This is a genomic window from Bradyrhizobium sp. A5 (assembly GCF_042076515.1).
Classification (GTDB): Bacteria; Pseudomonadota; Alphaproteobacteria; order Rhizobiales; family Xanthobacteraceae; genus Bradyrhizobium; species Bradyrhizobium cosmicum.
The window spans coordinates 3,501,816-3,559,486 of sequence record NZ_CP148990.1 but is presented as its reverse complement, the minus strand read 5'-3'; the positions used below and the strand labels follow the sequence as shown (position 1 = coordinate 3,559,486).

At 63.0% G+C, this 57,671-nt stretch carries 47 protein-coding genes, 1 tRNA gene and 1 pseudogene (2 of these 49 cut by a window edge); 15 read left to right on the top strand and 34 right to left on the bottom strand.

What is annotated here, in order from left to right; all coding sequences use genetic code 11:
* The 3 genes in view from WHZ77_RS17020 to WHZ77_RS17010 are tightly spaced (at most 31 nt apart) and all read right to left on the bottom strand, a layout consistent with a single transcriptional unit that may run on beyond the window.
* Positions 1-926 carry the 5' portion of a nitrous oxide reductase family maturation protein NosD gene (locus WHZ77_RS17020; RefSeq protein ID WP_375314746.1) on the bottom strand. 415 nt of this gene lie to the left of the window's left edge, so only the first 926 of its 1,341 coding nucleotides appear in the window; it begins with the start codon at positions 924-926; the stop codon falls past the left edge of the window.
* Between the two features lie 31 nt (positions 927-957).
* Positions 958-2,907, bottom strand: coding sequence for a TAT-dependent nitrous-oxide reductase (nosZ, locus tag WHZ77_RS17015; RefSeq protein WP_375308995.1), 1,950 nt, complete (start codon positions 2,905-2,907; stop codon positions 958-960).
* Between the two features lie 23 nt (positions 2,908-2,930).
* A complete protein-coding gene (locus WHZ77_RS17010) occupies positions 2,931-5,219 on the bottom strand; it encodes a 4Fe-4S binding protein (protein WP_375308994.1) in 2,289 nt (762 codons plus the stop codon).
* Positions 5,220-5,385: 166 nt separating this feature from the next.
* Between WHZ77_RS17010 and WHZ77_RS17005 the strand changes: the two genes are divergently transcribed.
* From WHZ77_RS17005 to WHZ77_RS16985, 5 genes are all read left to right on the top strand, one after another.
* Positions 5,386-6,276, top strand: coding sequence for a ferritin family protein (locus tag WHZ77_RS17005; protein WP_375308993.1), 891 nt, complete (start codon positions 5,386-5,388; stop codon positions 6,274-6,276).
* A 564-nt stretch (positions 6,277-6,840) separates the two neighbouring features.
* Positions 6,841-7,860 carry a TRAP transporter substrate-binding protein gene (locus tag WHZ77_RS17000; RefSeq protein WP_375308992.1) on the top strand — a complete coding sequence of 340 codons (1,020 nt, stop codon included), beginning with the start codon at positions 6,841-6,843 and terminating at the stop codon, positions 7,858-7,860.
* A 24-nt stretch (positions 7,861-7,884) separates the two neighbouring features.
* Entirely contained in the window at positions 7,885-9,768 is a 1,884-nt protein-coding gene (locus WHZ77_RS16995) for a TRAP transporter large permease subunit (RefSeq protein ID WP_375308991.1), read from the top strand.
* A gap of 25 nt (positions 9,769-9,793) precedes the next feature.
* On the top strand, positions 9,794-11,443 hold the full coding sequence (locus WHZ77_RS16990; RefSeq protein WP_375308990.1) for an acyl-CoA synthetase: 1,650 nt from the start codon (positions 9,794-9,796) through the stop codon (positions 11,441-11,443).
* A gap of 252 nt (positions 11,444-11,695) precedes the next feature.
* The gene (locus tag WHZ77_RS16985) at positions 11,696-13,057 is read left to right on the top strand and encodes an autotransporter outer membrane beta-barrel domain-containing protein (protein ID WP_375308989.1); all 1,362 of its coding nucleotides are present in this window, start codon (positions 11,696-11,698) and stop codon (positions 13,055-13,057) included.
* Between the two features lie 5 nt (positions 13,058-13,062).
* Here WHZ77_RS16985 and WHZ77_RS16980 read toward each other — a convergent pair whose 3' ends face one another.
* From WHZ77_RS16980 to WHZ77_RS16955, 6 genes are all read right to left on the bottom strand, one after another.
* Positions 13,063-13,860, bottom strand: coding sequence for an MBL fold metallo-hydrolase (locus tag WHZ77_RS16980; RefSeq protein ID WP_375308988.1), 798 nt, complete (start codon positions 13,858-13,860; stop codon positions 13,063-13,065).
* Positions 13,861-13,873: 13 nt separating this feature from the next.
* Entirely contained in the window at positions 13,874-14,650 is a 777-nt protein-coding gene (locus tag WHZ77_RS16975; protein WP_375308987.1) for a TatD family hydrolase, read from the bottom strand.
* 12 nt (positions 14,651-14,662) lie between these two features.
* Positions 14,663-16,660 (bottom strand): methionine--tRNA ligase, encoded by a 1,998-nt coding sequence (metG, locus tag WHZ77_RS16970; protein WP_375308986.1) that lies wholly within the window; start codon positions 16,658-16,660, stop codon positions 14,663-14,665.
* A 109-nt stretch (positions 16,661-16,769) separates the two neighbouring features.
* Entirely contained in the window at positions 16,770-17,816 is a 1,047-nt protein-coding gene (locus WHZ77_RS16965; protein ID WP_375308985.1) for a DNA polymerase III subunit delta', read from the bottom strand.
* Positions 17,813-18,499, bottom strand: a complete 687-nt coding sequence (tmk, locus tag WHZ77_RS16960) for a dTMP kinase (RefSeq protein WP_375308984.1) — start codon at positions 18,497-18,499, stop codon at positions 17,813-17,815. Before tmk ends, WHZ77_RS16965 begins: the two co-directional genes overlap by 4 nt.
* A 2-nt stretch (positions 18,500-18,501) precedes the next feature.
* On the bottom strand, positions 18,502-19,764 hold the full coding sequence (locus WHZ77_RS16955) for a D-alanyl-D-alanine carboxypeptidase family protein (protein ID WP_375308983.1): 1,263 nt from the start codon (positions 19,762-19,764) through the stop codon (positions 18,502-18,504).
* A gap of 153 nt (positions 19,765-19,917) precedes the next feature.
* Between WHZ77_RS16955 and WHZ77_RS16950 the strand changes: the two genes are divergently transcribed.
* Positions 19,918-20,874: an alpha/beta fold hydrolase gene (locus WHZ77_RS16950; protein ID WP_375314644.1), complete on the top strand. Its 957-nt coding sequence runs from the start codon at positions 19,918-19,920 to the stop codon at positions 20,872-20,874.
* Here WHZ77_RS16950 and WHZ77_RS16945 read toward each other — a convergent pair.
* The 5 genes from WHZ77_RS16945 to WHZ77_RS16925 all read right to left on the bottom strand — a co-directional run bounded on the left by WHZ77_RS16945 (position 20,871) and on the right by WHZ77_RS16925 (position 23,831).
* Entirely contained in the window at positions 20,871-21,386 is a 516-nt protein-coding gene (locus WHZ77_RS16945) for a GNAT family N-acetyltransferase (protein WP_375314643.1), read from the bottom strand. The genes WHZ77_RS16950 and WHZ77_RS16945 overlap by 4 nt on opposite strands.
* 18 nt (positions 21,387-21,404) lie before the next feature.
* Complete coding sequence (locus WHZ77_RS16940) at positions 21,405-21,953, bottom strand: phage tail protein (protein WP_375314642.1); 549 nt, start codon at positions 21,951-21,953, stop codon at positions 21,405-21,407.
* A 61-nt stretch (positions 21,954-22,014) separates the two neighbouring features.
* A complete protein-coding gene (locus tag WHZ77_RS16935; RefSeq protein WP_375314641.1) occupies positions 22,015-22,542 on the bottom strand; it encodes a phage tail protein in 528 nt (175 codons plus the stop codon).
* Between the two features lie 132 nt (positions 22,543-22,674).
* Positions 22,675-23,217 carry a phage tail protein gene (locus WHZ77_RS16930; RefSeq protein ID WP_375314640.1) on the bottom strand — a complete coding sequence of 181 codons (543 nt, stop codon included), beginning with the start codon at positions 23,215-23,217 and terminating at the stop codon, positions 22,675-22,677.
* Between the two features lie 182 nt (positions 23,218-23,399).
* Positions 23,400-23,831 (bottom strand): hypothetical protein, encoded by a 432-nt coding sequence (locus WHZ77_RS16925; protein WP_375314894.1) that lies wholly within the window; start codon positions 23,829-23,831, stop codon positions 23,400-23,402.
* Here WHZ77_RS16925 and WHZ77_RS16920 point away from each other — a divergent pair.
* Positions 23,767-27,960 carry an IPT/TIG domain-containing protein gene (locus WHZ77_RS16920; RefSeq protein ID WP_375314639.1) on the top strand — a complete coding sequence of 1,398 codons (4,194 nt, stop codon included), beginning with the start codon at positions 23,767-23,769 and terminating at the stop codon, positions 27,958-27,960. The genes WHZ77_RS16925 and WHZ77_RS16920 overlap by 65 nt on opposite strands.
* Before the next feature lie 67 nt (positions 27,961-28,027).
* Here WHZ77_RS16920 and WHZ77_RS16915 read toward each other — a convergent pair.
* From WHZ77_RS16915 to WHZ77_RS16905, 3 genes are all read right to left on the bottom strand, one after another.
* A protein-coding gene (locus WHZ77_RS16915) for an IS630 family transposase (protein ID WP_375309090.1) occupies positions 28,028-28,970 on the bottom strand; the annotation gives its coding sequence in 2 pieces (ribosomal slippage) (positions 28,028-28,633 and positions 28,635-28,970; 942 coding nt in all).
* A gap of 87 nt (positions 28,971-29,057) precedes the next feature.
* Positions 29,058-29,984 (bottom strand): septal ring lytic transglycosylase RlpA family protein, encoded by a 927-nt coding sequence (locus WHZ77_RS16910; RefSeq protein ID WP_375314638.1) that lies wholly within the window; start codon positions 29,982-29,984, stop codon positions 29,058-29,060.
* A gap of 965 nt (positions 29,985-30,949) precedes the next feature.
* Positions 30,950-31,243 carry a hypothetical protein gene (locus WHZ77_RS16905; RefSeq protein WP_375314637.1) on the bottom strand — a complete coding sequence of 98 codons (294 nt, stop codon included), beginning with the start codon at positions 31,241-31,243 and terminating at the stop codon, positions 30,950-30,952.
* A 154-nt stretch (positions 31,244-31,397) separates the two neighbouring features.
* Between WHZ77_RS16905 and WHZ77_RS16900 the strand changes: the two genes are divergently transcribed.
* A complete protein-coding gene (locus WHZ77_RS16900) occupies positions 31,398-31,988 on the top strand; it encodes a TIGR00645 family protein (RefSeq protein ID WP_375314636.1) in 591 nt (196 codons plus the stop codon).
* A 15-nt stretch (positions 31,989-32,003) separates the two neighbouring features.
* Here WHZ77_RS16900 and WHZ77_RS16895 read toward each other — a convergent pair whose 3' ends face one another.
* On the bottom strand, positions 32,004-32,321 hold the full coding sequence (locus tag WHZ77_RS16895; protein ID WP_375314635.1) for a DUF1476 domain-containing protein: 318 nt from the start codon (positions 32,319-32,321) through the stop codon (positions 32,004-32,006).
* Positions 32,322-32,556: 235 nt separating this feature from the next.
* Here WHZ77_RS16895 and WHZ77_RS16890 point away from each other — a divergent pair, with 235 nt between their 5' ends.
* A complete protein-coding gene (locus WHZ77_RS16890; protein WP_375314634.1) occupies positions 32,557-32,781 on the top strand; it encodes a hypothetical protein in 225 nt (74 codons plus the stop codon).
* Positions 32,782-32,805: 24 nt separating this feature from the next.
* Here WHZ77_RS16890 and WHZ77_RS16885 read toward each other — a convergent pair whose 3' ends face one another.
* Positions 32,806-32,997 carry a hypothetical protein gene (locus WHZ77_RS16885; RefSeq protein WP_375314633.1) on the bottom strand — a complete coding sequence of 64 codons (192 nt, stop codon included), beginning with the start codon at positions 32,995-32,997 and terminating at the stop codon, positions 32,806-32,808.
* Between the two features lie 295 nt (positions 32,998-33,292).
* Positions 33,293-34,036, bottom strand: a complete 744-nt coding sequence (locus tag WHZ77_RS16880) for a DUF2786 domain-containing protein (RefSeq protein WP_375314632.1) — start codon at positions 34,034-34,036, stop codon at positions 33,293-33,295.
* 412 nt (positions 34,037-34,448) lie between these two features.
* Here WHZ77_RS16880 and WHZ77_RS16875 point away from each other — a divergent pair, with 412 nt between their 5' ends.
* The 3 genes from WHZ77_RS16875 (at position 34,449) to WHZ77_RS16865 (ending at position 38,479) form a co-directional block, all read left to right on the top strand.
* Complete coding sequence (locus WHZ77_RS16875; protein ID WP_375314631.1) at positions 34,449-34,697, top strand: hypothetical protein; 249 nt, start codon at positions 34,449-34,451, stop codon at positions 34,695-34,697.
* 134 nt (positions 34,698-34,831) lie between these two features.
* Positions 34,832-35,002 carry a hypothetical protein gene (locus tag WHZ77_RS16870; RefSeq protein ID WP_375314630.1) on the top strand — a complete coding sequence of 57 codons (171 nt, stop codon included), beginning with the start codon at positions 34,832-34,834 and terminating at the stop codon, positions 35,000-35,002.
* A 2,710-nt stretch (positions 35,003-37,712) separates the two neighbouring features.
* Positions 37,713-38,479 (top strand): IS5 family transposase gene (locus tag WHZ77_RS16865; RefSeq protein ID WP_339026611.1). Its coding sequence is split into 2 segments (ribosomal slippage): positions 37,713-38,037 and positions 38,037-38,479, totalling 768 coding nucleotides; the frame shifts between segments, so codons are not numbered across the junction.
* A gap of 28 nt (positions 38,480-38,507) precedes the next feature.
* Here WHZ77_RS16865 and WHZ77_RS16860 read toward each other — a convergent pair.
* Together WHZ77_RS16860 and WHZ77_RS16855 are read right to left on the bottom strand one after the other, a co-directional pair.
* Complete coding sequence (locus WHZ77_RS16860; protein ID WP_375314629.1) at positions 38,508-38,711, bottom strand: cold-shock protein; 204 nt, start codon at positions 38,709-38,711, stop codon at positions 38,508-38,510.
* Between the two features lie 591 nt (positions 38,712-39,302).
* Positions 39,303-41,156 carry a hypothetical protein gene (locus WHZ77_RS16855; protein ID WP_375314628.1) on the bottom strand — a complete coding sequence of 618 codons (1,854 nt, stop codon included), beginning with the start codon at positions 41,154-41,156 and terminating at the stop codon, positions 39,303-39,305.
* A gap of 583 nt (positions 41,157-41,739) precedes the next feature.
* Between WHZ77_RS16855 and WHZ77_RS16850 the strand changes: the two genes are divergently transcribed.
* Positions 41,740-42,003 (top strand): hypothetical protein, encoded by a 264-nt coding sequence (locus WHZ77_RS16850; RefSeq protein ID WP_375314627.1) that lies wholly within the window; start codon positions 41,740-41,742, stop codon positions 42,001-42,003.
* A 97-nt stretch (positions 42,004-42,100) separates the two neighbouring features.
* On the top strand, positions 42,101-42,433 hold the full coding sequence (locus WHZ77_RS16845; RefSeq protein WP_375314626.1) for a hypothetical protein: 333 nt from the start codon (positions 42,101-42,103) through the stop codon (positions 42,431-42,433).
* Between the two features lie 797 nt (positions 42,434-43,230).
* On the opposite strand, the gene WHZ77_RS16840 is transcribed toward WHZ77_RS16845, so the two are convergent.
* The 12 genes and pseudogenes from WHZ77_RS16840 to pncA form a co-directional block, all read right to left on the bottom strand.
* Positions 43,231-43,320, bottom strand: a tRNA-Ser gene (locus WHZ77_RS16840).
* Positions 43,321-43,594: 274 nt separating this feature from the next.
* The gene (locus WHZ77_RS16835; protein ID WP_375314745.1) at positions 43,595-43,918 is read right to left on the bottom strand and encodes a hypothetical protein; all 324 of its coding nucleotides are present in this window, start codon (positions 43,916-43,918) and stop codon (positions 43,595-43,597) included.
* Between the two features lie 236 nt (positions 43,919-44,154).
* Positions 44,155-46,004, bottom strand: a pseudogene (ilvD, locus tag WHZ77_RS16830) (dihydroxy-acid dehydratase).
* A 141-nt stretch (positions 46,005-46,145) separates the two neighbouring features.
* Positions 46,146-47,006, bottom strand: a complete 861-nt coding sequence (locus tag WHZ77_RS16825; protein WP_375314625.1) for an ABC transporter permease — start codon at positions 47,004-47,006, stop codon at positions 46,146-46,148.
* Positions 47,003-47,932, bottom strand: a complete 930-nt coding sequence (locus tag WHZ77_RS16820) for an ABC transporter permease (RefSeq protein ID WP_375314624.1) — start codon at positions 47,930-47,932, stop codon at positions 47,003-47,005. Before WHZ77_RS16820 ends, WHZ77_RS16825 begins: the two co-directional genes overlap by 4 nt.
* Complete coding sequence (locus tag WHZ77_RS16815) at positions 47,932-48,924, bottom strand: ABC transporter ATP-binding protein (protein WP_375314623.1); 993 nt, start codon at positions 48,922-48,924, stop codon at positions 47,932-47,934. Before WHZ77_RS16815 ends, WHZ77_RS16820 begins: the two co-directional genes overlap by 1 nt.
* Positions 48,921-49,904, bottom strand: coding sequence for an ABC transporter ATP-binding protein (locus tag WHZ77_RS16810; protein WP_375314622.1), 984 nt, complete (start codon positions 49,902-49,904; stop codon positions 48,921-48,923). Before WHZ77_RS16810 ends, WHZ77_RS16815 begins: the two co-directional genes overlap by 4 nt.
* 3 nt (positions 49,905-49,907) lie before the next feature.
* Positions 49,908-51,545 carry an ABC transporter substrate-binding protein gene (locus tag WHZ77_RS16805; RefSeq protein ID WP_375314621.1) on the bottom strand — a complete coding sequence of 546 codons (1,638 nt, stop codon included), beginning with the start codon at positions 51,543-51,545 and terminating at the stop codon, positions 49,908-49,910.
* A 30-nt stretch (positions 51,546-51,575) separates the two neighbouring features.
* Positions 51,576-52,391, bottom strand: coding sequence for a sugar phosphate isomerase/epimerase family protein (locus tag WHZ77_RS16800; RefSeq protein ID WP_375314620.1), 816 nt, complete (start codon positions 52,389-52,391; stop codon positions 51,576-51,578).
* 479 nt (positions 52,392-52,870) lie between these two features.
* Positions 52,871-54,904, bottom strand: coding sequence for an NAD(+) synthase (locus WHZ77_RS16795; RefSeq protein ID WP_375314619.1), 2,034 nt, complete (start codon positions 54,902-54,904; stop codon positions 52,871-52,873).
* 145 nt (positions 54,905-55,049) lie between these two features.
* Positions 55,050-56,165, bottom strand: coding sequence for an alpha/beta fold hydrolase (locus tag WHZ77_RS16790; protein ID WP_375314618.1), 1,116 nt, complete (start codon positions 56,163-56,165; stop codon positions 55,050-55,052).
* A 16-nt stretch (positions 56,166-56,181) separates the two neighbouring features.
* On the bottom strand, positions 56,182-56,820 hold the full coding sequence (pncA, locus tag WHZ77_RS16785; protein WP_375314617.1) for a bifunctional nicotinamidase/pyrazinamidase: 639 nt from the start codon (positions 56,818-56,820) through the stop codon (positions 56,182-56,184).
* Positions 56,821-57,082: 262 nt separating this feature from the next.
* Between pncA and glk the strand changes: the two genes are divergently transcribed.
* On the top strand, positions 57,083-57,671 hold the 5' portion of the coding sequence (gene glk / locus WHZ77_RS16780; protein WP_375314616.1) for a glucokinase. Its footprint extends 383 nt past the window's final position; the window shows 589 of its 972 coding nt (coding positions 1-589); it begins with the start codon at positions 57,083-57,085; the stop codon falls past the right edge of the window.

The following is a 57,671-nucleotide window of genomic DNA, read 5'->3' as shown; positions in this document are numbered from 1 at the left end:
TGATTGGTGTTGTAGATGAACACGCATTTCTCGGGGCCGCTGCGAAGCGAGCGCCCTCGCATCGGCTCCGGAAGCATGCCGGGCTCGTCGGCCGCGCCGTCTTCCATCCCATCCATCGTCGCGCTCAGCGGGCCACCCGTGACCCGGTTGCCGTCGATGTCGGCGTAGTTTGCGTAGTTGAACAGAAATCCGTGGTCGCGGTCATGGTCGGAGATGTTGCCGCGGATCACCAGCCGGTTCGAATACATGATCGCGTATCCGACATGGTTGCCGATCGAAACGTTTCCGCTGACTTCCGTGTCGTTGGTGTACATGTAGTGGATCGCGAAGCGGACACGCTCGAAACGGTTGTTGAGGAAGCGGTCCTTGCTGCTGGAGATCGAGAAGATGCCGTCGCGGCCGTAGCGGAATGTGTTGTCCGCAATGGTGACGTCGGGCGCATTCCAGAGCGAGACGCCGTTGCCCGCCTCGCTGAGACGCCCACCGCGCAGCCCCTCGATCTCGTTGCGGACGACCCGGGAGCCCCGGGCGCCATGCACGTAGACGCCGAACAGATTTCCCGTCAGCCGGTTGTCCTCGATCTTCGCGCGTTCGGCCGTCTTTTGCAGGAAGATTCCGGAATTCATCGCCTGCAGATCGCGGCCGGATCCCCGGATGGTGACGCCGCGCACGGTGACGTCGGGGGCACTGACCGTGATGACGTTGTCGGCACCGTCGCCGTCGAGCACCGCTCCCTGCCGGCCGACCAATTCCAGGGAACGATCAATCCGGATCGGGCCGTGATATTCCCCGGGAGCGAGCTCGACGACGTCGCCCGCGCGCGCGCCATCCAACAACGCCTGCAGCGGACGGCCAGGCGCAGCCGTCAACGTCTCCGCGTTGGCGAAGCCAGACAACCCGGCGGCGACCAGCGCCGCCGGAAACATGCGTGACAATAAGCCCACAAGGTCGCTCCTGTCAGACCGACTTCGGCTCGACGAGCATGCGGCCCTTCATCTCCATGTGCATGGCGTGGCAGAACCAGGAACAGTAATACCAGTAAACGCCCGCCTTGTTGGCCGTGAACGAAACGGACGCGGTCGCCATCGGCGCGACTTCCATCTGGATGCCGTAGTTGACGATGCAGAAGCCGTGCGTCAGGTCCTCGACCGCGTCGATATTGGTGACGAAGACGGTGACTTCGTCGCCCTGCTTGACCTGGAACTGTTCGAGGCCGAACGCCGGTGCGGTCGATGTCATGTAGACCCGCACCTTCTTGCCGTCGCGAATGACCTTCGAATCCGCCTCGAGATTGATGCCGTCCGCCTTGGCCTGCTTGACCGCATCCGCGAACATCGGATCCGCGCGGTCCCAGATCGAGATCGGGTTGATCTTGGAACGGTGGACGATGGTCGCGTCATGCGGTTCGGCGAAGCTCGGGCCGTCATGCACCAACTTCATCTGATCGCCCGAAATGTCGATCAGCTGATCGTTCTCCGGCTTCAGCGGTCCGACGTTCAGGAAGCGGTCTTTCGAGAACTTGTTCAGCGAGATCAGCCATTTCCCGTCGGCCTCCTTGGTCTGGCCCATCGAAGTATGGTTGTGGCCGGGCTGATAATGGACGTCGAGCTTCTGGAGGATGGGATTGACCTTCTCACCCTTGAAGGCCCGCTTGGCGAGATCGATGTTCCACTTGCAGACCTGACTGTCGAGGAACAGGGTCGTGTAGGCGTTCCCCTTGCCGTCGTAAGCGGTATGCAGCGGGCCGAGGCCAACCTCGGGCTCCGCGACGACGACGTCGCGCGGTTTGATCTTGTCATCGAACAACTGGTCGAACAGGCGCACGTCCATCACGGTCACGGTGGGCGAGAGCTTCCCGGCCGCCACGATATGAATCCCGTCCGGAGCCGTATTCATCCCGTGAGGATTGTTCGAGACAGGAACGTAGCGGGTGTAGGCCGAGCCCTTGCGACCGTCGATCACGGGCACGCCGTTCATTTCCTTGAAGTCGCCCTTCTTCACGGCCTCCTCGATCCGCTTGAGGTTGAAGATGACGACCCAGTCCTGCTCGTTGGCGGTCATCTCCGCCAGCGTGACGCCTTCTTCGGCGTTGTAGCAGGTCGCGAACGCGTACTTGCCCTGGTAGTCGGCGTCGACATTGTCGAGATTCCCGCTGACGATAACCTGCCAGGCCACCTTCATCGTGTCGCCGTCGACCGCGCTGAGCATGGAACGATACTGTTTGGGATCGTCGAGAATCTTGCCGTCGTTGGGCAGGGGTACCCCATCCTCGCCATTGGCGAAAACATAACCGGTGCGCGGATATTTCTGCACTCTCAAGCCGTGGACCGTATGCTGGTTCGGCAGTTCGATGATCTTGTCGCACTTCATGACGTCGAGCCGCACGCGGGCAACGCGGCTGTTGGCCTTGTCGTTCATGAAGGCGTAGCGCCCGTCATAGGTGCCGTCCGTGAACGAGATGTGCGGGTGGTGGAGGTCGCCGTTCAGGTAGGTGCCGCCGCGGTCCTTGAGGAATTCGCGGGTCATGGGCTGCAGTCCCTCAGTCAGAACCTTGAGGCTTTCATTGGTCTGGCCCCAGCCGGTCGCGCTGCAGCGGTTGAACACCGGAACACGCATCAGTTCACGCATCGAGGGGAGGCCGACGATCCGCATCTCGCCGGACTGGCCGCTCGAGAAGAACACGTAGTATTCGTCGAGCTCGCCGGGCGCCACTTCGGCCTTCTGTACCGCCGGTCGTGCCGGCGGCGCCTTCGGTGCTGCCGTCTTCGTCTGGGCATCGGCCGTCGACACGAACCCGCCGCCATCCTTCATTGCCGCTCCACCAGCAAGGCCCACGCCCGCCGCGGCTGCAGTCGTTCCCAGCACGGTTCGTCGACTGACGCCCTTTGCTCTTTCGTTATCACTCATGATTGCCTCCTCGGCTTTCGGTTTCAGGTTGCAGGTGGAACGGGGGAAGCGACGACAGGCTTGCCGCCGGCGGTGATGACGGTCGCGGGACCCTTGCCGCCGGTGCGCATCGAAGGCGATGACAATGCCTCGCGCTTCTCCCGCTTCAGCCGCACCTGGATCATGTGCGGGCAGCGGTGATCGTCGTAATAGAGCTCCTGGCAGTGCATGCAGTAGATGCACTCATTGACGTTGATATGACCTTCGGGATGGATCGACTGCACCGGGCATTCCTTGGCGCAGCGTTGGCAAGGCGATCCGCATTCCTCCCAGCGGCGGAGCCATTCGAACGTCCTGATGCGGCCCGGAATCGCAAGCGCCGCGCCGAGCGGGCAGAGGTAGCGGCAGAAGAAGCGCTCGATGAAGAGGCCGATGACGAGCAACGCCACCGCATAGAGGACGAACGGCCACTGCCGCGCGAACTTCAGGATGATCGCGGTCTTGAACGGCTCGATCTCCGCGAACCGCTCGGCCATATCGACGGAGTAGAGCGACAGGCCGAACAGCCCCAGGAAGATGACGTATTTGACCGGCCAGAGCCGCTCATGCAGCCCCCAGGGCACGGTGATCTGCGGCACCTTCAGCCACTTTGCCACCGTGTTGGTGAGCTCCTGCAGCGCGCCGAAAGGACATAGCCAGCCGCAGAACGGCCCGCGTCCCCAGAACAGCAGGCCCCCCGCCGTCGCAGCCCATAGGATGAAGATCAGCGGCGCGGCGAGAAAGTACTCCCAGTGGAATCCGGTCACCAGCGCATTGGTGAAAGTGACGACGTTGACCACGGAGAGTTGCGCGTTAGCGTACCAGCCGAGCCAGACCAGAACGAAGGCGAGGTAACCTCGCCGAACCCATGTGTAGAGCACCGGGCGGCGCACGAGCAGATTCTGGAAGAAGAAGATGCCGGTGAGGGCGGCCAGCATAAAGCCGGTAATGCCGATCGAGACCGTGCTCGATCGCCAGATCCGCATCCAGAGCGGCTCATCTACCTCCGGCGGCGGGGCGGTGGCAACGGGCGCCGACGATGCCGGGGCCGCGGCGTTCGCTGGCACCGTCACCGCGCGCTGCTCACGGCGTATGTAGCGGTCGGGCAGGGTGTAGTTGAGGTCGAAGGTCAGGAATGCCTTGTCGCGTCCGCCGAGGCTGCGCTGCACCAGCAGCTGAAGCTGCCATGGCTGCGTCGGGTCCAGCGTGAACTCGGGAGGCGTGACGAACAGGCCGATCTCCCTGAACTCCGGCGCACCGGCAGCTGCCAGCGCACCAAGACGCGTATGGTTGCGGTCGCGAAAGCGGGTGCTGTTGCCTTCCTGCAAAATCTCGATGCGATCGAAGATGCCCCCGCGGACATAGGCCGACCCCTTGAAAGAGTAGGGGCCGTTGCCGGCGACGACGATCGCTTGCTGCCCGGGCTTCAGGACGTCCTTCAGCCGTCGATAGCCGTCCTCTCCGAGCAGGCTGCGCCCGACCGTCGGCGCCGTCACGAGCGCCGCATAGAGATCGATGAAGTCGTCGCTTGCGTCGCCTGGTTCGGGATACTGACTCGCCGCAGCGTTGCCGGACTTTGCAAAGGCTTCATTGACGTCGCCGATGCCGAGATGAAGCCGGCGCAGTGAGCCGTCGCCGACGAGGCTCTCCCAGTCGCGAATTTCGCTCTGTTCGAGATCGAGAGTCTTGATGACCGGGGGCAGGGCCGCGGCAGCCGGCGCGCCGTCTCCGCCACCGACACGACCGCTCCGGATGAGCTTGGATGCCGCGCGGACGACGCTGTCGCTCATCACCAGCACCGTGACGGTGGCGCCGCTCACGATGTCGATCTGCGGCGGGCTCTCGGCGCCACGCGCCACCGGTTTCATGTCCTTGCCGATCAGCGCATTCATGGCGGCAACGATGCGCGCTTCCGGAATGCCGACCAGCACGATCGGCTCCTTGTGGTCGACGAGCTTCACACCGGTGATGACGCCGTTCGGGTCGATGCCCGCCAACATGTGGATCGGCTTGCCCGAGTAGCCGACCGCGTTCGCGAAATCGGAGTTGAGAAAGACAAACCCCTGGAGCTGGTCGCCGCGGTAGACCGGCATGATGGGTGGATCGCCCTGCGGCGGGCCGAAACGATCCGCCCCCGGGAAAAACTCCGCGGGCGAGATCTTCGGCAGATATGTCTGCAAGTCACCGGCAGCGTGTGCGGGCGAGATGTACGCCAGACACAACAACATCAGGCTGGCCAGCGTGACCGCTGCAAGCGTTGCCAAGTTCCTGGCGTCGTTCGCCCGCTTCAACATGTCACCTCAAATGCGAACTGCACGGCCAAGTGCGCCGCGGGTGCCGATCCATCTTAGTCGATGATTTGTCGTCGCTGACGTGCAACAATCAGCGCGGGTAAGTCGCATCTGTCAAGCCTCGGAAATATATTTCGTGTTGGTCCGACGCTCGATCAGAAGTCCGAATATGGGAATCATCGTCATGCCGTTGCTGCGCACGTCGTTGCTGTGCTCGGAGCCTGCGGGTGTATTGAAGTCTCTCGACGAGCTCTTTGCGCTTGCGCATACAATGGAGCAGGAGGCTGCAAATCGGTACGATAGTCTCTCGGAAGAGATGCGCCGCCAGGGCAAGGACGATCTCGCGGGCGTATTCGCGCACCTGGCTTCCGCCGAGCGCGAGCACGTCGACAGCGTCACACGGTGGTCGCAATCGCGCCGTGGCAAGGACCCGGATCCCGCACTGGTACGCTGGGATGCGCCGGAGACTCTCGGTGAGGAAGCCGCGGCGGAGCTGAAGACCTCGCGGTTGATCACGCCCTACCGCGCGCTTGCAATGGCGGTCCGCAACGAAGAGCGCGCCTTCGCCTTCTGGTCCTACCTGGCGGCCTATTCCAATGATCCCGAAATCAAGAAGGCATCCGAGGCCATGGCCAAGGAGGAGCTTGGCCACGTTGCCACGCTGCGAAGGGAGAGGCGCCGCGCCTATCATGCCGATCAGGAGCATGGGGGCACCAAAGGATCGCCGGCCGCATCAGCCCAGATCGATGCACAAAGGCTCGAACTTCGCCTTGCCGACCAGCTCGCCGATCTCGAGCAGCGCCTGAGTGGGCCGGCCGCCGTCCGGACACGGGACATGCGTCGGGAGGCGGCCGGGATGGCCGACGAAGCCGCCCATGTCGGGAGCTTCCCGGCTTCGCTGGAAGGAAAGGATGCGCTGGAGATCGCCGAAGTCCTGGCCGACAGCTACCTCGACGGCGCGGACCGCTCGGACGATTCGGCGCGGGTCGAGGTCCTGCAAAGGCTGGCGGAGAGGGCGATCTCCAGACTGGCCTGGCTGCGATCGCTTTCGCCGGGTTAGCGATCGGGCCTGCCTGCCCGAGTCCGGTGACGCTTTCGTAGAGCTCATCGAACGATGAAACTGCGAGATCCCGGAGCGCCTGGGGATTCCGGGAGGCCTCCCAACTGAACCGACTGAAAACCGTCGCACCGCACCGGCACGATCTCCACGACCGGGGACGGTGGGCGCCCGCCGAGCGCAGAGTGGCCCAATCCGATCCCGATTGAGCAAGGACAAGGCGCGCCCAAGATTGATGGCCCCAATATCCATGATTCGCATAAGGTATATTATGGAATATATTTATATACAATTCTATCAGACACTTAGACAAAGATCCTGCCACAGCGCCTTCGCTCCAGGCCTCTTTCCGGCTTGAACCTCAACCGACGCCGCAGCGTTTGACGGCTACTGTGCATGGGGTTGTTTTCGCATTTTTTGTCCGACGCATCTGCCGAAAGCCGATATTGCCGCGACGTTGTCCGGCTGCAATAAGCGAGCTTCGCGAGATCGCAGATGACCTTCTGGCCCGACGTCCGTATAGGTTTGCATCTCACAACAAGAACAAACTTCCGAGGAAGCAGACCCATGATTTTTTCCCGACGCACGCTTCTCAAGGCCTCCGCCGCGACCGCCGTCTTTGGCGGCGTCAGCGCGCCTTATGTGGCCCGTGCCCAGGCCGCCGAGTTCACCTACAAGTTTGCCAACAACCTGCCGGAATCGCATCCGTTCGTGGCGCGCGCCCGTGAGATGGCGGCGGCCATCAAGACCGAGACCAATGGCCGGTTCGACATGCAAGTGTTCCCGAACAGCCAGCTCGGCTCCGACACCGACATGCTGAGCCAGGTGCGCTCCGGCGGCGTCGAGTTCTTCACGCTGTCCGGCCTGATCCTGGCGACCCTGGTGCCGGCGGCCTCGATCAACGGCATCGGCTTTGCGTTCCCGGATTACCCCACGGTCTGGAAGGCCATGGACGGCGACCTCGGCGCCTATGTGCGCGGCGAGATCAACAAGGCCGGCCTCGAGGTCATGGACAAGATCTGGGACAACGGCTTCCGCCAGACCACGTCCTCGACCAAGCCGATCAACGGTCCGGACGACTTCAAGGGCTTCAAGATCCGCGTGCCGGTGTCGCCGCTGTGGACCTCGATGTTCAAGGCGTTCGACGCCTCGCCCGCCTCCATCAATTTCGCCGAGGTCTATTCGGCGCTGCAGACCAAGATCGTCGAGGGCCAGGAGAACCCGCTGGCACTGATTTCGACGGCAAAGCTGTACGAGGTCCAGAAGTATTGCTCGATGACCAACCACATGTGGGACGGCTTCTGGTTCCTGATGAACCGCCGCGCCTGGGCTGCGCTTCCGGACGACATCAAGACCATCGTCGCCAGGAACGTCAACGCCGCCGCCGTAAAGGAGCGCGAGGATACCGAGAGGCTCAATATCAGCGTCAGGCAGGAACTGACCGGCAAGGGCCTGCTGTTCAACCAGCCCGAGGTCGGGCCGTTCCGCGACAAGCTGCGCTCGGCCGGCTTCTACAATGAGTGGAAGGGCAAGTACGGCGAAAAGGCCTGGGAGCTGCTCGAAAAGTCCGTCGGCAAACTGTCGTAACGCGCCAGCAATAGGGCCCTTGCCATGGCTCATGTCGAGATGACGCCAGCCGTGGCCGGCGAGGTGGCTCAGTCCCCTCGCCGCCGGTCCCTGCTCGGCTCCATCGAGCTTGCACTCAAATGGCTGGTCGAGATCCCGGCGGCGATCCTTGTCGTCGCCGAGATCGTGATCCTGTTTGCCGGCGTGGTCTCGCGCTACGTGCTGCATGCGCCGCTGGTGTGGTCCGACGAGTTGGCCTCGATGCTGTTCCTGTGGCTGGCGATGCTGGGCTCGGCGGTCGCATTCCGCCGCAGCGAGCACATGCGGATGACGGCGCTGGTCGCGAGCGCCGGTCCCAGGCTCTGGGCTTATCTCGACGTAGTCGCGACCTGTGCGGCGCTGGCGTTCCTGCTGCTGATCGTGCACCCGTCCTATGAATACGCCTATGAAGAGAGTTTCATCACGACACCGGCACTCCAGATCTCCAACACCTGGCGCGCGGCCGCGCTGCCTGTGGGCATCTGCCTGATGGTGCTGTTCGCGCTGCTGCGGCTCGCCCGCGTGGGCGATCTCAAGACATTGCTGACCGCCGTGGCAACGATCGTCGTGTTGATGGGCCTGTTCTGGTTCGCGCAGCCGCTGCTCAAGCCGCTCGGCAACATCAACCTCATCATCTTCTTCGTCGGCGTGGTCGGCCTCTGCGTGTTCGCCGGCGTACCGATCGCGTTCGCCTTTGGACTTGCGATCTTCGGCTATCTGGCGCTGACCACGCGGACCCCGTTGATGGTGCTCGTCGGACGGATGGACGAGGGCATGAGCCACCTCATCCTGCTCTCGGTGCCGCTGTTCGTATTCCTGGGGCTCCTGATCGAAATGACCGGCATGGCGCGGGCCATGGTGGCGTTCCTGGCAAGCCTGCTCGGCCATGTCCGCGGCGGCCTGCACTACGTGCTGGTCGGTGCCATGTACCTGGTCTCCGGCATCTCCGGTGCCAAGGCGGCTGACATGGCGGCCGTCGCGCCGGTGCTGTTTCCGGAGATGAAGCAGCGCGGCGCGAAGCCCGGCGATCTCGTCGCCCTGCTCGCCGCCACCGGCGCCCAGACCGAAACCATTCCGCCGAGCCTGGTGCTGATCACCATCGGCTCGGTCACGGGCGTCTCGATCTCGGCGCTGTTTACCGGCGGCCTGCTGCCGGGCGTCGTGCTGGCGCTGACGCTGTCGGGGCTGGTGTGGTGGCGCTACCGCGGCGAGGATCTCAGCCACGTCCGGCGCGCCACGTCGGGCGAGATTGCACGCACGTTCGTCGTCTCCATCCCTGCCCTGGCCCTGCCCTTCGTGATCCGTTACGCCGTCGTCGAAGGCATCGCCACCGCGACGGAAGTCTCGACCATCGGCATCGTCTATGCGCTGGTCATCGGGCTGCTGATCTACCGCCAGTTCGACTGGCGGCGGCTCTTGCCGATGCTGATCGAGACCGCCTGCCTGTCCGGCGCGATCCTGCTGATCATCGGCACTGCGACCGGCATGGCATGGGGCCTGACCCAATCCGGCTTCTCGCGGGCGCTGGCGGCCTCCATGACCGGCCTGCCCGGCGGCTCCGGCACCTTCATCGCAGTCTCGATCCTGGCCTTCGTGGTCCTGGGCAGCGTGCTGGAAGGCATACCGGCCATCGTGCTGTTCGGGCCGCTGCTGTTTCCGATCGCGCGCCTGGTCGGGGTGCACGAGGTGCACTACGCCATGATCATCATTCTGGCGATGGGTATCGGGCTATTCGCCCCGCCGTTCGGCGTCGGCTATTATGCCGCCTGCGCCATCGGAAAGGTCGATCCGGCCGAAGGCATCAGGCCGATCTGGGGCTATCTGCTGGCGCTGCTGGTGGGATTGATCATCGTCGCGGTCTTCCCCTGGATCTCGATCGGATTCCTGTAGAGGGCGGCGTTCAAGGAGGGTGTCGATGAGCGAGCGGCAGAACCAGTACAATATCGGCCTGGACAAAACCCCCGCCAACTACGTGCCGCTGAGCCCGCTGAGCTTCATCGCGCGCAGCGCCGCCGTCTATCCCGATCACGTCAGCACGCTCTATGAGGGCCGCAGCTTCACGTGGCGCCAGACGCATGAGCGCTGCAAGCGTTTTGCCTCCTGGCTTGCCGGCAAGGGCATCGGCGTCGGCGACACCGTCGCGGCGATGCTGCCGAACATTCCGGCGATGAACGAGGCGCATTTCACGGTGCCGATGACGGGTGCCGTACTCAACGCGCTCAACATCCGTCTCGATGCGCCCTCGATCGCGTTTCAGTTAGACCATGGCGGCGCGAAAATCATTCTGGTCGACCCCGAATTTTCCGGCGTCATCACCGATGCGCTCGCACAGATGAAGGGACCGAAGCCATTCGTTGTCGATGTCGACGATGCGTCCTTCAAAGGCGGCAAGCGCATCGGCGAGATCGAGTATGAGGCCGCCATCGCGCAAGGCGATCCGGACTTCGTCGCGATCCCGCCGCGCGACGAATGGGACGCCATCGCACTGAGCTACACCTCGGGCACGACAGGCAATCCCAAGGGCGTCGTCACCCATCATCGCGGCGCGTATCTCAACGCCGTCAGCAATATCCTCGCGGGCAATCTCGGCCAGCACCCGGTCTATCTCTGGACGTTGCCGATGTTCCATTGCAACGGCTGGTGCTTTCCCTGGACCATGGCTGCAGCCGCGGGCATCAACGTCTGCCTGCGCAAGGTCGAGCCGACCAGGATCTTCGAGTTGATCAGGACGCACGGCGTCACCCACATGTGCGGCGCGCCGATCGTCTACAACACGCTGATCAACGCGCCCGATGCGCCGAAAGGCAACGCCGGCCGCCGCGTGGTCGGGCTGATCGCCGGTGCAGCACCGCCGGTTGCTGTGCTCGAAGGCGCGGAAAGCATCGGCATCAAGCTTACCCACGTCTATGGCCTGACCGAGGTCTACGGCCCCGCCTCCGTTTGCGCCGAGCAGCCGGGCTGGGACGAGCTTCCGCCCGCCGAGCGCGCGCGGATGAAGCGGCGGCAAGGCGTGCCCTACCCGCTCGAGGAAGGCGTCACCGTCATCAACCCGCAGACCATGCAGCAGGTGCCACGCGACGGCGAGACCATCGGCGAAGTCATGTTCCGGGGCAATATCGTGATGAAGGGTTACCTCAAGAACGAGAAGGCGACGAAGGAAGCGTTCGAGGGCGGCTGGTTTCACACCGGCGATCTCGGCGTGCTCGACGAGCACGGCTACGTCACCATCAAGGATCGCTCCAAGGACATCATCATCTCCGGCGGCGAGAACATCTCGTCCGTCGAGGTCGAGGACATCCTCTATAAGCATCCGGCCGTGCTGTTCGCAGCCGTAGTCGCAAAGCCCGATCCGAAATGGGGCGAGGTGCCCTGCGCCTTCGTCGAGCTGAAGGACGGCGCGAGTGCGACCGAGGCCGACATCATCGCCTTCTGCCGCACGCATATGAGCGGCTTCAAGACGCCGAAGGCGGTCGTGTTCGGACCAATCCCGAAGACGTCCACGGGCAAGATCCAGAAATTCCTGCTGCGCAACGAGGTTGGCTCGGCGAAGGCGATCACCGCCTGAGCCCTGCTCCGGCCTCAGACACATTTTGAAACACGAACTGTGTCTGCGCGGTGAATGTGCGTCGTCCTGAAACCGATCGCGCGGGTTTGACGACATCGCGACACGACAGGAAAAGATTGGAAAGCGTTAGAGACGCATTTACGTTTCAGTTCCGTCGGATTCGCTGTTTCCACATGATTCGCCGCGCGGGCTGCGCGGCCGGCGACCGGCGCTGTTGGGGCGCTTCATGCGGTTGGTGTCGTGAGCGCGGACGTGCGTGCGCGTCTGCCGCTGCTGCTATTGACGGCCGGTCTGCTGCTGCCGCGCGCGGCTGATGCGCAAGTCATGCGCGAGTTCGGCGCGTTTTCGGGGGCGCAAGGATTCGGATCGCCGAGCCCGAATGTGCCGGCCTATGGCGTCAGCAATTTTTCGGGCGCTGGATATGGCGCTCCGCAGGCGCAGAGTTTCCCGGGCGCCTGGTTCGGCAATGGCGGCGGCGTGCAGCCGGGCTATGGCTGGAACGGCGAGCCGCAGCAGGGTCTTGCCGTCGATGCGCGGTTCGGCGGCCTGCGGCAGTCTTTGGGCGGCGGCACCGACCGTGCCTCGCGGACCGAGACGACGCAGGCCACGTTTCTGGCGATGACGCAGTTCACGCAGACCCTGCTAAATCCCGCCATCGACGGCCGCGGCATCGGGCTGGCTGAATTCGACGCCGAACTCTCCGCCTACACCGCGATGGGGAATGATCCCACGCACGGCGGCATCGGCCGCGAGGCCTATGCCGCGCTCTACGGCAAGCCCTCACTTGCGACGGCCCAATGGAGCGTCTGGGCTTCCGGCTTCGCCGGATCACAGGTGTCGACTGGCGGCAGCGGCGCCGCCAGCCGGAGCTTTGGCACCGTGATCGGCGCCGACTATGCACTCTCGCCGCAGACGCGGATGGGCTTCGCGCTCGCCGGCGGCGGCACCGGCTTTGCCAACAATTTTTCGAGCGGCCGCTCCGATTTGTTTCAGGCCGGCGCCTTCGCTAGGCATTCGACTGGATCGGCCTATGTCGCAACCGCGCTCGCTTACGGGTGGCAGGCCATCACCGGCGATTATCAGGCGACGCCGGCAGGCACCGGCCAGCTCAACGAGGCCATCAACGCCAACGCCTATTCCGGTCGGATCGAAGGCGGCTATCGTATTGCCACGCGCTGGCTCGGCATCACACCCTATGCAGCCGCGCAGATCACAACTTTCCGTCTGCCCTCCAATACGGCGCAGCCGGCCTACGCCGTCGATGCATCGCCGGCCGCGCTCGGCAGCGACAGTTTCACCGACAGCCGCACCGAACTCGGCCTGCGTACGAACACGTCCTTCGCGTTGCTCGGTAGCGTGATGAACCTGCGCGGACGATTAGCCTGGGCGCATGATTTCAGCGCCGGGCAACCGATTCCGGCGGCGTTCCAGTCGCTGCCCGGCCAGGGCTTTCTCGTTGGCGGCACGGCACTGGCGCCGAACGCCACGTTGACCGGCGTTGCGCTCGAGCTACGGGACTCGAGCGGCTGGTCGGCCTCGGCGAACCTCGACAGCGAAGTGTCGAGCCTGGTTCGCTCCTATACCGGCAAGGCAGTGCTCCGCTACGCCTGGTAGACCGCCTAGTGCGTCTCCAGCCGCAGCCCGTCATAAGCCGGCACCACGCCTGATGGCAGCGATTGCCGGATCACCTCGTAATCGACGTCGGCGGTCATGTTGGTGATGACAGCGCGCTTCGGCTTGAAGCGTTCGATCCAGGACAGCGCGTCGTTAATGCTGAAATGGCTTGAATGTTGGGTGTAGCGCAGACCGTCGACGATCCAGAGGTCGAGATTTTCGAGCGCGCCCCAGCTCTCGCGCGGAATGTCGTTGAGGTCCGGCGTGTAGGCGGCGTTCCCAATGCGATAGCCGAGCGCCGGGATCTGGCCGTGCTGCACCAGGAAGGCCGTCATGGTCACGGCACCGCCCTTCCCCAGAATGGTCTGCTCTTCGCCCGCCTCGATCGAATGCAGCGTCAGGATCGGCGGATAGTCGCTGCCTTCCGGCGAAATGAAGCAGTAGGAGAACCGCGACAGGATATCCTTGGCGGTGGACTGGTTGAAATAGGTCGGGATGCGCCGGCGCATGTGCATGACGACCGAGCGAAGATCGTCCATGCCGTGGGTCTGGTCGGCGTGCTCGTGGGTCAGGAACACCGCGTCGATGTGGTCGACATCTGTCGAGAGCAATTGCTCGCGCAAATCCGGCGAGGTGTCGATCACGATCCGTGTGGTGCCGTGCTCGGACTTCCGTTCGACCAGCAGCGAACAGCGCCGGCGGCGGTTCCTGGGATTCTTGGGATCGCAGGCACCCCAGCCGAGTGCCGGGCGCGGTACGCCGGCGGAGGAGCCGCAGCCCAGGATCGTCAGCGTCAGCGTCATGCGGCTCCCAATCTCAAGCTTTCACCTTGGAGAACAGGCGGAAGAAGTTTTCGGTGGTCTGGCGTGAGATCTCCTCAAACGACACGCCGCGCGTCTCGCCGAGCACCTTTGCGACCTCGACCACATAGGCCGGCTCGTTGCGTTTGCCCCGAAACTTGCCGGGCGCAAGATAGGGCGAGTCTGTTTCAACCAGAATACGGTCAGACGGCAGTTCGGCCGCCAGCGCGCGCAGGGCTTCCGACTTCTTGAAGGTCAGGATACCCGTGAAGCCGATGTAGAGACCGAGCGACACCGCCTTCAGCGCCAGTTCGCGCCCACCCGTGTAGCAATGCAGCACGGCACGAAACGATCCCTTCGCCGTTTCCTCTTCCAGGATACGGGCGCAGTCTTCGTCCGCCTGGCGGGTGTGGATCACCAGCGGCAGACCAGTCGCGCGAGCGGCTGCGATGTGGGCGCGAAAGCCCCTCGCCTGCGCCTCCGGCGAGCCATTGTCGTAGAAATAGTCGAGACCGGCCTCACCGAGCGCGACGACCCTGGGATGCTCCGTCAGCGCGATCAGTTCGTCCGGCGAAATGCCGTCCTCCTCATCCGCATTGTGCGGATGGGTGCCGACCGAGCAATAGACATCGTCGTAGCGCCCGGCGATCGCCAGAAGCTGGTGCAGCTTTCGCACCCGCGTCGAGATCGTGACCATGCGGCCAATGCCGGCCGCACGCGCACGCGACACGATCCCGTCGAGATCTTCCGCGAAATCCGGAAAATCCAGATGGCAGTGACTGTCGACCAACATCGCGCGAGCGCCTTACGCAGCCGGCTCGATGTAACGCGGGAACGCCGGTGTCGGCGCCGGCAGCGTCGAGCCCGGTGCAATGCGCTTGGCATCGCCAAGCGCAGCGAAGTTCCGCTCTTCCGCGGGGATCCCGAGGCTGTCGAGCAGCAATCCGGAGGCGGTCGGCATCGCCGGCTGGGCCAGGATCGCGATCTGGCGCACGACTTCGGCGGTGACATAGAGCACCGTCTTCTGTCGCGCCGGATCGGTCTTGGCCAGCGCCCACGGCGCCTCGCCCGCGAAATAGCGGTTGGCTTCCGCGACCACGGCCCATACGGCGTTGAGCCAGTGATGGATCTGCTGCGTCGCCATCGCTTCGCGGCTCGCCGCGATCATGCCGTCGGCCATCGCCAGGATCGCCTTGTCGTTGTCGCTGAACTCGCCGGGCTCCGGCAGCACGCCGCCCAATTGCTTTGCGACCATCGACAGCGAGCGCTGTGCGAGGTTGCCGAGGTCGTTGGCGAGATCGGCATTGATGCGCGCGACGATGGCTTCGTGGTTGTAGTTGCCGTCCTGGCCGAACGGCACCTCGCGCAGGAAGAAATAGCGCATCTGGTCGACGCCGTACTGGTCGGCAAGGTTGAAGGGGTCGACGACGTTGCCGACCGACTTCGACATCTTCTCGCCCCTGTTGAACAGGAAGCCGTGGGCATAGACCCGCTTCTGCACGGGGATCCCGGCCGACATCAGGAATGCCGGCCAGTACACCGCATGGAAGCGGATGATGTCCTTGCCGATGATGTGCACATCGGCTGGCCAGTAGCGCCAATTCTTGTCGCTCTCGTCGGGGAATCCGACGCCGGTGATGTAATTGGTCAGCGCGTCGACCCAGACATACATCACGTGCTCTTCGTCGCCCGGCACCTTGACACCCCAGTCAAAGGTCGTGCGTGAGATCGAGAGATCGCGCAGTCCACCCTTGACGAAGCTCACCACCTCGTTCTTGCGCGAGTCCGGTCCGATGAAATCAGGGCGTTCGGCATAGAGCTTCAGCAGCTTGTCCTGATAGGACGATAGCCGGAAGAAATAGCTCTTCTCGTCGACCCAGTTCACCGGCGTGCCCTGCGGGCCGAGGCGTACGCCGTCGTCGTTCAGGCGGGTCTCCTCCTCGGCGTAATAGGCCTCGTCACGCACCGAATACCAGCCGGAATAGGTGTCGGCATAGATGTCGCCGTTCGCCTCCATGCGCCGCCAGATCTCCTGGCTGGAGCGATGGTGCTGCTCTTCAGTGGTACGGATGAAACGGTCGAACGACACGTTCAGACGCTCGTCCATCTCCTTGAAGCGGGCCGCGTTGCGGGCGGCCAGTGCGGACGGAGTGAGGCCCTCGTTCTGCGCGGTCTGGATCATCTTCAGGCCGTGCTCGTCGGTGCCGGTCAGGAAGAACACGTCCTTGCCGTCGAGCCGCGCAAAGCGCGCCAGCACGTCGGTCGCGATGGCTTCATAGGCGTGGCCGATATGCGGGCTGCCGTTGGGATAGGCGATTGCTGTCGTGATGTAGAAGAGATTGTCGCGCGCGGGGGCGGCAACGGGCGCAGTGACCTGCGCCGCCGCGACGGGATTCGGAACGCGCGGCGCCTTCGGCTTGGCAGTTTTCGGCGGCGTGGCGACAGGAGCCGGTGCGGCGGTCACGGCGGGAGCAGTCACCCTCGCCGTCCTGGCCACCTTATTCGCTGGAGCCTTGTTCTTCCCGGAGGCCTTGGCTGGCTTGCTGGCGGTCCTTGTCTTCGAAGTCTTCTTTGCGACAACCTGCTTCTTCGCAGCCTTCTTGCCGGCCTTATTTGCCGTCTTCGCGGCGCTCTTCTTCACGCCCTTCTTTGCAGCGGCTTTCTTGCTTTTCTTTACCTTCTTGGCGGCCTTGGACGCGCGCGTTTTTGCAGCCTTCTTCGCGACTTTCTTCACGGCCTTCTTGGCAGCCTTTTTCTTCTTGCTGCTTTTGGCTTTGACGGTTTTCTTAGCTCGCGTGGCCACGACGAATTCCTTTACCGGCTTCTCGAAATTTGGAAACGAACCTGCGTTAGGTCATTGGTTTGAGCATGATCCTCTTGCAGAACGGCTGCACAATTTTCCGGATCATGCTCTAGCGCGTTGCGTCCGCCAGCCAGCCGAACACCGAAAAAACCAAGGGCTTTCGCTCCAGATTGTAGGTCTCGGTGTCGCGCGCGGCGCGGACGATCTTTTCCCATACCTCAGCTAGCCGCGCAAGGCGCGGCAGGTTCTGGTTGGCATTGGCCTCGTCGACATGCAGCCGTTCCGCGATCCAGCGGTCGATGCCGTCGACGAAAGCCGCCAGCGCGACGCGGTCGCTGGTCCCGAGCGAATCGCCGAGCGTGTGCAATTCGCGCGGATCGACCTGCGGAAGCTTCGCCAGCAGCGCCGCCGTACGCTGCTGAAGCTTCAGGGCATCACCGCCAAGCAGCGTCAGCGCCCGCGCGACGCTGCCTTCGGAGGCCTCCGCCGCTTCGCGCAGTGCGGGATCGTTCGGGTCGAGGTCGGCGGCTGCGGCGGCGGCACCAATCACATCGTCGGTTGCGAGCTGGCGCAGGCGCAGCTTTCTGCAGCGTGACTGAATTGTGGCGAGCACGCGTGCGGGCGCGTGGCTTACCAGCAGGAACAGCGATCGCTGCGGCGGTTCCTCGAGAATCTTCAGGAGCGCGTTGGCCGCATTCGGATTGAGCTCGTCAACGGTGTCAACGATGCAGACGCGCCAGCCTTCTGCCGCCGCGGTCGAGCCGAAGAAGCCGATCGTCTCGCGCGTCTCGTCCACGGTGATCACGGTGCGCATCACGCCGCGGTCGTTGGCGGTGCGCTCCAGCGTCAACAGGCCGCCATGGGAGCTGGCCGCAACCTGCCGCGCCACGGCGTCGTCCGCGTCGATCGCAAGAGTCTCGGCGCTCTGCACGGAAGGCGAAAGCGGCTGGCCGCGGGCGAGCACGAAGCGCGCCATGCGATAGGCCAGCGTCGCCTTGCCGATTCCCTGCGGCCCGCCAATCAGCCAGGCATGCGGGATACGTCCACTGCGATAGGCTGCGAGCAGCGCCGCTTCGGCCTCGCGATGTCCGAACAGCAGGCTCGTCTCACGCGGATGCGGAATGGCGGAGTCGCGCTCGACCTGACGCCGGCTCATGCGGACACCACCGAAGCGGGCGTCGGCAGGAGGCGATCGCGCAGCGCCGTCCAGATACGTGCGGCCACCGTGTCGGGATCAGAATTGGCGTCGATCAGCACGCAGCGATCAGGATCGTCCGCGGCGATCTTGCGATAGGCCTCGCGCAGCCCTTGGTGGAAGCTGAGCTTCTCGCCTTCGAACCGGTCAGGCGTGCCGCTGCCGCGGCGTGACGCTGCGCGCTGCAGGCCGATCTCGACGGGCAGGTCGAGGATGATGGTGAGGTCCGGCTTGAGATCACCGATCGTGACTCGCTGCATGGCGTTGATGAGGCCGACCGGAACGCTGCCGAGGCTACCCTGATAGGCGCGCGTCGAGTCATAAAAGCGGTCGCACAGCACCCAGGCGCCATGGTTGAGCGCGGGCTGGATCACGGTGCGGACATGGTCGTCGCGGGCGGCGGCGAACAGCAGCGTCTCGGCCTCGGGCCCAAGCAGCTTGCCCATGCCTGACAGCACAAGATGGCGCATGATCTCGGCGCCGGGCGAGCCGCCCGGCTCGCGCGTGACGAGGGTGCGCATCCTCGCCGCCTTGAGGCGGTCGGCGAGCTTCTTGATCTGGGTCGACTTGCCCGTCCCCTCGCCGCCTTCAAAGGTAACGAAGCGTCCCCGTCCGGACGGCCGCTGTCCCGCGCGTTCACTCATGATCAGAGCTTCTCGGCGCCTGCGCGGAACATGCCGATCACGAGCTCGCTGGCGCCGTCGATCGCGCGGCGCATGGTCGAACCGGTGCCGACCGCCTCGGCCGCGTAGACCGGCGTCTCCACCGCGATGTTGCCGCTGCGCCAGACCCTGACCACGCCGACCTTCTGGCCGGCCTCGATCGGGGCGCGCACCGGACCGCTATAAATGACGCGGGCGATCAGCTTATCGCTGCCGTTCTTGTGCACCATCACCTTCACGGGCGTCTTGGCCACCAGCTTCACCGAGCGGCTCTCGCCACCGAACACCTTGGCGTAGCCGACCTGCTGGTCGGCCGCGATCAGCGCGCGGGTCTCGAAATTGCGAAAGCCCCATTCCAGCATCTTCTTGGCTTCCGTGGCGCGATCTTCGGGGTCTTCCAGGCCGTTGACGACGACGATCAGCCGCGTGCCGTTCTGCACCGCCGAGCCGACCATACCGTAGCCGCCTTCCTTGGTGAACCCGGTCTTCAGTCCATCAGCGCCTTCCATCGAATTGAGCAGCGGATTGCGGTTGGGCTGGCGGATCTTGTTCCAGGTGAACTCCTTCTCGCCGAACAGTTTGTAGAATTCGGGGAAGTCCAGGATGATGTGCCGGGCAAGAATGCCGAGCTCGCGCACCGTCATCTTGTTGCCGGGATCCGGCAGGCCGTTGGAATTGCCGAAGGTCGACTTCGTCATCCCGAGCTCGCGGGCGCGCTTGGTCATGAAGTCGGCGGCGAAGATCTTCTCGTTGCCGGCGATGCCTTCAGCCAGCGCGATGCAGGCGTCGTTGCCGCTCTGGATGATCGCGCCGTGCAGGAGGTCGTCGACCGAGACCTTGCTGTTGATGGCAGCGAACATGGTCGAGCCGCCCGACGGTGCCCCGCCCTTGCGCCAGGCATTCTCGCTGATCCGGTACTCGTCAGTCAGCTTGACGTCGCCCTTCTTGATGGCATTGAAGACGACCTCCGCCGTCATCAGCTTCATCATGCTGGAGGGCGCGCGCAGCTCGTCGGCGTTCTTCTCGAACAGCACGCTGCCGCTGGAGGCTTCGATCAGGATCGCGGTGGGCGCGTCGCCGTCGAAGCCGGACTCCTCCGCCTTCTTGGCGCCCTGGACGCTCTGGTTGGCAGCATAAAGCGCCCCGCCCGAGCCGATGGCCGCTATTAGAACCGCAGCAATCAGTCCGCGCGCCAGCATTCCGGCCGTGAACCGGTTGCGACGAAGCGGAAAAAGACGAAATGCCATGGCCTAGCCCTGAGAGCGGCGTTCTAACAGTTGGAACCTTCGCGAACAACACGAGGCTGGTTGCCGGAACCCGAGATTGCACGATTCTCGCTGCGCCCCTATCGTGGCACCTCATATTTCTCGACCAAACCCCTGAAACAAGGCGGAAAAGCGATGTCTTCCACCCGCGTGATCAAGGCCAACGGGATCGATCTGTTCATCCGCGAAGCCGGCAAGGGTCCGCTGGTGGTACTGTGCCACGGCTGGCCGGAGCTGTCGTACTCCTGGCGCCACCAGATCCCGGCACTTGCGGATGCCGGTTTCCACGTGGTCGCTCCGGACATGCGCGGCTACGGCCAAAGCGCGGCGCCGGCGGACGTCACCGCCTACTCGATTTTCGACACGGTCGGTGATGTCGTCGGCCTGGTGCAGGCGCTCGGCGAGACCAAGGCCATGGTGGTCGGCCACGACTGGGGTGCACCGGTGGCCTGGCACGCGGCATTGTTCCGGCCCGATATCTTCACGGCGGTCGCGGGGCTGAGCGTACCGCCGCCGTTCCGCGGCCGGGGCAAGCCGCTCGAGCTGTTGCGCCAGGGCGGCGTCACCAATTTCTACTGGCAGTATTTCCAGACACCCGGCGTCGCCGAGGCCGAGTTGGAGCATGACGTCGCCCGGACCATGCGCATCGTGCTGGGCGGGCGCGGCCTTGCCGATCCCAGCGCCGCCATGTTCGTGCAGGACGGCAAGGGCTTTCTCGGCCATGGCAATCCCGAGGAGCCGCTTCCGGACTGGCTCAGCGAGGCTGAGCTCGCCAATTTCACCGAGACGTTCCAGAAATCCGGCTTCCGTGGTGGGCTGAACTGGTATCGCAACCTCGACCGCAATTGGGAGCTGACGGCGCCCTGGCAGGATGCGCAAATTCACCAGCCCTCGCTGTTCATCGCCGGCTCGGAGGATGCCGTCATCACGGGGCTGATCGGGGCCAAGCGCGTCAACGAGCTCGCGCGCGTGCTGCCTAATCTGACGCGGAAGCTGATCATCGAAGGCGCCGGCCATTGGGTGCAGCAGGAGCGGCCCGACGAGGTGAACGCGGCGTTGCTGGCATTCCTGCGCAACGTGTCGTCAGGCTAGCCGAGCTCCTTCCGCATCGCGACGTGCGACGTGTTCGCCTCGCCAATTTCGACAAATCCGCATCTCAGGTAAAAGCGCCGCGCGGGCGTATTGCTCGCGAGCACCGTGAGCGTGAGCGCCGCGACACCGCGGTTTCTCGCGCTCGCTTCGAGCCCTTCGAAGACCGCCGTGCCGAAGCCGCGACCACACTCCTTCGACAGCAACGCGATGTCGACGATGTGCCAATGCTCATCTGAGCAATGGAGCAGGAGTCGACCGATCGCAGCCGCGCACCGCGTGATGATCATTGACCTCGCGGCCGGAAATCGCTCGCTATAACCAGCAGCCTGGCTGCGGAACTGTTGCGCAAGCACCTGTTCAAGCAAGAGCCCGGACAGGCCGGCTGCCTCGAACTGCTCCTCTCTGGCGTCGCGGAACAGGCGCCATACGAAGGCCTCGTCGTATTGCGTTGCTGGCCGAATCCGCAAGTCAAGGTCGTCCGGACTGATCTCGACGAACATCTCGTCAACCATCACGCCGCGCGTGCCGGATCATGAGGAGTTAAAGGACGGGAAAATTCCGCTGTAGGCGATGCACCAAATCAGCGCCTGGGTCGGCTGCATGTTGTCGTGAGGAATCCCTTGCCCCTTCAGCGTCATGGCGTTCGGCGCCAGGGTGGTCGTGCTCGGCAGCGGTACGAATCCGTTGAAGATGGGGTCGATGGCTGCCATGTTCGATGACGTGCCGGGACCGGGCGCGGCGTTTGCCGCCGTCTTGCTACCGAGTTGCAAGCCGTGAGTGTGCGCAGCCATCTCGCCGATGGCCAGTCCGACCGTCGGGCTGCCGATGGACTCGCCGATCACGCGCGGCTGCAGACCCGGACCGTCACCCTGGCTGTTGGTAATACTGCCACTCAGATTCGGCAGCTGGAAATTGGTCGTGCCATTGCCGCCAAACGCAGTTCCGATCAACGCGAACAGCGGCGTAAACTGCTGGATGGCAAGCAATTGTCCAAAGCACGGCAGCCAACCCTGATTGAAGCCCTGGGCCGCAAATGTAAACGGAAATGCCTGGATTTCGCCGATATACGGGTCCGCCACGAAGTCCCTCCTCGAATCCACTGAAGCGCGAAATCTATCGACCTGACCTGCGATAGCGTCATCAGCCCGATGATGGAAAGACGCCGGCGAAGCAGATGCAATAATTACCCACGACTGTCGGCATGGTGTTGTTGTGCGGCAAACTGTTGCCTGCAAGCGCGACGCAGGCCGCCATCGTCTCATACGGCGCAGCGTCCGCTGCTGGCGCGTAGAGATTTCCCGCTGACGCCGTTGCCAGATGAACCGTCGCAGACGGCGTTGGCGTTGTGGCTGTGGTGGTGGAGGACATCAGCGCGTGGCTGTGCTGGGGCATCTCGTTCTCGATCAGGACATGTCCGTCCTCGCCTGCGATCTCACCGAGCACATACAGCGGCAAAGCCGGCCCCTGGCCCTGGCCAATCGGCACCCGCCCGCGCAAATCAGGTGCATTGAAGGTCTGGACGCCATCGCCGCCATAGGTCGTGCCGATGACGGCGTAAAGCGTGTCGTATTGTGAGATCGGCAGGCTCTGTCCACTGCAGGCCAGCCAGCCATCCGGCACCCGTGGAAACCCGAACAACCGGATTTCGCCGATAAAGGGGTCTGACATCGCCGAAGTCCCTTTCAAGCTCAAAGCTGCAACGCATAGTCCGAAACGTGTCGCCTCTCACGAAGCGCAATTCGCTAAAAGCCCGATTCTGAAAGCAGCTTTCGGAAACTCGAAAGGTTCGCGGTCAAAGTCTCAGTCTCGCGACGGAAAGATGCCGTTCAGAGCAATCATGTAGTTGATGACCAGATAAGGCTGCATATTGTTGTGAGCTTGGTTGCCGCCTTCGTTCAGGACATTTGTGCCCGGCGCGAGCGGAGTCTCTCCGCCACCAGCGGTCAGGAAAATAGACTTTGGACCAGTTGGCGGAAGTGTGTTGGTACCGAAAAGGTTGTTGGCTGGAACAGCCCCTCTTCCGGCCCCCTGGGTTGTTGACGCCTGAATGATATGATTGTGGCTCGGAAGCTGTTGCGTGCTCAAGGTCGCCGAAACTGTTCCGCTGGTCATGCCGGCAGGAAAGTTACCTCCACCGCCGGTGGACCCGATAATTGCGCGGCCACGCAAATCAGGTAATCCGAACGTCCTGATGCCATCCCCACCGTAGTAAGTGCCGAGCAATGAGAATAGCGCCTGATTGGTCTGGATTGCCATCAGGGCGCCGTTGCACAGCGCCCAACCTCTCGGCACTGTCGTGCCAGCAAAGGGCATGATCTGACCCAGGACGGGCTGTAACGGCATGCTCCCCCCTATTCCAACAGGCGATCGATAACTTCTTCGTTTTGGCGAATATTTCTGCGCGGAGTTTTGACGCACGGCGGTCTGAAATCAGTAGTCCCTTACAATCATATGCTCGCTAAGATTGTTAGTGGGCGGAACCAGAACAGTCAAGCTCACCGAGCAATCATTAAAAGCAACAACTTTTACGATTGCTCGGACTGCGGAATTGTTTTTGACGATGCGCCGCCCCCAACTCTACCCCAACCTGCCGTGTTGCTAAGCTGCAACGGGTGATCGAAAAGTGCTTGGGCATGGCGGGTTTTACCGGCAACGATCGTCAGCGCGCTTGCTCGGAGCAGGTAGTCACGCCCTAATGCACGCAACCGGTAGCTGTCGGATTTTTGAGTAAGATTTTTTGCAGCGGCAAGGTCCAGTTCGAGGGCGAGCCGCGATGGGGGCGCAGTGAATCTCACGAGCCGGACCGCACAAAGCTGTCTTGCCGCGCTCCGCGTGGTTGCGTGGAAGGCAGGGCGTTTGGTCTGCTTCGCTGCTGCGGTTGTGCTTGGTACCATGGCCGCTGCAAACGCCGCCTGCAACTTCACGTCTGGATCAACCAGCAGCGCTGCGGTCACCATCAATGGAACCGGTGGCGGCAATCAAGTCGGACTTTGCGTAACCGAAGACCACGTCGTGTGGGGTCTTTACGGCACAGCGAACGGAGCGAACCCAAACGCCGACGCCAATCTCACTTATCCAGTGACGGGTGCTGGAACTCCTACCAATCTAAGCTATTCGACGGGCAAGGCCACTTACACCATTTCGCCGGTGCAGGATTCCGGCAATCTCACTTTCCCGGAATACGACATTACCTTGAACACGGTCTCCGGATCGGGGACCGACACGATCACGCTCTGGTATGCGCAGAACTGCTCATTCACCAGCAACTGTACCGGTTCATCGACGACGGACACGTCCTTCACGATTACCGTCACCCTGCCGCCACCGACGGTGACGGCAGTCTCTCCGACAAGCGGCCCCACAACCGGCAATACACTGGTGACGATCACCGGCACCAACTTTACGGGCACAGCCGGCGCCGGCGGCGTAAAGTTTGGCGGTGTCAATGCCGCCAGCTACAACGTCGTGTCGGCGACATCGATCACCGCCACCTCGCCTGCCGGAACCGGTACCGTCGACGTCACGGTAACGAATACTGGCGTGACGTCGGCAACCTCTGCCGCGGATCATTTCACCTATGTCCTCGTACCGGCCGTGACGTCTGTCTCCCCGACGTCGGGACCGACCACCGGCGGCACAACGGTGGTCGTGACCGGCACCGGCTTCACCGGCGCCACTGCGGTCAATTTCGGCGGCACAACGGCGACTGGATTCACCGTCAACTCGGCGACCCAGATTACAGCGACCTCGCCACCGGGCACCGGCACGGTCGATGTCACAGTCACGACGCCAGGCGGAACATCCGCAACAACGGCCGCCGATCAGTACACCTATGTCGCGGCCCCCACGGTCACGTCGATATCACCGACGTCAGGCCCGGGCGCGGGCGGCACGACGGTCACCATCACCGGCACAAACTTCACGGGCGTGACAGCCGTGACGTTCGGCGCGACACCTGCGAGCGGCTTCACGTTCAACTCCGCGACGTCGATCACCGCAACCTCGCCGGCCGGCACCGGCACTGTGGATGTCAGGGTCACCACATCAGGCGGTACATCGGCGACGTCAGCGGCTGACCAGTTCACCTACATCCCTGCTCCCACCGTGACGTCGATTTCGCCGACCGCAGGTCCTACGGCCGGCGGTACGACCGTGACGATCACAGGCACCAATTTCACCGGTGTCACGGCAGTGACGTTCGGCGCGACGGCGGCCGCGGGCTTCACGTTCAATTCCGCGACGTCCATCACCGCGACATCGCCGGCCGGCACCGGCACAGTCGACGTCAGGGTGACGACATCAGGCGGGACGTCCGCGACTTCGGCCGCGGATCAGTTCACCTATGTCGGCCCCCCTGTGGTCACATCGATTTCGCCGACGGCGGGCCCGCTTGCCGGTGGCACCACGGTCACGATCACCGGCAGTGGTTTTTCAGGCGCAACGGCGGTGAACTTCGGCGCAGCACCGGCTACGGGCTTCACGGTCAATTCGGCCACCCAGATCACGGCGACGTCGCCGGCGGGCACGGGCACGGTCGACATCAGGGTGACGACATCAGGCGGGACGTCCGCGACTTCGGCCGCGGATCAGTTCACCTATGTCGGCACCCCTGTGGTCACATCGATTTCGCCGACGACGGGCTCACTTGCCGGTGGCACCACGGTCACGATCGCCGGCAGTGGGTTTTCAGGCGCGACGGCGGTGAACTTCGGCGCAACACCGGCTACGGGCTTCACGGTCAATTCGGCCACCCAGATCACGGCGACGTCGCCAGCGGGCACGGGCACGGTCGACGTCAGGGTGACGACATCAGGCGGCACATCGGCCACCTCGGCCGCCGATCAATTCACCTACGTCTCCGCGCCGACCGTCAGCTCGGTCGCACCGACCTTCGGTCCGTCGACCGGCGGGACGGTGGTGACGATCACGGGCACCAATCTCACCGGTGCAACCGCCGTGACGTTCGGGGCAACGCCTGCCACCGGGGTTACGGTCAACTCAGCAACCTCGATCACCGCGACATCGCCGGCCGGCACCGGCACCGTCGACGTCAGGGTGACGACATCAGGCGGCACATCGGCCACCTCGGCCGCCGATCAATTCACCTATTTCGGCACACCGACCGTGACGTCGATCTCGCCGACTTCGGGCCCGCTTGCCGGCGGGACGGTGGTGACGATCACGGGCACCAATCTCACCGGTGCAACCGCCGTGACGTTCGGGGCAACGCCTGCCACCGGGGTTACGGTCAACTCAGCAACCTCGATCACCGCGACATCGCCGGCCGGCACCGGCACCGTCGACGTCAGGGTGACGACATCAGGCGGCACATCGGCCACCTCGGCGGCGGACCAGTTCACCTATTTCGGCACACCGACCGTGACGTCGATCTCGCCGACTTCGGGCCCGCTTGCCGGCGGAACGTCGGTGACGGTCACCGGCACCAACTTCACGGGCGCGACCGCCGTGAAGTTCGGGGCGACGAACGCAACGACCTTCACGGTCAACTCCGCGACCTCGATCAGCGCGACCTCTCCCGCCGGGGCCGGCACGGTCGACGTCTCCGTGACGACGGTCGGCGGGACGTCGCCCACCTCGGCCGCGGACCGATTTGCCTATGTGTCAGCCACGACGACGGGGCTCACGTCGTCGCAGAATCCGAGCAGTTTCGGTCAGTCCGTCACGTTCACGGCCTCCGTAAGCAGCTCGGGCGGAACGCCGACGGGGACAGTGACCTTCAACGACGGCGGCACGCCGATCGGCACCTCCGCACTGTCGGCCGGTGTCGCGACCTTCGCGACAACGACGCTCGCCGTCGGCAATCACACAATTACGGCGACCTACAATGGCAATCCAGCCTTCAACGCCTCGACCTCGCCGGCCCTGAACCAGTCGGTCGATATTCCCGCCGACAGCGCCAAGCTGCGCGCGCTCCAGCTCAACGTCACCAAGGTCGTGGCTCAGAGCTCCGGCCAGGCGATCTCTGGCGCGATCGACACCGCGATCTCGGAAGGGTTCAGTAGTGGTGGACAATACATCATTCCGGGCGCCGGCGGGGTGCGCGTCAACTTCGCCGCCGCGCCTGACGGTGACGAGGATGACAGCAAGCCTCAGTCCATCTCCCAGGGCGCCAATGCCTATGCCGGCAACGCAAGCTCCGGCACGGGCGGTCGGGGTACGCGCGGCTCATCGCGGATCGACGACGCCTTTGCCGCAATCGATCGGGCTGCGCCGGCAAAGGCCCCGCCGACGGCGCGCTTCAAGCAGCAGAAGGACTGGCTGTTCTGGGTCGACGTGCGCGGCACCGGCCTCGACCGCTGGGGCTCGTCCGGCAATATCGGTCAGGGGGCAACCCAGGCCACGCTCTACGGCCAGCAGATCAACGTGCTGTCGGGCCTGACTTACCGGGCGAAGCCCAACCTGCTGGTCGGCGTGACCGGCGGCTACGAGAACTTCAGCTACACCCAGACCGACATCAACGGAAAGCTGAAGGGCGACGGCTGGACGGTCGGTGCCTATCTCGGCTGGAAGATCATCCCGACGCTGCGCTACGACGCGGCTGTGACCTATTCGGGCATCGGCTATGACGGCGTAGCTGGCACGGCCCAGGGCAATTTCAACGGCAACCGCTGGATGTTCGCGACCGGCTTCACCGGCACCTACGGCTGGGCCAATTTCAATATCGAGCCGTCGGCCAAGGTGTACGCGCTTTGGGAGCGGGAAAACGCCTATGTCGATTCGCTCGGCACTCCGCAGGCGGCCCGCACCTTCTCCAGCGGCCGCGCCTCCGCCGGCAACAAGGTGTCCTATCCCGTGCCCTGGCTCGATAGCGTGCTGCTGATGCCGTTTGCCGGTATCTATGCCGACTACTACTTCACCCAGGATGACGCGGCCGCGATCGTCGCCGCTGGCGGCATTCCGCTGGCCTCGACACCCCTGCTCCAGGGCTGGTCGGCCCGCGCCACGGGCGGCATTGGCGCAAGGCTTGCGGGCGGGGCTACGGTCGGCTTCGGCGCCGAGCTTGGTGGCATCGGCGGCAACACGCAGATCTGGACGTTCACGGGACGCGCGCGCATCCCGTTCTGAGCGTTGCACCAGTGATGGGCAACGCAGCTGGCTGGATTTTTCGGGGATCAGTTAGAGCGTGCTGTTTTTATACGGAAACATAGCCTGAATTTTTGAGATAGTTGGCGCATTCCTGCGCGGAGAAGAGGTCGAGCAGTTCACCGACCTTGCGCCAGGTTGCCTCGACGTCACGCGGCTCTGCAGCTCGCATCAGATGTTTGAGCTTGGCGAAGACCTGTTCGATCGGATTGAGGTCGGGACTGTAGGGCGGCAGGAAGAGCAGATGCGCTCCGGCGGCGCGGATGGCATTGCGGGCGGACTTGCCTTTGTGACTGCCGAGATTATCGAGGATGACGACCTCGCCTTTTGCCAGCGTTGGCACCAGAACCTTCTCGACATAGAGGGTGAAGAGTTCCCCATTGATGGGGCCGTCGATGACCCAAGGTGCGCTGATCTGGTCGTGCCGCAGCGCTGCAATGAAAGTCATGGTCTTCCAATGACCGAAAGGCGCGGATGCCTGGAGCCGCTGTCCACTCGGACCCCAGCCGCGCAGTGGTGCCATGTTGGTCTTGATCCAGGTCTCATCGATAAAGATCAGGCGTGAAGCGTCAATCTTGCCTTGATGGGCCTTCCAGCGCGTCCGTTTACGAGCGATATCGGGGCGATCTTGTTCGGCCGGCAGGATCGTTTTTTTTGAAGCTCAGCCCTTCGGCATGCACAAACGTCCACACGGCCCGCACATCTGTCTTGATCCCGCGTGCTGCCAACTCCTGTGTCAGCTTCCGTAAGGTGAATGGCCCAGAGAGAACGCGCTTGCGTAGCCAGTCGGCATGGGCACCGGATAGAACCGGCTTCTTGTGACCACCAATCTTGCCAGGCGAAACGCCTCCAGTCTCCCGCCTCAGATTCTTCCACTTCGTTACACAGGACGGGCTGATCTCAAGCGCCTCTGCAATCGAGCGAACCGTCTCCCCTGCGTCAGCCCGCGCCAGAGCCCGTTCACGAAGGTCTTCCGAATAGGGTCGCGTCATCCATGCTGGCCTCCGTCCTCCAGCATGAACTTTGAATCAGAAATCGGCTCCCCTGGGAATCCCGATTCCGGTAAAAAACAACATGCTCTAGTAGAGACCGCGACCGCTCAGAATGCTGCGGGCCTCGGCAGCACCATCGCCCGATGACGGAGCGCCCTCAGGCGCGTAGCCGCCGTCCTGGTCGTAGGACACCGCGCGGGCATTCTGGAGCGCCCGGCCCCGGCTGCGGCTGGACGCCGACATTTCGGAGGTCGCATTGATGGAGGCGACATCGGCTGATGTGTTGCCGAGATTGTAGGGCCGCCCCTCCGGCATCGGAACGTCGCCGCGGATCGCTCCCCGACCTGAGGACGCAAGCTCCGGCACGAAGGGTCTGGCCGAGGCGACGCGAACCATCGAGGGCGTCGGCGCCGGAACGCCGGTGCGCAAGGTTGCCATCAACTGGCGATCGTCGGAGCCTTCGAGCGGCGCCCGGCCGACATATTCGACACGGACCTTCGCCACACCATTGCCTTTGAATTCAAGGAGTTCCGCGGCCTTGTTCGAGACGTCGATGAGCCGGTTGCCGTGATAAGGGCCGCGGTCATTGACGCGCACGATCAGCGACTTGCCGTTCGAGACATTGGTCACCCGCGCGTAGGACGGCATTGGCAGGGTCGGATGCGCCGCCGTCAGCGAGCCCATGTCGAACACCTCGCCATTGGCGGTCAGACGGCCGTGGAAATCATCACCGTACCAGGACGCCATACCCTCGGCGCGATAGTTCACGTCCTCCTCGGGCACATAGGTCCGGCCCGCCACCACATAGGGTTTGCCGACGCGGTAGGTCCCGCCGCCCTTCGGCACGGGATCGCCCAGAGCCACGACGCGGGGGCTCGAGGACACGCCGTATTTCGGATCGACCCGGCCGGCGAACTTGTTGGAGGAGGCGCAATTGGCGAGCGCGAGGCAGGTTACGACCGCCGCGACGCCGCGCGCGACCCGCAAAACCGAATCTGATCGTCGGATCCCCATGTACCCCAAACACCACTTTACCGAAGACGTACCCAACCCGCTTTTGGCTACGGGGAAGCACTGTCCGGTCCCTTGCTCCGAGGCGGCCCACCACCGCGTCGGAAACAGTAAGGATAACGCAACCCGAACACGGCGGAAATGGGGAGCTCACAGCCATCACGCCGGGATGGTAAACGGGGCGTTCGCTTCCCCCCGTTGATCTACGGAACACGCAGCCCCGCTGTGTGCCAGTCCTGGACATTCTGTTGCGCCAAATCCTCACTCCACCCCCATTGTCGCGAACTTCCCTGGAATTCTTTTGACTGTGCAAGGCCGCCCGCGTTCTCTCGCGTGCAAGGGCGGGATTTGGAATTTAACGATGATCGAGACGGTTTCGGCACTGATGGGTCTGGTAAGCGCGGGGATCTTCCTGGCCCATGCTTTTGAAGGTTACCGCACGAGGGCCTGAGGGCAGTCGCGCGGACGGCAAGCACCTCTTTCAAGACGGCACGTTCGGACAATTTTAAACAATCCGGCCGAGCATCGAAGACAAGAGCGGCAGGTGTCCCATGCGCAACCATGACCTCGTATCCGATGGTTTCCTGGCATTGACTGCCAGCGGTTTGATTCTGCTCTGCTCAAGCCTCGTGGCATTGGCCTTTGGCTGAGTACGAACACAGCCTTCCTTGTTTCTAACCACAACTACACCGCGATGCAGCATGCGGCCTGGTCGGCTATTGCCCTGCTCCCGGTTAGTTGATTGAATTTTTGCGTTCGCCGCCTCGACTCATTTCAAGAGGCCATCACCAACGAGGGTGACGCAAATGCTTGCTGAGAAATTTTTCCTGGTTCTTGAATCGCTGATCCGCGGTGACCGTACCTATGCCGACGGAAGCCCGCGCGTGATCAGCACCTCCCCGCACGTTCCGGTAAATCTGCCGGGCCGGAAATAGAAACCTTCGTTCTTCGGCCTGGGATCGCGCCGCTCAACGCAGGCCCAATAGCGAGCGGCGATAGAAGCTGTCGCGGGCCTCGCTCAGACAAACGAAGCTGCCGTCAAAGCCCTGACCGTATCGCCTCTGCCTCTTGCCGTAATAGACGCCTTTCCTGAAGTCGAGCCAGACCACCTGATCCTGCGGGCAATGACGTTGCGCCTGCGCCTCGTCGCGAAACGGCGTCAGCGGTGTTGCCAAGACCTCTGTGCCGCCGGCTGCGCACATCAGGACGGCGACAGCGACGGCGATCGCGCCGGATCTCCTAGCGAACACAGTCCAAGACATCCCCTCACCTCCCGATCCCGCGACAGCCGACAGGCAGGGTAACACGACACGCCATCGCGCCGTGAAAGGCCGCACCTGCGCCTCGCGTCTTCCACCGGCCATCTTGCCGGGTTAGATGAAACCAAGATCATCTCGCTGCGAGGATGCTGCCTGAATGTCGGTTGAGCCTGAGCCCAGAACCAAGCCCGAGACCGGACCCGGCCCGGCCTCGCCGCGCCTGGGCGTGCTGCCGGCGATCATCTTCGGCTCCCGCTGGCTGCAACTGCCGCTCTATCTCGGGCTGATCGTGGCCCAATGCGTCTACATCGTACTGTTCCTCAAGGAGCTCTGGCATCTCTCCTGGCATGCGATCGACCTCACCGAACAGCAGATCATGATGAGCGTGCTGGCGCTGATCGACGTCGTCATGATCTCCAATCTGCTCGTGATGGTCATCGTCGGCGGCTACGAGACGTTCGTTTCGCGGCTCGACCTGCAGGGGCATCCCGACGAGCCTGAATGGCTTGGCCACGTCAATGCGAGCGTCCTGAAGATCAAGCTCGCCATGGCCATCATCGGCATCTCTTCAATCGCGCTTTTGCGCACCTTCATCGAAGCCGGCAATCTCGGCTCGGACCGCGCCAGCTTCACCGAGAACGGTGTGATGTGGCAGGTACTGATCCACATCACCTTCATCGTCTCGGCGCTCGGCATCGCCTACGTCGACAAGCTCAGCGATTCCGGCATGCGCGAGCACGGCGAGTGAGGCGCAAGGGCCAGCCTACTTGTCCGCTTCAACCTGCTGAATGACCTGGTGCAAGCATTCCTGGAGCTTCTGCGCGACCTGCTCACGCGTCACGCCCTTGCTGGCGAGATCGTCTGACACCTTGCCCACGACGCCGTCGATCGTCCGGCTCTCCAGATTGTCCGTCACCAGCGCGGTCACATAGCTTGCCGCGGCTGGGCCGCTGAGCCCGAGCTGCGCCGCCGCCCAGTGGCCGAGTAGCTTGTTGGACCGGGCCGTGGCCTTGAACAGGAGCTCCTCGTCGTGGGCGAATTTGGCTTCAAAGCCCTGCTCGCGCTTGTCGAACGTGGTCATGGTCAGCTCCAATGCTGTCGTCTGATGCGGATCGGACTAAGTGAACGTCTCCGTGGTTCATGTGAGTTCAGGATCCTTTGAAGTTTCCGGCGGAAGGCAAACGCCGTCAAGCCCGCCAATGCAGGCGGCCGGGCGCCGCACCAGCTCCGCGCCAGCCAGGTCGGCTAGGCAGAGATGTTTACCAATCGTTAAGCAGACTCAGCGCCGCATGGCCCGGGACATCGAGAGCTGACGCATGAACAAAGAGTTGCGGGAGTTTCGACGGCTTCAACGGGTCTGCCTGGAACAGGCCGCCCTCTCCACCCTTGATCTCGCGAGAAGCGGATTGCTCAAGGTCGCCGACGATTGCCGGATCGCAGCCGAAGCGATCGAGGCACAGTCTCCCCGTGGCGCGCTAGCAGGTGCCGTGCAAGCACTGAAACTCGCCCTGGGCGTTACGCGTGTTGCGGGCCGGCACTAAGCCGGCCCACAAAACCGCGTTCGGTCAAGTCTTCGGCTCAGCCGATTCTCGCGCGAGTCGCTCGGCTCTCAGCCGTTCCTTGTTGGCGTAGAACGCCTTCTGCGCCTGCTCGTGGTCGCGCATGGCCTTTTCGGCCTCGACGCGGCGTACCGCATCGCGCGCCTGGCGCTGTTCGGGGGTCAGGGGTTTGCGTCGAAAGGAAAGATCTTCAGCCATGGCAAGGTAACGCGGCCACGGGAGAAAAGTTCCGCTGGCCCCCGCGGCGCCGCCCGAGAGTCCCATCGGCTCCCGACATGCCTGCCAAAATGTCGAAAACAACCCCATGCACAGTAGCCTGTGCGTGTCGGATCAAAGGGTTGCACTACCCGCCTCGCGCGTCCCGCAAAGCCCGATTTGACACGTCGGGCAAAACAGGCGCAAAATGCGATTATTCCGAAATCGCCTGTTGCGGGCGTGTCCCCGGTGGCGGTGTGGCTCGGTCGAGCGAAGCCGCCCCCCTCGCCCGAGGCGTTCAGCTTCCCTTGCGCGTGGTCCCCGACTGCGCCCCGCCAAGACCCGGATTGATCACCAGCGACGCGCCAGCGGCGCCGCCGGCCTCGTAGGCCGTCATCGACACCATCCGGCTGCCGCCGCGCTGGGTCCGGAGCTTGAGGTCGAGCTTGTCGAATTCCGCATCGACCACCGAGGTCTTGAGGACGACCAGCCCGCGGCCGGTGCTTTCGTTGACCTGATCGCGACCGGCCTTGATCGCCAGCAGCCTGTCCGCGATCGACGCGACCATCCCGAGCGCGAAGGAGGCATTGGCCAGATGCCGCTCCTGGTGCCGGAACCTGCTGTAGTCGACCGAGGTCTTGAAGCGGCCGAGTTCGGCCCGCACGGCGCCGTCGATCAACTCGGCCAGATAATGCGCGACCTCGATATCCGCGCCGAGACCGAAGAACACATAGCTGCTCTCGCCGGCCGCGTTCTTCTCGCGCCAGACCCGGCAATCGCAGAAATGCGCGATCGCGCCAATGCAGTCGTCCAGGGGAATTCGCTTCTTGCGATGGGTCTCGTAGACCCTCCGTTCGCACGGCGAGGCGCGCAGCTCGACGTCGGAGAGCGACAGATCGTGGCGATCCAGCAGCTCGGCGACCTTCGCGGCGGCAGACAGCGCCTCGTCCTCGGTGCAGCCATTGGCGATCGTCTTGGCGCGCAACGCCTGAATGCGGAGCTTCAGCTTGTCGAGCGCGGCCGGATTGAACGTCTGATTCACCTATCACCTGTCCGGGAAATCTCGACCGGCGGCCCCCGGGCGAATAGGAAGGGCTGTCCGTCAACCTCGTTGATCTAACTCGTCTTTTTTACGCCTCGGAATAATAGCTACGGTGTTTGCAACGGGTCGTCTCAGCACCATCTCAACCGTCGTTCTACGCCCCGAGCGTGCCTTGCGGCCTGCCGCCCAGGCCCTCGTTCACAATGGCTGGGGAGCGGATCCAAGGCGCGCACGGACGACCTGAGCAAATCGATCACTTAGCACCCTTCTCCGCTGTCGTGTCCAACACATGACCAATAAACGCGGATAGACTTTCATCGGTATCTCACGAAACCATTTCGCAAAGCGGCGAAGTTCCCCCGAAACAATCCGCCCTTAGCGTGATTGCCAATCAATAAGGGGGATGGCGATCATGTTGAACATGCTTCTGGACGCGATCTACGCGGGGGTCGTTTCAGCCTCGATTCCCGGCATGAAGGCGCAGGGTGCAAACAGCAGGGCGCTCTCTAGCACCGCCGCCGCGTGCGCAGCTTGGCTACCGGAACTGATCGAAACGCTGGATAACGTCGCTGCGCTTCCTGCGCCCAATCAATCCGAAATCGACGCATGCCACGCTCGGTTGCGACTTCCAAGCGAACCAGCTGAGCCGACGCTACATTGAGTGCATCTAACCTCGTTACACGCAAGACATGCCTAGACCCCGCGCAAATGATCTTCATAAAACCCGGATTTAATTTAAATGGAACAAATTTAATAAAATCTGTGTTATCTGGGGATGAATGGGAGTTTAGCTCCATGCAAGACGAAGAACTGGCTCTTCAAGCCGTCAGCGATGCGCAGCGTATTTTGGAAGAATACCTAAAGCCGCAACCGCGCAATAACGAGCGCGCCCTTCTCGACCAATTGGTGGAAGTTCTCGATCGGCCAAGCCTTATTGTGGCGGTCGGGCGGATGCATCACCGTTAGCCTCTCGCGCCAGCTTCAACCATTCTTCAGCGAGGGCGAGCCGAGTTCTTCGTCTGCACTGTTTCGTGCATTGGCGGCGCGGCTTCAGCATTCTTCTGCAAAAGTCACATACTTCTCGGTCTCGACGCCCATGGGACCACTCCGCACGGCCGCGTGAATGGTTTCAGGGTCAAAAGTCGCTCTGGTGGCGATTGAACCTCGAGTTACTCCAACTGGACCAATCTTCGCCGGGGTTTTGCACCATCCCCCCGGGGCTGGAAGCCGCCGCCCGCAATGTATTTAAGCGGGCGGCGTTTTTGCATCCAGCGAGGCGCCGATATCGGGGCTGGCGGAGTACCGGAGCCCACAGACGCCTGACGATTATGCGCCTATTCAGGCCGACGTCGTCATTCTCACGGATGATTTTTCTCAATCGCACGGACAAAAGGTTATCGGATTTCGGTGTGCGACAGCTCGCTCTTCAGCGCCTGGAGGAGCTCGTTCAGCGACCCTCTTCCATCCGATTTTATCATCGGCCTGCAGAACGGAACATCGTTCCCAAACATAACGGTGTTCGTCCTGCCACTGCGACCGACTGCGCCATTACTTGATCTTCAAGCGGCGCGCCCACGGCGGCGGACGTCGAGAAGCTGCAGAGCGCAATTGACGACTATGTCGAGCAGCTGGCCGGCGGCCGCAACCGCGCTCCCGCGAAGTCAGTGCCTATCGGATGACATGTTCCCGCGCCTCTGCGCTTGCCTCAGGAACGTATTGCGTCAATCGCGTGGGCGATCAGGATTGCTACGCTAACCGAGATGATGATGATGACCAGCAGCCAAACGATCACATTCGTCTCCATCCACGCTATGGAGTGAACGCGCTCGATCGCGCACAGTCAAAAACAACCAGCCGAAAACCTTAATTTCGGGCGGACTGAGGATTCAATGCAACTATTGCGTCCGCCGTCGGCCCTATCGGCGAAATGCTAGCAGAAGAAGAACACCAACGACACACGCCGCGAGTATGAGAAACAAAATACCCACGTCTCCCCCGACTTGAGTCTTCCTCAAGCTTAATTCTTCAATTGAATTGCGGGAACCAAATAATGCGCATAGGACCCTACATTAATCGTTTAATGAGAGTATTTCGCAATGTTCCTTTGTGCCTCAATGGCGTTAGCGTCATTATTTTTGGCAGCCGTGGTCTTCGTCGCCTACATCGCCCGTGAACTTCCCGGAGTTATATTTTTAAGCGACGACTAATCTTGATCAGATTTTCTTAAATAGATTTATTTTATATTATTTTCTGGGGACGGTGCCGTGGGGGACATACGCGGCCCTGTGCTTGGGGAAGGCCCGCCCCGCAGCCAGCCCCGGCGGGCCTTCCTCGAAATGCGTAGCGGTATCGCTTCGCGGAGGTGACTTTAAAGCATCCAGGCAAATCTCAGCCAGGCGGACACCGCGAAACAAACCGCGACGCCGAGGTACGGCAGAGACATGCTCATCGGAATCTCCAGGCAAGAGATTACGCAGGGCTGGCGACCCTTCCCGTGCTCGCATTGACGGCGAGCCTGACGTTGCTTCTTGCAGGCGGGGCTTTCTTGGGATGCCGTCCACTTAGGACTTCGACTTCTGCTCGCGCAACGAGAGCGCGCAGCCGCTGGATCTCCAGCATGATATCGTTCAACTTTTGGGTTTCCTCAGAAATGTGTCGCACACGCAGGCTGTAAATATCCATCGCGCCCTCACTAATCGGACATAAAAACAACTTGGCAAAAAACCCGGCTATAGGAGCAGCGTAGCTGTATTTTCCAACTCGGGAAATGGCCCCCGTAATATTTAATGAAAATGAACGGCCAGCAGCCGTGTACCGGCGAGTCTCTGTTCGTGGGCTACCAAGCGATCAGTAGACCTGTGCACACGCCGAGATAAAGATGCGGAACCCAACATAAGGCCGCCTTCGCAACCCGGCGGACAACGAAAAGCCCTGGCTCTCCAGTTCAAGAGCTAGCGCTCTCCTTGCGTTGCCCGTTTGAGTTCGAAGGGCTGCCGGGCGGAGAAACTGTATCCCGCTCATGCTAATCAGCGTTACCGGAGTCGTCCCTACTGCCGGCGGTCGTGCAGCCGTCGGCGCAAGCCGAAAAGGCATCGGTGAGCAAGGCCGCCACTGAGGCGGGCGTCACCAACCTATCGCATGCTGCACACCACGAAGCACAGCTACGGTGCTTCGTGTGGAGCGGCCATCGTTCCAGCGATGATCCACTGCATATGCCGCAACGGCAGCAAAGATGATGGCAAATCCAATCTTGCCCATATTCAATGGCGCTCGCCCGCGCTCCAAGAGAATTTCGGAAGCAAATTGCTGCGCAAAAAATGTCGTCTGACGAAAGCGTCGGCGTGGACGGAAGTTGGTCCTCAGGGAAAGGCCGCAGGGTGGTTCCAGCCCCCACTGCGGCCATCCCGGACAACTGAAAATTGATCGGTACTCAAATCTCGCCGGTGTTCTCACAGTAGAACACCCCGTTCCGAAATTGAAGTCGATATAACTACCGGAATCCGATTTCGACGTATTGTGGCCAAATTGCCAACATGGCACAGCTCACTTTCCAGCCCCAATGCTCCCGGCTGCCGATCCAATTGCGGATTAGAGCGCCGGGAGTGCTAGGTTCTGTACCCATAACCATTGAGCGTTTGCGTTTGTCGTGATTCAAGGTCCTGGGAGGACCTTGATCATGGCCCGGTACGATGTTTCGGAGACCGAGTGGCGTTTGATCGCACCGCTGCTGCCCAACAAACCGCGGGGCGTGGCACGGGTGGACGACCGACGCATCATCAATGCGATCTTTTATGTTTTGAGGACGGGCTCGCCCTGGCGCGATCTGCCCAGTCGCTACGGGCCTTATACGACCGCCTATAATCGCTATAACCGCTGGTCGAAGGCTGGCGTCTGGCTGCGGATTTTCGAGACACTTGCGGCGCAATCACCCGGATCCCTGCACCTCATAGACTCTTCGATCATTCGCGCTCACCAGCATGCAGCCGGCGGTAAAAAGGGGGCCCGGATCACGCCATTGGCCGTTCTCGTGGAGGACTGAGCACCAAGATCAACGCCGTCGTGGATGAGAATGGCCTTCCATTGCGGATCGTGCTCTCCGCCGGACAGGCATCTGACAAGGCCGCCGTGGCAGCCCTGCTTGAGGGACTGCCGCCGGCCCGCGCGCTCATTGCCGATCGCGGCTACGACGCTCAGGCCATCGTCGAACTGGTTCGCCAGCGCGGCAGCGAGGCGCACATCCCGACCCAGCGGGACCGTAAAGTTCAGCGCTCGGTCGATCCGGGTCTTTATCGCCAGCGCAATATGATCGAGCGCTTCTTCTGCAAACTCAAACACTTCCGCCGCGTCGCTACGCGCTTCGACAAACTCGCTAGAAACTTCCTCGCCGCCGTTCTGCTGGCATCAACGAGACTTTGGCTCCGAGCTTATGAGTCCACGACCTAGGCCTGCGAGCGTGAACCGGCCCGCCGGGTCACCCGACTCTCAGATTTTCAGCTGACGTTTTGCCTTTGCTGCTCGTTTCTTCGTAGCTCACCTTAGCACCCTCGTTGAGGCTGCTCAGGCCGGCCCTCTCGACGGCCGAGATATGGACAAATACGTCCTTGCCGCCATTGTCAGGCTGAATAAACCCATAGCCTTTTGTCGCGTTAAACCACTTTACCGTCCCTGTAGCCACGTCCGCCTCCTGCTTGAGCAATGTCTCCAGCCTAGATCGAGCAGGCGAGGCACGGCAAGAAAAACTCGCGAGCTTGATCCGGCGTGCTGCCCTCCCGCCCTCCCACCAGCGGCGCGAACCGTTTCGCACCCCGGCGAAATCTTCTTGGGGCTGTTGAGCACACTCGTCGTCGCCGGTGGCTCTGTGTTCGCATTCGGATTGTCGTCAATAGACTAGCCAAAATCGGCCCCGCACCTGATCCTTGAGCCGGCGGTAGCTTATCGGGGCACCGGTCGCTTGAGCCAACATTCGCACGAGCGATCGATTGCTGCCGCTATGGACGTGTTTGGAAAGCTATCAACCAGCGGTCCCCCGTAGGATCCGCCAAAATCCATCCGGAGCGCACTGAGCCTTCGCGCCGCTCTGAATATCCTCGGCCGCCGCACCGACGCTTCCCTCGTTTGGGTGGCTTGGAAAAAGAAGGCCATCGACGACCTTCACCGCATAGCCGCGCCGGATGTATGCACCGGCACGTCCGATCAAGAAGCTTGGCAAGTCCTCTCCCGAAGAGGTTTGGATGGCAGAGGACATTGTTGCTCGACGAACTGGTGGCTACACAAAAATGAAGTCTTGCGCTGTCAATGCGTGCTGACTGTGAACGATAACGTCGTTGCCAAGGCCGAACGTGATGATGCTCTCGTGCGTAGTATCGTTGAAAGCAGAGATAGCCAGCTGCCCGAAGTTACCGATCCCAAGGCCACTGACGTCGATGTGATCCTTGCCAGATTGAGAACCTGCGGTCTGGCCGAAGTCCTCGATCTTGTCGTGGCCGTTTGCTGCTACAAAAACGAAACTGTCATTTCCTCCTTGCGCCTTTCCGATAATCAGTTGAGCGTCGCCCCACATGTCGTCATTGCCCGTGCCACTTACGATGGTATCGTTCCCGCCCCGCGCCCGGTCGGCCAATAGTTGGGCGTCGCCGACCAGGGTATCATTGAAGGACCCAGCTGAAAGGCCGCTTGCGTCGTCCCCTCCTGTAAGGATGTCGTTTCCGCCTACCGCGTGACCGGACATGTTTAAGGCATCGCCATAGGCAGTGTTCGTTGATCCTATTCCTCCAGTGAAATGATCCGCTCCGCCGACCGAGTTACCAATCATTTCGAGTCCGGCATCGCCATAGAATGTATTTGTCGTATTTTGAGCGCCGAAGAACGTATCGCTGCCGCCCCTAGAGCTTCCCGACATCTGGCCGGCGGCATCTCCGAAGAACGTGTTAGTTGCCGTGTCTTGCGAACCTGACGCGGTGAACGTGTCATCGCCGCCCATTGAAGCGTCGGACATGTTTCCGCCAGCGTCGCCGAAGAATGTAGCGGATGCTCTGATGGACAAGAAGTTATCATTGCCACCGTGGGTATGACCTGACAGGTTGCCGCCAGCGTCGCCGTAAAAAAACACCGCCGACCCTATAGTTCCGCCGGCGCTGAACGAGTCATCTCCGCCCGATGCGTTTTGAAGCAAGTCACCACCCGCATCACCAAAGAAGGAGAAAAGGAAGACGGTGTTTGGAGGGCCGCCCCCACCAATAAGTGCGGTCAGGCTATCATTTCCTCCATGACCGTTGTTCGTGATGCTCCCGCCAGCATCGCCATAGAATGCGTCAACAGGCAGCCCCCGACTTGCCAGCATCGAAGCCGTATCGTTACCGCCCGCAGCGTTATTGGAAATATTGCCTCCAACATCCCCGTAGAAAGTGCCGGTCCCCTGGAACGTGTCGTCGCCGCCTACAGCATGCCCTCTTAAATCCTGCCCCGCGTCCCCATAGATGGTCGAGGTGCCATCACCGCCAGACGATACGAAATGGTCATTTCCACCTGTTGCGTATTGCGAGATGGAGCCGGCAGCGTCGCCAAAGATAGTGAAAGTGCTGAAGTTGACGGCAATGGTGAAAGTGTCGGTGCCTCCTCTCGAATGGCCCGACATGTCGCCGCCCGAGTCACCGGCGAAGACGAAATTGGTGAATACAGCCCTTCCAAAGAAGGCATCGTCGCCGCCGATAGCAAATCCCGTTATGTCTCCGCCAGCGTCGCCATAGAAATAGCTGCTCAGCGGTGCTCCCGCTTTACCTCCCGACGTTTCCGAAAAGGAATCATTTCCGCCTAAGGCGTGGCCCGATAGTCTGCCACCGGCATCGCCGTAAAAGCTGTTGGTCGCGGTTCCCAGCCCCGTAAAGCTATCTGATCCACCAACTCCAAAATCGGTGATGTCGCCGTTTGCGTCTCCAAAGAAAATGTTTGTTGCGTTAGCTCCACTGACGAAGGTGTCGTTACCTCCCGAGGCGTGGTTTAGGATGCTTCCACCAGCGTCTCCGATCAAAACGTTGTAGGTGCTGTCAATTCCCGCGTAAGCCTCATCGTCGCCCACTTGAGTTCCGCGCAAACTTCCGCTTGTGAAGGAGATTTTCGCCATTTTACTCGCCCTTAAATATATTGCTGTTCTATTTTAAATATTAAATGCAGGCCAATGTAAATATTGGCTGCAGATTGATGGTTGTCAAATGAGTTGAATGCGCATTTAGGTCGAGCTGAGAAGGGATGACTCTTGCCTCCCGTCGTGCCGGTTCAACGCGATAGAGTGCTGGTCGAGATGCGACGTCAGACGTCGCCAATACTGTTGCTCAACGCGCGACCGATGCCGAAGTCTACGCGGCATTGCAGAGCTTGATCGCGGAGACCTGCAGCTCTCGCTGCCGCTGTTCGGCACCGCACGTAGAGAGAGCGCTGTTGGTACAGGCTAAAGCACCAACGAAAGCGACATCCACGCAGCCAGCGAGAGGCAGAGAAAGATTCCGAAATAAGGTAATACGAGGCGCATCGGTCTTCCCTCCGAAACGCGACTATTTGCTCAGCCTCTCACGAGTTATTCAAAGTGTCCAGACATGTCTTCGGTCGCGACGCCCGGACGTTGCGCGCAAAGGTTCCTTTGACGGAACAAGGATTTGGCAGGCGACGAGAATATCCCTGAACCGCTTCCTTGATGGGACGACCGGGTCATGGGGTTTGTATCTTTAATTGTTTTCATTCCTGAGGTTGGTATTTTTCAGCTCGTTTTTAAACCAGAACATGACTTCGAACTGGGCCACTGCAAAGCGGCACTTTCTTCTGCGCCGGTCGCGACCCATTTCCAAGTCATGCCTACCGCGTTCGAGTTTTGCCTTCCCGCGGCTGCCGTGCCCGTAGGTCCAGACTGGATCCACGAAATAAAATATGACGGCTACTGGCTGCGCTTGAGCGCAACGGCAAGGCCGTGCGGCTAATCACCCGCAACGGTCACCCCGCGCATTCAATCGCTCGCTGCTGACAAGAGCGAACTGGATCGGTAGCCTGGTCTTTTGCATCAACGCATTGGTTCCGATGATGAAGATAGTGGCGGTCATCGCCTTCCTGCTGCTGCTTACAACTCCACTCCGCGCCGGGGCGACCATCGTTGGCGCCGGTTCACAGTCTTGTTCAGCTTGGACGAACAGAACCAAAAACGCCATCGTTAAGGGAGCGTTCGAATCTTGGGTCATGGGCTTCGTAAGCGGTCTCAATGTCAGTGGCGACAGGGAAATCGTCGGCGGAGGCGATTACACCGCGATCGTTGCTTGGATGGATCAGCGCTGTCGATCTCGTCCAACCGACCAAATTGGAATCGCAGCACTAGATCTCGCCATGGAATTAGCAGGCAATGCGGCGAAGCGCTGATCGCACCGGCCGCGGGAGCTGTCACAAGCGGCGCCTGCGGCCGATAATCCGAGTTTGGCCGTCATCGCGGTCAAAATTGACCAATAGCTATCCAATCGTGCGGAGGTGCGACCTTCACTGTGTCGAGAACGTTTTTGTTGCGTTCAGTTTATGAGGGTCCAATGGATTCATTCAACGTGCGACACCGACATTTCCGAGTAACGCAGACGGCTGAACGACGTCATGCTGTCGAAGCACTAAGGCTGCGGACGAGGCCAATCAAAGCGGCCTCAACCCGACGGGGTCGAGACAGATCATATCGGATAGCCAAGCATCTCCGGAGTTTCAGGAAAACCTCAAGCGCCTATGAGCCGCGCGGCTCGAGTTTGAATTGGGACCGAAGACGAAGCCCAAAGTCTGATTTGATCAGAAAGTCAGGAAATGTCGAAACGACGGAGGATGATTTTCCTGCTGGTTTGTGTGCGGATTGTTGGCTCGATCGTGGCGAGCGCTCGGTACTATCAAAGGATGCCATGGCATCGATGCCAGCGCGGCCGCCGAGGCTGAAAGCCACGAACGAGATAAGCCAAGCGAGCCTCAATAATCTTTTCGGGCATTTAGATCGCCTCCCCAAGCTGGCGAAGCGGCACACCGTATTGCAGGGCCAGGCTGGCAGTCCTCCGAACTCAAGGGCAACAACTACGGTCAGCGACCCAGCCAGGGAGAACATCGGCGAACTGCGAAGTACAGCTCTTTTGCCTAAGTCGCTGACTTTGTTGTGGAGTTCGAACAGCGGCGAACAATGGAGAACAGTATACTGGCGGAAGGGGTGGGATTCGAACCCACGGTACCCTTGCGGGCACGCCGGTTTTCAAGACCGGTGCCTTAAACCACTCGGCCACCCTTCCAAACCCGGAATGGCTGTCGCTTAACGCAAGCGACGACGCATGGCAACGCCCTCGCCAAACCCTTGAGCTGCCCGATCTGTCAGCCGCCCGTCAGCCTGTTCCCTTAGGCTGCATTCCCCAGCAATCCCGGACACTGGCGACATCTCCCAGGGCGTCGCTGGTTGCGAGGCCCGGTCTGGATTCGTCTCCGTTTCCGGGCCTCGTTTGCTGCCCCCAAAAGCAAAACGGCGCCCCGTGAGGAGCGCCGCATGGAATTGTTTGGTGCTCGGTCGGCTCAGTAGCCGCAGGAGGCGCAGCCCGTCGCCACCGGGGCGTAATAGGAATAGCCGGGCGAGACCATCTCGACGCGCTGGCGCGTGGCGTATTGCGGCGGGATGCGCTCGTACTGGACGCCCGGCGGCGCAACCATGACGGTCTGCGGCACCATCACGGTGCGGTACTGCGCCGGCGTGCGATGCGCGACGGTGGCGCCGGGCGACACCATCACGGTCTCGTCGACGGTGCGGTATTGTGGCTGCACGTATTGCTGCTGGTAGCAGGTCTGGCACGGCGGCGGCGCGTAGCAATTGTAGCAGCCGGCGGAAGCGGCGCCCGTCATCGAAATCGCGGCGACGGCGGTCGAGAAAACAACAGCAAGAGTACGAGACATTATGTAGTGCCCCAGTTGCCCGAAATGGATTTGCGAAGGTCGGCGCATTATACGCCGTAAAATCCTGCTGCGTTGAAGTTCGTCGAGGCATCCTTAATGCGAACGGCCGGCTTTCGCCGGCCGTTCAGAACTTGTTGACCATGCCCGACCGCGTCGTTCGCGATCACACAACGCGCACGACGCACTCAGTTCGAGCGACGCTTCACCTCGCGCACAGCGCCACGCGCGGCGCTGGTGGTGAGCGCGGCGTAGGCCTGGAGCGCGGTCGAGACGCTGCGCTTGCGGCCCGTCGCCTGCCATGCGGCGTCGCCCTTCGCCTCTTCCGCCGCGCGGCGCTTGGCGAGCTCCTCGTCGGAAACCTCAAGCGTGATGCTGCGGTTCGGAATGTCGATCGCTATGCGGTCACCGGTGCGCACCAGACCGATATTGCCGCCTTCGGCCGCTTCCGGCGACAGATGGCCGATCGACAGGCCCGACGAGCCGCCGGAAAAACGTCCGTCGGTGACGAGCGCGCAGGCTTTGCCGAGGCCCATCGATTTCAGATAGCTGGTCGGATACAGCATCTCCTGCATGCCGGGGCCGCCGCGCGGGCCTTCGTAGATGATGACCACGACCTCGCCGGCAACGACCTTGCCACCCAGAATGCCTTCAACCGCAGCGTCCTGGCTTTCGAACACGCGCGCCGGGCCGGAGAATTTCAGGATCGAGGCATCAACGCCGGCGGTCTTCACGATGCAGCCGTCCTGCGCGAGGTTGCCGTAGAGCACGGCGAGACCGCCGTCCTTGCTGAAGGCATGCTCGAGATTTCGGACTACGCCTTTCTCGCGATCGGTGTCGAGCTCGTCATAACGGCGCTCCTGCTGAAGGCGACCTGCGTCGGGATGCCGCCGGGCGAGGCACGGAAGAAGGTGCGGACCGACTCGCTCTTCGAGCGCTTGATGTCCCAGCGCTCCAGCGCATCGTTCATGGTCGGCGCATGCACGGTCGACACGGAGGTGTCGATCAGCCCCGCACGGTCGAGCTCGCCCAGAATGCCCATGATGCCGCCGGCACGATGCACGTCCTCGACATGGACGTCGGCGACCGACGGCGCGACCTTGCACAGCACGGGCACGCGACGTGACAAGCGGTCGATGTCCTGCATGGTGAACTTGACCTCGCCTTCATGGGCGGCCGCGAGCAGATGCAGCACGGTGTTGGTCGAGCCGCCCATGGCGATGTCGAGTGTCATCGCGTTCTCGAACGCCTTGAAGTTCGCGACGTTGCGCGGCAGCACGGAGGCATCGTCCTGCTCGTAGTAGCGGCGGACGATATCGACGATGGTGTGGCCGGCTTCGACGAACAGGCGCTTGCGGTCGGCATGGGTCGCCACCACCGTGCCGTTGCCGGGCAGCGCAAGACCAAGTGCCTCGGTCAGGCAGTTCATCGAATTGGCGGTGAACATGCCCGAGCAGGAGCCGCAGGTCGGGCACGCCGAGCGCTCGATCACCTTGACGTCCTCGTCGCTGACCTTGGAATCGGCCGCGGCCACCATGGCATCGATGAGGTCGACGGCCTTGGTCTTGCCCTGCAACGTGACCTTGCCGGCCTCCATCGGGCCGCCCGAGACGAACACGGCGGGAATGTTGAGCCGCAGCGCGGCCATCAGCATGCCGGGCGTGATCTTGTCGCAGTTGGAGATGCAAACGAGGCCGTCGGCGCAATGCGCGTTGGCCATGTACTCGACGCTGTCGGCGATCAGCTCGCGCGACGGCAGGCTGTAGAGCATGCCGTCATGGCCCATCGCGATGCCGTCGTCGACCGCGATGGTGTTGAACTCCTTGGCGACGCCGCCGGCCTGCTCGATCTCGCGAGCGACCAGCTGGCCGAGGTCCTTGAGGTGGACGTGGCCGGGCACGAACTGGGTGAAGGAATTGACGACCGCGATGATCGGCTTGCCGAAATCGCCGTCCTTCATGCCCGTCGCGCGCCAGAGGCCGCGGGCGCCCGCCATGTTGCGGCCGTGGGTGGTGGTGCGGGAGCGATAGGCTGGCATGGCGGTTTCCGTCCTCGGTTTGCATTGGCCGGGGCGGGAAAATATGGAAGCGCCTCAGGCCTTTCCGGCCGGATAGCGCACAGGGTGGCTCGGCGCAACGGGAACTTGGGCCGGACAGGGCTCCCCTGCCCCCGGCGCAGGCTATTGCAGGGTCGGATCGAGCCGGTCGCGGAGCCAGTCGCCGATCACGGAGACAGCGAGCGTGGTCACGACGATGGTGGTCGCCGGCGCCAGCATGATCCAGGGGGCCCGGGTCAGGTATTCGCGGCCGTAGCCGACCATGTTGCCGAGGCTGGTCATCGGCGGCTGCACGCCGAGCCCGAGGAAGGACAGGCCTGACTCCATCAGGATCACCTCGGGAAACACCAGCGTGGTCGAGACGATCAGGGTCGAGGCGATGTTCGGCAGGATGTGCCTGAGATAGATCCGCGTCGGCGTCGCGCCCAGCTGGCGGACCGCGGCGGCGTAGCCTTGCGCATTGGCGGAGATGGCGAGGCCTCGCGCGATGCGGGCGTAGCGCTCCCAGCCGAACATTCCCATCAGGCCAATGAGCAGCGGCAGCGAGTTGCCGAAGAAGGCCAGCACCGCCAGCGCCATGATCAGGAACGGCATGCTGGCCTGGAAGTCGGTCAGCATCAGCACGAACTGCTCGATGGCCCCGCGGAAATGCGCAGCGAGGAAGCCGAGCGTGGTGCCGACGATGGCCGAGATCGCCGTCGCGCCGAACGCGATCAGCAGCGAGATGCGGATCGAGACGAGCAGCCGCGACAGCACGTCGCGGCCGAGCTCATCGGTGCCGAGCCAGTGGGCGACATTGCCGGGCGCGGACAGCCGGTTGCGCAGGTCGAGCTGGGTGTAGCCGTAGGGCGCGATCTTCTCGGCGAAGGCCGCGATCACCAGCATGGCGACGATCCAGGTCACCGCAAGCGCAACCGATACAGGGATCGCCGGCAGGCTGATGCGACGACGGACGGATGCGTCCTTCAACGTCGCGTCAGTCATGCGTGCGCTCCTTTGGCACGCAGCCGCGGATCGAGGAAGCCGTAGAGGAAATCGACGATCAGGTTGGACGTGACCATGGTCATCGCCACCAGCAGCAGGATGCATTGCACGACAGCGAGGTCACGGTTGGCGACGGCTACGACGAGCAGGCGCCCTACCCCGGGCCACGAAAACACGCTCTCGACCACGACCGCGCCCGCGATCAGCGACCCCACCATGAAACCGAGAATGGTGACGGTCGGGATGGCCGCGTTCGGCAGCGCGTGCGACGTCACCACCTTGCGCCACGGCACGCCCTTGGCCGAGGCCGTGCGGATATAGGGTTGGCCGAGCACCTCCAGCATGGCGCTGCGGGTGAACCGCGCCAGCACCGCGGCGCCGCCGAGGCTGAGCGTCACGATCGGCAGGATGGCGTGGCGCCAGCTGTCCTGCCCGCCCGAGGGCAGCCAGCCGAGCTGCACGGCGAAGACGAGAACGAGCAGCAGCGCCAGCACGAAGCTCGGCACGGTGAAGCCGGCGACCGCGGTCATCATCACGGCACGGTCGATTGCCGAGCCGCGATGCAGCGCGGCATAGATGCCGGCGGGAACGCCGAGCACCACCTTGAAGAAGAAGGCCGGCAGCGTCAGCGCCAGCGTCGCAGGGATCCGCTCCAGCACGAGCTGGATCGCGGGCCTGCCGTCGCGCATGGAGCGACCGAGTTCGCCTTGCGCGATGGCGTGGAAGTAGTCGAGATACTGGAACCAGATCGGATCATCGAGACCCCAGGCCTTGCGGAAGGCCGCGATCACTTCCGGCGGCGCTTCCGGTCCCAGGATCATCAGCGCGGGATCGCCGGAGAGCCGCAGCACGACGAAGGCGAAGGTGACGACGAGCACGATCGTCAGGGCCGCGCGTCCGATCCGAATGGCGAAGTAGCGTCCCATCACGCCGCGTCCCGCGTCGCGGCCTGCGGCCCGGTGACGAGATGGCAGGCCACCTGCCGGTCTCCGCCGACGACCGCGAGGGCCGGCGTCTCCGTCGCGCAGCGCGCGATCGCGCGCGGGCAGCGTGGATGGAAGGCGCAGCCCTTCGGGCGCGCAGCCGGATTCGGCGGATCGCCCGCCAGCACGATGCGGCCCGCGCTGCGGCGGCCCGGTGCCGGCGAGGCCGAGACCAGTGCCTGCGTGTACGGATGCTCAGGCCGCGCGAACAGATCGTCGGCATTGCCGATCTCGACGATGCGGCCGAGATACATCACGGCGACGACATTGCTGATCTGCCGCACGACGCGCAGATCGTGGCTGATGAACAGCAGCGTCAGCGACAATTGCGCCTGCAGATCGCAAAGCAAATTCACCACCTGAGCCTGGATCGAGACGTCGAGCGCGCTGACCGGCTCGTCACAGACCAGGAAATCGGGCTTTGTCGCCAGCGCCCGCGCCAGCACGACGCGCTGGCGCTGCCCTCCGGACAGCGCGCCCGGATAGCGGACGCCATGGCCCGGCGTCAGTTCGACCGCGCGCAGCAGCTCCCGGACGCGCTCCTCGCGCTCAGCCGATGTCCCGAGGCCGTGAATGTCCAAGGGCTCGCGGATCTGCGCCGCGACCGGCAATCGCCGGTCCAGCGCGCCCAGCGGGTCCTGAAAGATCATCTGCATGCGCGCGCGTTGCGCGCGCCACGCAGGCGTCCCCGGCGCGGCCATCGGCTTGCCCTCGAACCTGACGTCGCCGCGGTCCGGTGGCTCCAGCCCGAGCACGATGCGGCCCGTGGTGGACTTGCCCGAACCGGACTCGCCGACGAGACCGAGCGTCTCACCCCTGGGAATGATGAGCGACACGCCATCAACGGCATGAACCGCCGTGCTTCGGCCGAACATTCCGGAGCGCATGCTGTAGCTGCGCGAAATCGAGCGCACCTCGACGAGCGGCACGTTCATTCGGCGGCAATCCCGAGCAAGGCCCGGCGCGACGCTTCGGCGCGGATGCAGGCGACAGCTCGGCCAGTCGCGATCGGCGCAAGGCTCGGCGCGGCCATACCGCACGGCTCCGCCGCGAGCCCACAACGGGGTGCGAAGGCGCAGCCGCCGGGCATGCGCGCGGGATCAGGCACGGTCCCGGGAATGGCGGTGAGCCGCCGGCGCGGCCCGTCGAGCGGCGGCAGCGCGCCGATCAGGCCTTGCGCATAGGGGTGCACGGGATCGGCGAAGAGCTGGTTGCTGGGCGCCTGCTCGACGATGCACCCCGCATACATCACGGCGACACGGTCGCAATTTTCGGCGACGACGCCGAGATCGTGACTGATCAGAACCATCGCCATGCTCATCTCGCGGCGGATCGACGACAGCAGCTCGAGGATCTGTGCCTGGATGGTGGCATCGAGTGCGGTGGTCGGCTCGTCCGCGATCAGCAGGTCGGGATTTCCGGCCAGCGCCATCGCGATCATGATGCGCTGGACCTGGCCGCCGGAGAACTCGTGCGGATAGGCAGAGAGCCGACGCGCCGCGTCGGGAATGCCGACGAGATCGAGCAGCCGCCTGGCTTCGGCTCTCACCGCCTCGCCCGAGAGATCGCGGTGCAGCGCGAGCGCTTCGCAGAGTTGCTTGCGGATCGTCAGCACCGGGTTGAGCGCGCTCGCCGGATCCTGGAAGATCATGGCTACCCGCCCGCCCCGCACTTGGTCGAGTTCGGCGGCCGGAGCGCCAAGTATCTCACGACCGTCGAGCCGCACGGAGCCCGTGACCTTCGCATGCTTCGGCAGGAGGCCGAGCGCAGCAAGCCATGTCACTGACTTGCCGGAGCCGGACTCGCCGACGAGGCCGAGGGCCTCGCCCTTGTTCAGGGTGAGATCGACGCCGCGCAGCACCGGCACGCCGTTGAAGGCGACGCCGAGGCGTTCGATGCTGACCAGCGGCGCCATCGATCAAGCCTCGAAATTGCCGGCGCGGAAGTCCATCGCAAAGGCCGGCGACGCCTTCCACTTGATCGACTTCGGCTTGGCCGTGAAGGTCGCATTCTGGTGCAGCACCGTGTAGGCGGGATCCTCGCGCTCGGCGACCTCCAGCATGCGGCGGAACGCCTTCTTGCGGGCGGCCCGGTCGGTCGAGGTCTCCAGGAACTCCGAGAGCGTGTTCAACTCGGCGTTGGTCCATTCGCCGATCTGCTGCTGCTGGCCGTTCGGGCCGTGCTGGGCGACCAATGACGACACCGGATCGTTGAAGGCGGCCGAATTCGACCAGTCGCGCACCGCGCGGGTCGGCGCACGTTCCATGACCTGCGACCAGTTCTCCTTGGTCTCGATCTGGACGTTGAGGCCGACCGACTTCCACATCTCGACCAGCACCTGCGCGGTCGCGACCTGGTTGGTGTAGTAGTTGTTGAGGAGGCGATAGGGAATCGGATCGCCCTTGTAATTGGCCTGCTTCAGCAAATCCTGAGCGAGCTTCGGATCGTAGGCGGGTACGTTCCAGTCGGCGTTGAACATGTCGCCGTAGAATTCCCACTGCAGACCCTTCGGCACGCGGGTGCGCCCGGCCCACAGGCTGTCGACGATGGCCTGGCGGTCGATCGCGTGGGTGAAGGCGCGCCGCACCAGCGGATTGGCGAGCTGGGCGTGGTTCTTGTCGAACACGGTCAGGCGGTGATTGAGGATCGTGCCGCCCTGCACTTCGAACGCCGCGTTCTTCTCGATGCCGGCGATCTGGTCCGGCGGGATGTCGCAGGCGAACTGGTATTCGCCCGAGAGCAGGCCGTTGATGCGGCTTGCCACCTCCGGCACTTCGAGGAAGCGGATGCGCTTGAGCGGCGGCCGGCCGCCCCAATATTCGTCGTGTGCTTCGAGGGTCAGCGACACGTCGGGCTTGAGCTCGACGACCTTGTAGGGGCCGGTGGTGACCGGCTTGCGCGCCCAGTCGAGATAGCTCGCGGATTCGTCCCAGGCGCGGCGGTTTGCAATGTCGGAGCCGTAGCGCGACAGCCGCCCCTCGATCGTGACGTCGGGCGTCGCGTTGTAGAATCGCACCGTGTACTTGTCGACGGCGTCGACACGCACGAGGTCCGGCCAGATGCGGCGCGCGACCGCGGGCACATCGGGCGGCAATTCCTTGCCCGGACGCGGCGTCGGGATCTTTTCAAAAGCCTGGATGGTGGAGCGGCTCTTGGCCTCGCTCTCGCCGAACATGCGCGCACGGCTGAAGGTGAAGACGACGTCTTCGGCTGTCAGCTCATCGCCATTGTGGAACTTCACGCCCTGACGCAGCTTCAGCTCGACGGTCTGATCGTCGATGCGGCGCCATTCGGTGGCAAGGCCCGGCACCGCCTCGAGGCTGCCGCGCCAGTTCTTCGAGATCAGGCCTTCCCAGATCGACGAGAAGAACACACGCTCGCCGACATTGGACTGCTCGCGCAGCACGTCGAGCACGTTCGAATTCGTGACCTTTTGCACGGCGATCGTCACCGACGGGCGGTTGTCCGCCTGTCCGATCGCAAAGCGCGGCAGCAGCAGCGTGCTTGCGGCAGCACCGCCAGATTTCAGGATGGTGCGACGGGTGAGCTTGCTCATGATGGTAGATCCTGCGCTCTGTGATGGCGGTTATTCGGCGAGCCCGAGCGCGGCCAGATGGGCTGCGCCGGTGCGGACGTCGTCGTGATTGCGGAGCTCGAGGATCAACCGCGGATTCGAGGTCAGCCGGCCGAGCGCACGGAACACGGCAACCCACGGGATGTTGCCCTCGCCCGGCGCCCAGTGCCGGTCGGCGAAACCGTCGGTGTCCTGCAGATGAACATGCGTCAGCATGTCCCCGGCGGTCTCGACGTAATAGTCGACCGGCGGCGCGCCGGTGGAGACGTGGGCGTAATTGGCGTGACCGGTGTCGAGGGAGACGCGGACCTTGGCGCTTTCGAGCGCCTTGGCGAGGCGCACGCGGTCGCGCGGGTCCCTGTCTTCGATGTTCTCGATGACGACCTCGCAGCCGATCGTCTCAGCACGCGCGATGACTTCGGCAAGCGTCGCCTTGACACGTTCGACGAGATTGCCGCGGTTGTCAGGATAGAGATCGAGGTTGTTGTGGTCCCAGGTCGTGAACGGCGAATGGATCACCATCTGCGTCGCGCCGAGGAATTCGGCGGCGTCCAGCCCCTGCAGCAGGCGCTTCGTCACGACCTGGCGGATCATCGGATCGTGGCTGCCAATAGCAAAGCCCCAGAACGGGCCATGGATACCGAGCCGGCCGGTATGTCCAGAGAGCATCTGCTTGATCTCGGCGGCGGCGCTGCGCCAGTCGCCGTCGAGCAGATCGGCGCGGAAGAAATCCTGGATTTCGAGGTCGCGCTGCCGTTCGAGAAGCCAATCGCGGTGGGCGGGGATGGATTTGATGGACAATGCGGCGCCCAACACCGGCTTCGACATGGCTTGCTCCTTGGCTGTCAACGATGACAAGGGCAGCGCTAGACCAGTTCAATGACAGGCCCATGAAATGCCGGTTCCGAAACGTCGAGGAGATGTGGACATCCTGTCGATCGCTTGCATCGATTTCAGGCAGCCACGCGCGCAAGCGGTGCAGGCGTATGCGTCAGCGCGCGAGTCCAAGCACGTTTGTGTCCGTAGTGATCCGGAATGGAATCCTAGCCATACTTCGCGTACATCGCACCCATCGATCGGCGGCCTTCCAAGGGCATCACCCTCTGATCGCGCTGCATGGGGTTGGGGGACCACATGGGGCGGGGGGATCAAAGGCTGGGGCAAGGTTACGAGGTCCGGACTCCTAGGCACTCCGGACCTCGAACTTTCTAGATTGAACGCGATTTCGCGCCGCCGGCACCCGCCGCGCGGCGCGAAGTTTTTCTGGACCGCTTGATCAGGCGCGCAGCCCGATCAGTACTGCCTGATCACTTGGGAACATTCCGCTCGAGATCCTCGAGCCACGCCGCCGCGCTCGAATCCGACGGCGCACGCCAGTCACCGCGCGGCGACAACGAGCCACCGGCCGAAACCTTCGGCCCGTTCGGCATCGCCGAGCGCTTGAACTGGCTGAAGGCGAAGAAGCGGCGCAGGAACACCTCCAGCCAGCGGCGGATCTCGGCAAGATCATAGGCCTTGCGCTTGTCGTTGGGGAAAGCTGGCGGCCATTCGCCCTTGGCGACGTCCTTCCAGGCCTGCAACGCCATGAAGGCGATCTTGGACGGCCGTATGCCGAACCGCAGCGTGTAGAACAGGTTGAAATCCTGCAGCTCGTAGGGACCGACCGAGGCTTCCGTACTCTGCGGCTTTTCACCTGGCTCGACCGGAACCAGCTCGGGCGAGATTTCGGCCGACAAGATCAAGGACAGCGTACGGTTGACGTCGTCGCTGAACTGTTTCGACACAATCACCCAGCGGATCAGGTGCTGGATCAGGGTCTTCGGCACCCCCGCATTGACATTATAATGCGCCATCTGGTCGCCGACGCCATAGGTGCACCAGCCGAGCGCCAGCTCAGAGAGGTCGCCGGTGCCGATAACGATGCCACCGTGATGGTTGGCGAGCCGGAACAGATAGTCCGTGCGCAAGCCTGCCTGCACGTTCTCGAAGGTCACATCGTAGACCTTCTCACCATTGCCGAAGGGATGGCCGATATCCTTCAGCATCTGGGTCGCCGTGGTGCGGATATCGAGTTCCCGCCAATTCGTCTGCAACGCCTTCATCAGCGCCAGCGCATTGGTCTTGCTCTCGCTGCCGGTGGCGAAGCCCGGCATGGTGTAGGCAAGGATGTTTTCGCGCGGCAGCCCGAGCAGGTCGACCGCCTTGGCGGCGACGATGAGCGCATGGGTGGAGTCGAGCCCGCCCGACACGCCGATGACGACACGCTTGGTGCCGGTCGCGCGCATGCGCTGCACGAGGCCGGCCACCTGGATGTTGTAGGCCTCATAGCAGTCCTGTTCGAGCAGGCTTTCGTCGCTCGGCACGAACGGGAAGCGCTCGATCTTGCGCAGGAAACCGATGTCGCCGGCCGGCGGCTTCAGTGGAAACGTAACCTTGCGGAAAAACGCCTCGCGCTGCCGGCGGTTGTCGTCGAACGTGCCCATCAACGCACGCTCCTGCCTGAGCAGGTCGAGATCGACGTCGGCGAGCGTGATCTGGCCGCCCTGGCGGAACCGCTCGCCCTCGGCCAGCAGAGCTCCGTTTTCGTAGATCGAGGTCTGGCCGTCCCAGGCCAGATCCGTGGTCGATTCCCCTGCCCCGGCCGCCGAATACACATAGGCCGCAAGGCAGCGCGCCGAGGTCGACTGGCACAGCAGTGCGCGCGCGCGTGCCCGGCCGATCGTGATCGGGCTGCCCGAGAGATTGATCAGCACGCTGGCGCCAGCAAGCGCGAGCTCGGAAGCCGGCGTCACCGGGATCCACATGTCCTCGCAGATCTCGACGCCGATGGTCAGGCCCGGAACGTCCTCGGCCGCGAACAGGAGGTCGACGCCGAACGGCGCATGCAGCCCGCCGAAGGCGATGGTCTCCCCGGCGATACCGGCGCCGGACGCGAAATGGCGTCCCTCATAGAATTCGCGATAGGTCGGCAAATAGCTCTTGGGCACGACGCCGAGGACGGCGCCGCGATGAACGACGACAGCGCAATTGTAGATGCGGGCCCCAAAGCGCAGCGGCGCACCGACGATCAGCACGGTCATTAGCGTCGAGGAAGCCCCGACGATCGCGGCGAGCCCGCGCTCGACCGCATCGAGCAGCGGGTCCTGCTTCACGAGGTCTTCGATGGCGTAACCGGACAGGCACAGCTCGGGAAACACCGCGACCGCCACCGATTGCTCGTGGCAGGCATTGGCCGCTGCCAGGATCGCCTTGGCGTTGGCCGTGGGATCGGCCACATGCGAGGTGGTGACACAGGCCGCCACGCGCGCAAACCCGTGGGCGTAAATCGAGTGAAAACTCATCGAGCGCAGGACCCTCAATCTCTTCGCGGCCGGCCGTGGTCGGGCGACCGCAAGCACAGCCTATATGTAACCCATCGCCATGACCCCGTGCAGGCCATCCGGCATCATGCATAACGGATTTGCAGCTTCGCCGGCCTCGACCGCGTCAGGCGCTGCGGACCAGCATGCCGGACAGATCGTCGCGCAGCCACTTGGCGATCCGGGGCCATGCATGTGCGTGGGTCCGCGCGCCCATGAACAGGCCGAGATGATTGCTGGGTTCGGAGGCCGCCGTGACAAAGGCCGGCGGCGTCCCGAGGAGATCGGCTGTGGCGAGCGCCTGCGCGGCCGGCACCACGTCGTCGTCGAGCCCGGCCAGCAGAAAGACCGGCACCGTGACGTCCCTCAGATCGATCTGGCGGCCGAGTGCGACGAAGCTGCCGCCGGCGATCCGGTTCTCCCGGAAAATCCAGTTGACGATCTGGAGATAGTAGGTGCCGGGCAGATTGAGCGTCTCCATATTCCAGCGGTCGAACCGCGCGAGCAATGCCGCGCCCTCCTCGTCCGAGAGGTCTTTCTGCAATGCAGCCGCGATATCGTCTCGGCTCGGCGGCTTCGACCAGAACCGCAGCATTTCGTCGCCGCTGACATTGCCGCCGCCCCGCGCGACGAGCTGGTCGTAGACCATCTCCGGTGCGCTGCGAGCCAGCTGGGAGAGCGCGGACTCGATCGAGAGATCGACGGGCGCGCCAATCAGCACCAGCCGCCGCACCTTGGCGGGAAAGCGCGCGGCGTAGAGCAGCGACAGCCACCCGCCCTGGCACAAACCGACGAGATCAACCGGCACGCCGATCTCGTCGATGGCGACGTTGAGATCGCCGAGATAGCTGTCGATCGAGAGGTGGCGCATGTCCGGCGTGGCAGAGCGCCAGTCGGCGAGATAGACCCGGTCGATGCCGCCGTTTTGCAGGGACTCGACCACACTGTGGCCGGGCGCAAAGTCGGCGATCAGGGCGCGATGCAGTGCATAGGGCGCGCACACCAGGGCGGGCTGGCCCGACCGCGCCCGCGAGCAGTCGCGCAGGCGCATCGTTGCAAGCTCCAAGGCAACGGAGTTAGGCGTCGTCCACGGCACGCCGCTGTCATCCTGCACCGGCGGACCACGCTCGAGCCACCAGAAGCAGGCGTCCACCGCGAGCCGCGCCGCCGCAAACGGCCACAGCAGCGGATCATCCGGAGCCCGCTCCGGTCCGCCTGGCTGTTTGCCGGCCTTCTCCACCATGGCTATCTCGCGATGCTCACAGGAACGCCTCGAAGCTGATCACGGAAATGCCGCGCTCCTCAAAGCTCCGATGGGTGGCTGCGACGGAGCCATCGAGATCGATGCCGCGGCAGGCGTCCTCGATCACGGCAACCTCGAACCCCGCCTTGCGGGCGTCTTCCGCCGAGAAGCGGACACAGAAGTCGAGCGCCAGACCGGCGACGAAGACGGTCTTCAGCTCCCGTTCACGCAAATAACCGAGCAGCCCCGTCGGCGTCCGGTGGTCGTTCTCGAACAGCGCGGAGTACGAATCGATCCCGCGGCGAAAGCCCTTGCGGACCACCATGCTTGCCCCGGTGAGGTCGAGATCCCCGGGGAATTCGGCGCCGGGCGTGCCCTGCACGCAGTGCGCCGGCCATAGCACCTGCGTGCCGTAATCGAGCTCGATGGTCTGGAACGGCTGCTTGCCCGCATGGTTCGGCGCGAACGATACATGGTCGCGCGGATGCCAGTCCTGGGTCAGCACGACATTGGCGAATTTCTGGGCGATCCGGTTGATGGCCGGGACGACCTTCTCACCGCCGGGAACGGCCAGCGCGCCGCCGGAGCAGAAGTCGTTCTGCACGTCGATCACCAGCAGCACGTCACGGTCGGAAATCTTCATCACAGGCCCCATCCTGGCCGTCCGGCACGAGACGCGCCGGACGCTCGTCTCCAGTGTCGATCTTCCCGCGCGGCTTCGCAACTACCGACCATATGCGACGATATTGCGCGATATGGCGCGCCCATCGCCTATTGGATGCAACGGTTTGGCCTCGTCCGTGTTGACTAGGCACAATCAAGCGCGGATTCTCGGGACCGTCCGCAGACTGCGGATCGGATCAGGAGTGGAGGCAGAGGTTCCCGACGGCTGGCAAGGCCGCGGCAACCCCAGGGTCATGAGTATCGGCAAGACAGGACAAATTCTTCTCGCCGATATCGGCGGCACGAACGCGCGGTTCGCGCTGAGCCATGGCGACGAGACCGGCCCCATCGACTATGTGAAGGTCGCAGACTTCCCCACTGTCCGGGAAGCCATCTCCGATGTTCTTGCGCGCCGGTCTGGTGCCGGGCGGCCCAGCAGAGCCGTGCTGGCCGTCGCAGGTCCGGTGACGAACAACCGCTGCGTCATGACCAATAGCCCCTGGGTCATCGACGGCAACGAGCTCCAACCGGCCCTCGGCTTCGACAGCGTTCATGTCCTCAACGATTTCGAGGTGGTGGCCTGGTCGCTGCCCGCCCTGAAGCCGGCCGACCTGATCCCGCTCGGCGGCCGGGAAGGCCTCCCCGGAGAGCCGTTGCTGGTGGTCGGGCCCGGAACCGGCTTCGGCGTCTCCTGTCTGGTCGAGCGCCATGGTGCCCGGCTGGCAGTCGTCACCGAGGCCGGACACGCGACCCTGCCCGCGGAGAACGAGCGTGAGGAGCGCGTCATCGCGTGCCTGCGCAAACGCCTCGGACATGTCTCGATCGAGCGTGGTGCGCTGTCCG

Bases quoted from the DNA above. Each gene is read 5' to 3' on its own strand.
- nosZ (WP_375308995.1), bottom strand. From the start codon at position 2,907: ATGAGTGATAACGAAAGAGCAAAGGGCGTCAGTCGACGAACCGTGCTG.
- WHZ77_RS17010 (WP_375308994.1), bottom strand. From the start codon at position 5,219: ATGTTGAAGCGGGCGAACGACGCCAGGAACTTGGCAACGCTTGCAGCG.
- WHZ77_RS17005 (WP_375308993.1), top strand. From the start codon at position 5,386: ATGGGAATCATCGTCATGCCGTTGCTGCGCACGTCGTTGCTGTGCTCG.
- WHZ77_RS17000 (WP_375308992.1), top strand. From the start codon at position 6,841: ATGATTTTTTCCCGACGCACGCTTCTCAAGGCCTCCGCCGCGACCGCC.
- WHZ77_RS16995 (WP_375308991.1), top strand. From the start codon at position 7,885: ATGGCTCATGTCGAGATGACGCCAGCCGTGGCCGGCGAGGTGGCTCAG.
- WHZ77_RS16990 (WP_375308990.1), top strand. From the start codon at position 9,794: ATGAGCGAGCGGCAGAACCAGTACAATATCGGCCTGGACAAAACCCCC.
- WHZ77_RS16980 (WP_375308988.1), bottom strand. From the start codon at position 13,860: ATGACGCTGACGCTGACGATCCTGGGCTGCGGCTCCTCCGCCGGCGTA.
- WHZ77_RS16975 (WP_375308987.1), bottom strand. From the start codon at position 14,650: ATGTTGGTCGACAGTCACTGCCATCTGGATTTTCCGGATTTCGCGGAA.
- WHZ77_RS16965 (WP_375308985.1), bottom strand. From the start codon at position 17,816: ATGAGCCGGCGTCAGGTCGAGCGCGACTCCGCCATTCCGCATCCGCGT.
- tmk (WP_375308984.1), bottom strand. From the start codon at position 18,499: ATGAGTGAACGCGCGGGACAGCGGCCGTCCGGACGGGGACGCTTCGTT.
- WHZ77_RS16955 (WP_375308983.1), bottom strand. From the start codon at position 19,764: ATGGCATTTCGTCTTTTTCCGCTTCGTCGCAACCGGTTCACGGCCGGA.
- WHZ77_RS16950 (WP_375314644.1), top strand. From the start codon at position 19,918: ATGTCTTCCACCCGCGTGATCAAGGCCAACGGGATCGATCTGTTCATC.
- WHZ77_RS16945 (WP_375314643.1), bottom strand. From the start codon at position 21,386: ATGGTTGACGAGATGTTCGTCGAGATCAGTCCGGACGACCTTGACTTG.
- WHZ77_RS16935 (WP_375314641.1), bottom strand. From the start codon at position 22,542: ATGTCAGACCCCTTTATCGGCGAAATCCGGTTGTTCGGGTTTCCACGG.
- WHZ77_RS16930 (WP_375314640.1), bottom strand. From the start codon at position 23,217: ATGCCGTTACAGCCCGTCCTGGGTCAGATCATGCCCTTTGCTGGCACG.
- WHZ77_RS16920 (WP_375314639.1), top strand. From the start codon at position 23,767: ATGGCCGCTGCAAACGCCGCCTGCAACTTCACGTCTGGATCAACCAGC.
- WHZ77_RS16925 (WP_375314894.1), bottom strand. From the start codon at position 23,831: ATGGTGACCGCAGCGCTGCTGGTTGATCCAGACGTGAAGTTGCAGGCG.
- WHZ77_RS16910 (WP_375314638.1), bottom strand. From the start codon at position 29,984: ATGGGGATCCGACGATCAGATTCGGTTTTGCGGGTCGCGCGCGGCGTC.
- WHZ77_RS16905 (WP_375314637.1), bottom strand. From the start codon at position 31,243: ATGTCTTGGACTGTGTTCGCTAGGAGATCCGGCGCGATCGCCGTCGCT.
- WHZ77_RS16900 (WP_375314636.1), top strand. From the start codon at position 31,398: ATGTCGGTTGAGCCTGAGCCCAGAACCAAGCCCGAGACCGGACCCGGC.
- WHZ77_RS16895 (WP_375314635.1), bottom strand. From the start codon at position 32,321: ATGACCACGTTCGACAAGCGCGAGCAGGGCTTTGAAGCCAAATTCGCC.
- WHZ77_RS16890 (WP_375314634.1), top strand. From the start codon at position 32,557: ATGAACAAAGAGTTGCGGGAGTTTCGACGGCTTCAACGGGTCTGCCTG.
- WHZ77_RS16885 (WP_375314633.1), bottom strand. From the start codon at position 32,997: ATGGCTGAAGATCTTTCCTTTCGACGCAAACCCCTGACCCCCGAACAG.
- WHZ77_RS16875 (WP_375314631.1), top strand. From the start codon at position 34,449: ATGTTGAACATGCTTCTGGACGCGATCTACGCGGGGGTCGTTTCAGCC.
- WHZ77_RS16870 (WP_375314630.1), top strand. From the start codon at position 34,832: ATGCAAGACGAAGAACTGGCTCTTCAAGCCGTCAGCGATGCGCAGCGT.
- WHZ77_RS16855 (WP_375314628.1), bottom strand. From the start codon at position 41,156: ATGGCGAAAATCTCCTTCACAAGCGGAAGTTTGCGCGGAACTCAAGTG.
- WHZ77_RS16850 (WP_375314627.1), top strand. From the start codon at position 41,740: ATGGGGTTTGTATCTTTAATTGTTTTCATTCCTGAGGTTGGTATTTTT.
- WHZ77_RS16845 (WP_375314626.1), top strand. From the start codon at position 42,101: ATGATGAAGATAGTGGCGGTCATCGCCTTCCTGCTGCTGCTTACAACT.
- WHZ77_RS16835 (WP_375314745.1), bottom strand. From the start codon at position 43,918: ATGACGGGCGCCGCTTCCGCCGGCTGCTACAATTGCTACGCGCCGCCG.
- WHZ77_RS16825 (WP_375314625.1), bottom strand. From the start codon at position 47,006: ATGACTGACGCGACGTTGAAGGACGCATCCGTCCGTCGTCGCATCAGC.
- WHZ77_RS16820 (WP_375314624.1), bottom strand. From the start codon at position 47,932: ATGGGACGCTACTTCGCCATTCGGATCGGACGCGCGGCCCTGACGATC.
- WHZ77_RS16815 (WP_375314623.1), bottom strand. From the start codon at position 48,924: ATGAACGTGCCGCTCGTCGAGGTGCGCTCGATTTCGCGCAGCTACAGC.
- WHZ77_RS16810 (WP_375314622.1), bottom strand. From the start codon at position 49,904: ATGGCGCCGCTGGTCAGCATCGAACGCCTCGGCGTCGCCTTCAACGGC.
- WHZ77_RS16805 (WP_375314621.1), bottom strand. From the start codon at position 51,545: ATGAGCAAGCTCACCCGTCGCACCATCCTGAAATCTGGCGGTGCTGCC.
- WHZ77_RS16800 (WP_375314620.1), bottom strand. From the start codon at position 52,391: ATGTCGAAGCCGGTGTTGGGCGCCGCATTGTCCATCAAATCCATCCCC.
- WHZ77_RS16795 (WP_375314619.1), bottom strand. From the start codon at position 54,904: ATGAGTTTTCACTCGATTTACGCCCACGGGTTTGCGCGCGTGGCGGCC.
- WHZ77_RS16790 (WP_375314618.1), bottom strand. From the start codon at position 56,165: ATGGTGGAGAAGGCCGGCAAACAGCCAGGCGGACCGGAGCGGGCTCCG.
- pncA (WP_375314617.1), bottom strand. From the start codon at position 56,820: ATGGGGCCTGTGATGAAGATTTCCGACCGTGACGTGCTGCTGGTGATC.